Source organism: Parafrankia irregularis (genome assembly GCF_001536285.1).
Classification (GTDB): Bacteria; Actinomycetota; Actinomycetes; order Frankiales; family Frankiaceae; genus Parafrankia; species Parafrankia irregularis.
Genome location: NZ_FAOZ01000004.1, coordinates 460,882 through 518,552, shown reverse-complemented (window position 1 = coordinate 518,552; position 57,671 = coordinate 460,882). Strand labels below are relative to the sequence as shown.

General features: G+C 69.6%; 47 protein-coding genes and 1 tRNA gene (2 of these 48 only partly in view). 25 read left to right on the top strand and 23 right to left on the bottom strand.

Features of this window, described 5'->3' with window-relative positions; all coding sequences use genetic code 11:
* A protein-coding gene (locus AWX74_RS09225; RefSeq protein WP_226931122.1) for a MurR/RpiR family transcriptional regulator crosses the window boundary here: on the bottom strand, window positions 1–671 show its 5' portion. Its footprint begins 265 nt before the window's first position; the window shows 671 of its 936 coding nt (coding positions 1–671); the start codon lies at window positions 669–671; the stop codon falls past the left edge of the window.
* A gap of 221 nt (window positions 672–892) precedes the next feature.
* On the opposite strand from AWX74_RS09225, the gene AWX74_RS09220 reads away from it, so the two are divergent.
* From AWX74_RS09220 to AWX74_RS09195, 6 genes are all read left to right on the top strand, one after another.
* The gene (locus AWX74_RS09220) at window positions 893–2,131 is read left to right on the top strand and encodes an ABC transporter ATP-binding protein (protein ID WP_242666143.1); all 1,239 of its coding nucleotides are present in this window, start codon (window positions 893–895) and stop codon (window positions 2,129–2,131) included.
* Window positions 2,132–2,265: 134 nt separating this feature from the next.
* Window positions 2,266–3,645, top strand: a complete 1,380-nt coding sequence (locus AWX74_RS09215) for an ABC transporter substrate-binding protein (protein ID WP_091273667.1) — start codon at window positions 2,266–2,268, stop codon at window positions 3,643–3,645.
* A gap of 5 nt (window positions 3,646–3,650) precedes the next feature.
* Window positions 3,651–4,622 (top strand): tyrosine-protein phosphatase, encoded by a 972-nt coding sequence (locus AWX74_RS09210; protein ID WP_091273798.1) that lies wholly within the window; start codon window positions 3,651–3,653, stop codon window positions 4,620–4,622.
* 137 nt (window positions 4,623–4,759) lie between these two features.
* Window positions 4,760–5,632 (top strand): metallophosphoesterase, encoded by an 873-nt coding sequence (locus AWX74_RS09205; RefSeq protein WP_091273665.1) that lies wholly within the window; start codon window positions 4,760–4,762, stop codon window positions 5,630–5,632.
* Window positions 5,633–5,704: 72 nt separating this feature from the next.
* The gene (locus tag AWX74_RS09200; protein WP_091273663.1) at window positions 5,705–6,670 is read left to right on the top strand and encodes a carbohydrate ABC transporter permease; all 966 of its coding nucleotides are present in this window, start codon (window positions 5,705–5,707) and stop codon (window positions 6,668–6,670) included.
* 13 nt (window positions 6,671–6,683) lie between these two features.
* Entirely contained in the window at window positions 6,684–7,682 is a 999-nt protein-coding gene (locus AWX74_RS09195; RefSeq protein WP_091273661.1) for a carbohydrate ABC transporter permease, read from the top strand.
* Window positions 7,683–7,746: 64 nt separating this feature from the next.
* Here the strand turns inward: AWX74_RS09195 and AWX74_RS09190 are convergent, their stop codons facing one another.
* Entirely contained in the window at window positions 7,747–8,955 is a 1,209-nt protein-coding gene (locus AWX74_RS09190) for an ABC transporter substrate-binding protein (protein WP_091273659.1), read from the bottom strand.
* A gap of 316 nt (window positions 8,956–9,271) precedes the next feature.
* The gene (locus AWX74_RS09185; RefSeq protein ID WP_091273795.1) at window positions 9,272–10,486 is read right to left on the bottom strand and encodes a cytochrome P450; all 1,215 of its coding nucleotides are present in this window, start codon (window positions 10,484–10,486) and stop codon (window positions 9,272–9,274) included.
* Between the two features lie 523 nt (window positions 10,487–11,009).
* On the opposite strand from AWX74_RS09185, the gene AWX74_RS09180 reads away from it, so the two are divergent.
* Window positions 11,010–11,834 carry a methyltransferase domain-containing protein gene (locus AWX74_RS09180; protein ID WP_091273657.1) on the top strand — a complete coding sequence of 275 codons (825 nt, stop codon included), beginning with the start codon at window positions 11,010–11,012 and terminating at the stop codon, window positions 11,832–11,834.
* Window positions 11,835–11,844: 10 nt separating this feature from the next.
* Here the strand turns inward: AWX74_RS09180 and AWX74_RS09175 are convergent, their stop codons facing one another.
* The 14 genes from AWX74_RS09175 to AWX74_RS09110 form a co-directional block, all read right to left on the bottom strand.
* The gene (locus AWX74_RS09175) at window positions 11,845–12,495 is read right to left on the bottom strand and encodes an MOSC domain-containing protein (protein WP_091273655.1); all 651 of its coding nucleotides are present in this window, start codon (window positions 12,493–12,495) and stop codon (window positions 11,845–11,847) included.
* Between the two features lie 72 nt (window positions 12,496–12,567).
* The gene (locus tag AWX74_RS09170) at window positions 12,568–12,819 is read right to left on the bottom strand and encodes a hypothetical protein (protein WP_054569676.1); all 252 of its coding nucleotides are present in this window, start codon (window positions 12,817–12,819) and stop codon (window positions 12,568–12,570) included.
* 684 nt (window positions 12,820–13,503) lie between these two features.
* A tRNA-Lys gene (locus tag AWX74_RS09165) sits at window positions 13,504–13,576 on the bottom strand.
* 81 nt (window positions 13,577–13,657) lie between these two features.
* Window positions 13,658–15,529, bottom strand: a complete 1,872-nt coding sequence (locus tag AWX74_RS09160) for an ArnT family glycosyltransferase (RefSeq protein WP_091273652.1) — start codon at window positions 15,527–15,529, stop codon at window positions 13,658–13,660.
* Entirely contained in the window at window positions 15,526–17,253 is a 1,728-nt protein-coding gene (locus AWX74_RS09155; protein ID WP_091273650.1) for a glycosyltransferase family 2 protein, read from the bottom strand. The genes AWX74_RS09160 and AWX74_RS09155 overlap by 4 nt, the downstream gene beginning before the upstream one ends.
* Window positions 17,243–18,028: an SCO family protein gene (locus AWX74_RS09150; RefSeq protein ID WP_091273791.1), complete on the bottom strand. Its 786-nt coding sequence runs from the start codon at window positions 18,026–18,028 to the stop codon at window positions 17,243–17,245. Before AWX74_RS09150 ends, AWX74_RS09155 begins: the two co-directional genes overlap by 11 nt.
* 5 nt (window positions 18,029–18,033) lie before the next feature.
* On the bottom strand, window positions 18,034–18,561 hold the full coding sequence (locus AWX74_RS09145) for a hypothetical protein (RefSeq protein ID WP_091273648.1): 528 nt from the start codon (window positions 18,559–18,561) through the stop codon (window positions 18,034–18,036).
* Window positions 18,558–21,758 (bottom strand): PA14 domain-containing protein, encoded by a 3,201-nt coding sequence (locus AWX74_RS09140; protein ID WP_091273646.1) that lies wholly within the window; start codon window positions 21,756–21,758, stop codon window positions 18,558–18,560. Before AWX74_RS09140 ends, AWX74_RS09145 begins: the two co-directional genes overlap by 4 nt.
* Window positions 21,759–21,761: 3 nt before the next feature.
* A complete protein-coding gene (locus tag AWX74_RS09135; RefSeq protein WP_091273788.1) occupies window positions 21,762–23,189 on the bottom strand; it encodes a glycosyltransferase in 1,428 nt (475 codons plus the stop codon).
* Between the two features lie 1,005 nt (window positions 23,190–24,194).
* Window positions 24,195–25,139, bottom strand: a complete 945-nt coding sequence (locus AWX74_RS09130; protein WP_091273642.1) for an oxidoreductase — start codon at window positions 25,137–25,139, stop codon at window positions 24,195–24,197.
* An 893-nt stretch (window positions 25,140–26,032) separates the two neighbouring features.
* Window positions 26,033–26,323: a hypothetical protein gene (locus AWX74_RS09125; RefSeq protein ID WP_091273638.1), complete on the bottom strand. Its 291-nt coding sequence runs from the start codon at window positions 26,321–26,323 to the stop codon at window positions 26,033–26,035.
* Between the two features lie 258 nt (window positions 26,324–26,581).
* Window positions 26,582–27,628, bottom strand: a complete 1,047-nt coding sequence (locus tag AWX74_RS09120; RefSeq protein WP_278184623.1) for a type III polyketide synthase — start codon at window positions 27,626–27,628, stop codon at window positions 26,582–26,584.
* 398 nt (window positions 27,629–28,026) lie between these two features.
* On the bottom strand, window positions 28,027–29,076 hold the full coding sequence (locus AWX74_RS09115) for a serine hydrolase (RefSeq protein WP_091273634.1): 1,050 nt from the start codon (window positions 29,074–29,076) through the stop codon (window positions 28,027–28,029).
* Between the two features lie 569 nt (window positions 29,077–29,645).
* Complete coding sequence (locus tag AWX74_RS09110; protein WP_091273632.1) at window positions 29,646–30,641, bottom strand: SDR family NAD(P)-dependent oxidoreductase; 996 nt, start codon at window positions 30,639–30,641, stop codon at window positions 29,646–29,648.
* A 121-nt stretch (window positions 30,642–30,762) separates the two neighbouring features.
* Between AWX74_RS09110 and AWX74_RS09105 the strand changes: the two genes are divergently transcribed.
* The 13 genes from AWX74_RS09105 to AWX74_RS09045 all read left to right on the top strand — a co-directional run bounded on the left by AWX74_RS09105 (window position 30,763) and on the right by AWX74_RS09045 (window position 44,847).
* A complete protein-coding gene (locus AWX74_RS09105) occupies window positions 30,763–31,344 on the top strand; it encodes a TetR/AcrR family transcriptional regulator (RefSeq protein WP_091273630.1) in 582 nt (193 codons plus the stop codon).
* Window positions 31,345–31,754: 410 nt separating this feature from the next.
* Window positions 31,755–32,612, top strand: coding sequence for an SAM-dependent methyltransferase (locus tag AWX74_RS09100; RefSeq protein WP_091273627.1), 858 nt, complete (start codon window positions 31,755–31,757; stop codon window positions 32,610–32,612).
* Between the two features lie 242 nt (window positions 32,613–32,854).
* Complete coding sequence (locus AWX74_RS09095) at window positions 32,855–33,292, top strand: Fur family transcriptional regulator (RefSeq protein ID WP_091273624.1); 438 nt, start codon at window positions 32,855–32,857, stop codon at window positions 33,290–33,292.
* A 154-nt stretch (window positions 33,293–33,446) separates the two neighbouring features.
* Window positions 33,447–35,687: a catalase/peroxidase HPI gene (katG, locus tag AWX74_RS09090; protein ID WP_091273621.1), complete on the top strand. Its 2,241-nt coding sequence runs from the start codon at window positions 33,447–33,449 to the stop codon at window positions 35,685–35,687.
* Between the two features lie 903 nt (window positions 35,688–36,590).
* Entirely contained in the window at window positions 36,591–37,361 is a 771-nt protein-coding gene (locus tag AWX74_RS09085) for a GNAT family N-acetyltransferase (protein ID WP_091273619.1), read from the top strand.
* Window positions 37,362–37,555: 194 nt separating this feature from the next.
* Window positions 37,556–37,972 carry a hypothetical protein gene (locus tag AWX74_RS09080; RefSeq protein WP_131799434.1) on the top strand — a complete coding sequence of 139 codons (417 nt, stop codon included), beginning with the start codon at window positions 37,556–37,558 and terminating at the stop codon, window positions 37,970–37,972.
* Between the two features lie 80 nt (window positions 37,973–38,052).
* Entirely contained in the window at window positions 38,053–38,796 is a 744-nt protein-coding gene (locus tag AWX74_RS09075) for an ATP-binding cassette domain-containing protein (RefSeq protein WP_091273614.1), read from the top strand.
* Complete coding sequence (locus AWX74_RS09070) at window positions 38,796–40,127, top strand: DUF7224 domain-containing protein (protein WP_091273611.1); 1,332 nt, start codon at window positions 38,796–38,798, stop codon at window positions 40,125–40,127. The genes AWX74_RS09075 and AWX74_RS09070 overlap by 1 nt, the downstream gene beginning before the upstream one ends.
* A 93-nt stretch (window positions 40,128–40,220) precedes the next feature.
* A complete protein-coding gene (locus tag AWX74_RS09065; protein WP_091273608.1) occupies window positions 40,221–40,775 on the top strand; it encodes a hypothetical protein in 555 nt (184 codons plus the stop codon).
* 428 nt (window positions 40,776–41,203) lie between these two features.
* Window positions 41,204–42,058: an SAM-dependent methyltransferase gene (locus AWX74_RS09060; RefSeq protein WP_091273607.1), complete on the top strand. Its 855-nt coding sequence runs from the start codon at window positions 41,204–41,206 to the stop codon at window positions 42,056–42,058.
* A gap of 77 nt (window positions 42,059–42,135) precedes the next feature.
* Window positions 42,136–42,876 carry an SDR family oxidoreductase gene (locus AWX74_RS09055; protein ID WP_226931127.1) on the top strand — a complete coding sequence of 247 codons (741 nt, stop codon included), beginning with the start codon at window positions 42,136–42,138 and terminating at the stop codon, window positions 42,874–42,876.
* Between the two features lie 290 nt (window positions 42,877–43,166).
* On the top strand, window positions 43,167–44,021 hold the full coding sequence (locus tag AWX74_RS09050) for an SAM-dependent methyltransferase (RefSeq protein ID WP_091273602.1): 855 nt from the start codon (window positions 43,167–43,169) through the stop codon (window positions 44,019–44,021).
* A gap of 4 nt (window positions 44,022–44,025) precedes the next feature.
* Window positions 44,026–44,847 (top strand): NAD(P)-dependent oxidoreductase, encoded by an 822-nt coding sequence (locus AWX74_RS09045; protein WP_091273599.1) that lies wholly within the window; start codon window positions 44,026–44,028, stop codon window positions 44,845–44,847.
* A gap of 315 nt (window positions 44,848–45,162) precedes the next feature.
* Here the strand turns inward: AWX74_RS09045 and AWX74_RS09040 are convergent, their stop codons facing one another.
* The 4 genes from AWX74_RS09040 to AWX74_RS09025 form a co-directional block, all read right to left on the bottom strand.
* Complete coding sequence (locus AWX74_RS09040; RefSeq protein ID WP_091273596.1) at window positions 45,163–46,323, bottom strand: TolB family protein; 1,161 nt, start codon at window positions 46,321–46,323, stop codon at window positions 45,163–45,165.
* Complete coding sequence (locus AWX74_RS09035; protein WP_091273595.1) at window positions 46,320–47,717, bottom strand: MFS transporter; 1,398 nt, start codon at window positions 47,715–47,717, stop codon at window positions 46,320–46,322. Before AWX74_RS09035 ends, AWX74_RS09040 begins: the two co-directional genes overlap by 4 nt.
* Before the next feature lie 6 nt (window positions 47,718–47,723).
* Window positions 47,724–48,608, bottom strand: a complete 885-nt coding sequence (locus AWX74_RS09030; RefSeq protein ID WP_193209769.1) for an alkaline phosphatase family protein — start codon at window positions 48,606–48,608, stop codon at window positions 47,724–47,726.
* 817 nt (window positions 48,609–49,425) lie between these two features.
* Window positions 49,426–51,024 (bottom strand): MFS transporter, encoded by a 1,599-nt coding sequence (locus AWX74_RS09025; RefSeq protein ID WP_091273592.1) that lies wholly within the window; start codon window positions 51,022–51,024, stop codon window positions 49,426–49,428.
* A gap of 153 nt (window positions 51,025–51,177) precedes the next feature.
* Between AWX74_RS09025 and AWX74_RS09020 the strand changes: the two genes are divergently transcribed.
* Complete coding sequence (locus AWX74_RS09020) at window positions 51,178–52,170, top strand: Lrp/AsnC family transcriptional regulator (RefSeq protein WP_091273590.1); 993 nt, start codon at window positions 51,178–51,180, stop codon at window positions 52,168–52,170.
* Window positions 52,171–52,213: 43 nt separating this feature from the next.
* Here AWX74_RS09020 and AWX74_RS09015 read toward each other — a convergent pair whose 3' ends face one another.
* Window positions 52,214–53,218, bottom strand: a complete 1,005-nt coding sequence (locus tag AWX74_RS09015) for an LLM class F420-dependent oxidoreductase (RefSeq protein WP_193209770.1) — start codon at window positions 53,216–53,218, stop codon at window positions 52,214–52,216.
* Window positions 53,219–53,560: 342 nt separating this feature from the next.
* Here AWX74_RS09015 and AWX74_RS09010 point away from each other — a divergent pair, with 342 nt between their 5' ends.
* The 3 genes from AWX74_RS09010 (at window position 53,561) to AWX74_RS09000 (ending at window position 55,059) form a co-directional block, all read left to right on the top strand.
* Complete coding sequence (locus tag AWX74_RS09010) at window positions 53,561–53,770, top strand: hypothetical protein (RefSeq protein ID WP_054570937.1); 210 nt, start codon at window positions 53,561–53,563, stop codon at window positions 53,768–53,770.
* A 46-nt stretch (window positions 53,771–53,816) separates the two neighbouring features.
* Window positions 53,817–54,023, top strand: a complete 207-nt coding sequence (locus tag AWX74_RS09005) for a hypothetical protein (RefSeq protein WP_091273588.1) — start codon at window positions 53,817–53,819, stop codon at window positions 54,021–54,023.
* A gap of 235 nt (window positions 54,024–54,258) precedes the next feature.
* The gene (locus AWX74_RS09000) at window positions 54,259–55,059 is read left to right on the top strand and encodes a sterol desaturase family protein (RefSeq protein WP_165615532.1); all 801 of its coding nucleotides are present in this window, start codon (window positions 54,259–54,261) and stop codon (window positions 55,057–55,059) included.
* Window positions 55,060–55,110: 51 nt separating this feature from the next.
* Here the strand turns inward: AWX74_RS09000 and AWX74_RS08995 are convergent, their stop codons facing one another.
* Window positions 55,111–56,769, bottom strand: coding sequence for a metallophosphoesterase (locus AWX74_RS08995; RefSeq protein WP_226931129.1), 1,659 nt, complete (start codon window positions 56,767–56,769; stop codon window positions 55,111–55,113).
* A gap of 649 nt (window positions 56,770–57,418) precedes the next feature.
* Between AWX74_RS08995 and AWX74_RS08990 the strand changes: the two genes are divergently transcribed.
* Window positions 57,419–57,671: the 5' end (the start) of a TetR/AcrR family transcriptional regulator gene (locus AWX74_RS08990; RefSeq protein ID WP_397312041.1), read on the top strand. It continues 314 nt past the right edge of the window; only the first 253 of its 567 coding nucleotides appear in the window; the start codon lies at window positions 57,419–57,421; its stop codon lies off the right edge, out of view.

Here is a 57,671-nt window from a genome sequence, read left to right as displayed (position 1 = left end):
ATCACCGGCGCTCCCGCGGCACGTGCCGCCTCGGCCGCCCGCAGAGTCGGCTCGTTCGCCCCGCTGCTGGTGATCACCATGCAGACATCGGTCGGGGCCAGCAGCCGGGCCGCGAGCGCCTGCGTGATCGAGTCGGTCGGGGCCTCGGCCGGTCGGCCGATGGTGATGAAGCGCAGCGCAGCGTCCTGAGCGACCGGCGCCGAGCCGCCGTTGCCGACGAGCAGCAGCCTGTTCGCGTGCACCAGCAGGTCGACCGCTGGCGCGAGCGCGCCGCGGTCCAGCGGCCCGAGGGCGTCGGTCAGCGCCTCCGCCGCGGTCGCGAAGACTGCGTCGACGACCCGCTCGGGCGGGTCGTCGGGGAGCGGTGCCCGCGCGTCACGCAGCGAGAGAGCCCCGGCCTGGCGGGCAAGCTCCAGCCTCATGTGCTGGAAGCCGCGGAATCCGAGGTGCTGGCAGGCGCGTACGACGGTCGCCGTCGACACTCCCGCCGCCGCGGCCAGCTCGGCGACCGACCACTGAACGACATCGTCCGGTTGGGCCAGGCACACCTCCGCCACTCGCCGTTCGCTGCGGATCAGCCCCGGCAGCGCGGCCTGGACGACGGCGAACAGCCCGCCGGGCAGCGGGGCCCCTGCCGGCGCGGTGGACGTGTCGTTCCCGGGTGTCGCCATGCAGCATTTCATACACGGCTCAGGCGACCCGGCGTACTGACGATCAAGATTTCCGTGACCAGAGCCGGGTGGATGCCTCTGACCTGCATCGTCGTGCAAGTTACCGCGCACGTTCCCCCGTCCGTCCCGGTTTGTTCACCTGGCTGGCCGACCCTTCCTCATGTAACAGCAAGCCATGACAGTTTCGAATCTTGAAACTGTGGTACACGAAGGGGGCCGGGGTGGCTGGGATCAGGATCGAGGGCCTTACCAGGCAGTTCGGGTCCGTTCACGCTGTCGAGGACATCTCGATGGAGATCGCCGATGGCGACTTCCTGGTGCTGCTCGGACCGAGCGGATGCGGCAAGACGACCCTGCTCCGGATGATCGCCGGCCTGATCGAGCCGACGGCGGGGCGCGTTCTGCTGGGAGACACCGACATCACCTACGCGCCAGCGCGGGACCGTGACCTGGCCATGGTGTTCCAGAGCTACGCGCTCTACCCCCATCTCACCGTCGAACGGAACATCGGCTTCCCGCTGCGCGCGGCCCGGCTGCCGAAACGGGAGATCGCCGAGCGGGTCCGCGAGGTCGCCGGCCAGCTGGAGCTCACCGCGCTACTGGGGCGACATCCCAAAGAGCTCTCCGGTGGGCAGCGGCAGCGAGTCGCCCTCGGCCGCGCGCTGGTGCGCAAACCGCAGGCGTTCCTCATGGACGAGCCGCTGTCCAACCTCGACGCCAAACTACGCACCGCGACCCGGACCGAGCTGTCGGCGCTGCACCACCGGCTCCGGTCGACGTTCGTCTACGTCACGCACGACCAGGTCGAGGCCATGACGATGGCGACCAGGGTCGCGCTGCTCGACGGCGGACGTCTCGAGCAGATCGGCACCCCGACCGAGGTGTACGACAATCCCGCCTCGGTGTTCGTCGCGGGCTTCCTCGGCTCACCGCCGATGAACCTGCTCTCGGCCCGGATCTCCGAACGCGCCGCCCGGCTGCGCGTGGCGGCCACGGACCTGGAGATCCCACTGTGGGCCGGCTCGGACGCCGCCCGGGACGTGACAGTCGGCCTGCGCCCGGAACACCTGCGGGTCGTCCGCGACGCCGATGGCTCGGCTGCGCCCGCCGACACAGCTACGCCAGCCGGGTCGAGCGCGCCGGCCGAATCGGCCGAGCGGGCACGGCTGCGGGGGGTCGTCACCGGCGTCGAGAACCTCGGCGGTGAGGAAGTCGCGTGGTGTGAGATCGGCGGTCAGCCGGTCGCGCTGCGCGGGCCGCGCCCGGTCGGGTTGCGCCGGGGCGACGCCGTCACGCTCACCGTCGACCTCGGCCAGGTGCACCTCTTCGACCGCACCAGCGGCCGCCGCCTCGCCTGGCAGCCCACCCCGGACGACGCCAGCCCGCGGCACACGCCGAGTACACGGCACACGCCGAGTACACGGCACCTGCCGCAGCGGCCCGTCGCCGCCGCGGTCTGACGCGGGCCGCCAGGCCGCCAGGCCGCCGAGACGCCGGGCCGCGCTTCCCCGCGATCACCGTTTCCCGTTCGCCCTGTTCATCCCGTTCGTTCATCATCCTTCATTCGCCACGCCATCATGCAGAGGAGCATCACGTGGCCAGACCACGCCTGTCGCTCGCCGCGGCCGGCATCGCGCTCGTCGCGCTGACCGCCGGGGCCTGCGCGACGTCGTCCTCACCCGCCGCCTCGACGACGGACGCCGCCGGATCCACCAGCACGATTCCCGAGCTCTCCGCGGACCAGAAGGTCTCGATCGTCTTCGAGAGCTACAACCTGACGTCCACCGGCACCTGGAAGCCTGCGATCGAGGGCCTGCTCGCCGAGTTCCAGAAGGAACACCCCAACATCACGGTCAGGGCACAGCCGCCACAGGGCGCCAGCCAGACCGACATCGTCGGAAGCATCAAGAACCAGGCGCTTGCCGGCAATCCACCGGACGTCGCCCAGGTCACCTTCAACGCGCTCAGCTTCGCCGCCACCAGCCTGGGCGCCCAGCCCATCGACACGCTGGTCGGCAAGGACGCCGTCCAGGAGAACTTCGAGGGTGACCACCCCTTCGCCGAGTCCGCGCGCACGCTCGGTGACGTCAACGGGCACACCTACGCGGTTCCGTACGTCTTCTCCACCCCGGTGCTCTGGTACAACGCGAACCTGTTCCGGCAGGCCGGGCTCGACCCGGATAAGCCCCCGACGACCTGGGCCGAGGTGAAGACGGCGGCGACGGCCATCAGGGAGAAGACCGGCAAGGGCGGTGTACTGATCGACTGCCTGACGAAGTCCGCCGGTGACTGGTGCTTCCAGTCGCTGGTGCTCTCCAACGGCGGCCGGGTGCTCTCCGAGGACGGCACGAAGCTGACGTTCGCCGAGTCGGGGGCCGTCGGAGCCGTCCAGATGGCGGCCGACCTGGTCAAGGCGGGTGTGAGCCCGAACCTGTCGCAGGCGCAGGCGTTCGAGACGTTCGGTCGCGGTGACCTCGGCATGCTTCTGGAGACGAGCGCCGTCCAGGGACTGTTCATTCAGCAGGCCCAGGCCGGTGGCTGGGAGCTGCGGTCGGCGGCCGAGCCCGGCTTCGGCTCGAAGGCCGCGGTGCCGACGAACTCCGGCTCCGGCCTGACGATCCTCTCGACCGACCCGGCCAAGCAGCGGGCCGGCTGGGAGCTCATCAAGTTCCTCACCAGCGACCGTGCCTACACCGTGATCTCGTCGAAGATCGGCTACCTGCCGCTGCGGCCGAGCCTCGTCGACGACCCGGCCACGCTCAAGGACTGGGCCGACAAGAACCCCCTGATCAAGCCGAACCTCGAGCAGCTGACCCGGCTCAAGCCGTGGGTCTCCTTCCCCGGTGACGACTACCAGCAGATCGGCGACCTGATGATGACCGCGGTCGAAAGCGCGGTCTACGGCGGCAAGGACGCGAAGTCCACCCTGGCCGAGGCCCAGCGTCAGGCCGACGATCTCCTCCCAACAAAGTGAGCGAGATGACCATCGACACCGTTGGGAACACCGAGGTCGCCGAGAGCACCGAAACCGTCGAGGTCGCTGAGAGCACCGAGGTCACTGAGAGCGCCGAGAGCGCCGAGAGCGCCGAGAGCGCCCGACGCGGGCTTGAGCTGCCCGGTTCGGTCAACCTGCGTGACGTCGGCGGCTACCGCGCCGCGGACGGGCGCCGGGTGCGCTGGCGCACGCTGCTGCGCTGCGGCGCGATGCACGCCCTGACCGACACCGCCCGGGCCCGGTTCGCCCAGCTCGGCCTGCGCTCGGTCGTCGACCTGCGGGAAGCCGGCGAGCGCGCGCAGGAACCGGACGCGCTGGGGCAGCTCCCGGCCCGCTCGGTCTGGGTACCGATCTACACGGTTCCCCCGGCGGACGCCGCCCCGACGGACGCCGCCTCCGCGACGGCCCAGGCCAACACGGCACAGGCAGCCGCCGCCACCCCGGGCGCCGCGGCCGCGGCCGGCGCCAACGCGGCGATGGACGTCCTGCGCGGCGCCGGCGCCGCCGTCAGCCTGCAGGCGATCTACGACTTCGCCGTGGACAACCGCGGCGACCGGCTCACCGCCGCGGTGCTCGCCCTGGCCGAACCCGGTGCGCTGCCCGGCATCGTGCACTGCAGCGCCGGCAAGGACCGGACGGGAATGGTCGTCGCGATGGTCCTCGACCTGTGCGGGGTGCCGGACGAGACCATCGCCGCCGACTTCGCGCTGACGGCCCGCTACCTGCGGGAGGAGGCGATCGCCGCGGTGCGGCAGCTGGCCGGGGCCGGCGCCGGCGCCGGCCCCGGCGACCTCCCGACGGACGTGATGGCCTGCCCGCCCCAGCTCATCCTCGACACGCTGGCGCGCATCCGGGCCCGGCACGGCGACGTCCGCGGCTACCTGCTGGCGCACGGCGCGACCCCGCAGGCCCTCGACCGCCTGGTCGAGGCACTGCTGACCGACGACAACCGGTGACCGACAGCAGCCGATAGCCGACAACAGCCGGTGACCGACGACAACCGGTGACCGACGATGTTTCAACGGCCTGACGCCTCTCCCGCGCAGGTCTCCCCGCGCAGACCTCGACTCCGCCTCGCACGGAAGGCCGAACCATGTTCCTGATTCCCGAGCCGCAGAAGCTCACCCACACCGTGATCCAGATCAGCGACACCCACATCGTGCCCGAGGGCTCGCTGATGATGGGCAAGGTCGACACCCACGCCAACCTGGTCGCCGCGCTGGAGCAGGTGGAGAAGTCCGGCGTCCAGGTGGACGCACTGCTGCTCACCGGCGACCTCGCCGACAAGGGCGAGCTCGACGCCTACCGCCGTCTGCGGGACACCGTCGAGCCCGTCGCCGAGCGGATCGGCGCGCCGGTGCTCTACGTGATGGGCAACCACGACAGCCGCGGGCCGTTCCGCGAAGGGCTGCTCGGCGCCGAGCCGACCGCCGACACCCCGCACGACTACGTGCACTGGGCGGGTGACCTGCGCATCATCGTTCTCGACAGCACCGAGCCGGACGAGCACGCCGGCCTGCTCTCCGACGCGCAGCTGGGCTGGCTCGCCGACGAGCTCGCCACCGCCGCGCCCGCGGGCACGGTGCTCGCCCTGCACCACCCGCCGGTGCCCTCGCCCGTCGAGATGCTCAACGGGATGATCCTCAGCCAGTCGGCCGAGCTCGCCGACGTCCTGCGCGGCAGCGACGTCAAGATCGTGGTCTGCGGGCACGCGCACCACGCCTCCGCCGGGAGCATCGGCGGGGTGCCGGTGTGGGTCGCCGGCGCGACCGCCTACAGTGCGCGCACCCTTGGCCCCGCCGACCAGTTCGCCGGCCTGACCGGCGGTTTCTACACCCGGCTGGACGTCTTCCCGCTCGGTGCCGTCGCGACCTCGGTGCCGGTCGACCCGGGTGCCGCGGTCTACGAGATGAACCTGGCCGACATGGCCGAGCTTGCCGAGGAGTACGGGCTCACCTCCGCCTGATCCAGTCGTCCGGGCACCGCTGACGCGGTGGAGAAGACCGAGGAAACAAGCGGAGAGTAAGGAGCATGACCCGTGTTCGTCGAAGCCGCGCTGACCGCGGCGACGGCGGCGCCCACGAGCCCGGCCGGGTCGGGCCAGGTCTCGGCCACCCGGCCGGGCCTGGCCCACCGGCTACGCGGCGCCGCACCGCCCTATCTCTACCTGCTCCCGGCGCTGGCCTGCCTGGTGCTGTGGACCTACAAGCCGCTGGTCGAGGCGGCGCAGCTGTCCGTCTACCACTGGAACCTGCTGCCCACCTCGCCGAAGACCTACGTGGGGCTTGCGAACTTCCAGCGGGTTCTGCAGCTCCCGCAGCTTCGCGGCGCGGCGCTGAACACGCTCTGGTACGTCCTCGGTCTGCTGCCGTTCTCCATCGTGCTGCCCACGGTGATCGCGCTGGTCACCCGCCGGCTGGGAGAACGCAGCCGGACGGCCTACCGCGCGATGGTCTTCGTCCCGATGCTGGTCGCGCCGGTGGCGACCGCGGCCGTGTGGCGCTGGCTGTATGACCCGTCCGGGCTGTTGAACCGCCTGTTCGGGCTGGGCGATCACAACTGGCTGCGGGAGGAGTCGACGGCGCTGCCGGCGGTGCTCGCGATCTGCGCCTGGCAGATGCTCGGATTCGCGGTGCTCGTCGTGTCGGCGGGGCTGTCCGGAATCAGCCCCGACTACGCCGAGGCCGCCGAGATGGACGGGGCGTCCCGCTGGCAGATCCTGCGCTGGATCACGCTGCCGCTGCTGCGGCCGACCCTGCTGTTCATGCTGTTGATGACGGTGCTGTTGTCAGGCCAGTGGACCTTCCCGCTGATCGACGTGCTCACCCAGGGTGGCCCGGCGGACAGCACGACCAACGTCTACTACCTGCTGTGGGAGTTCGGCTTCCGCAGCATGGACTCCGGCCTGGCCTCCGCCGCCGGGCTCGTGTTCTTCGGCTGCTTCGGTCTGCTCGCCGCCGGACTGGTGAAGCTCGCTGACCGCTTCAGCTTCCATGACGACTGAGGAACTCCGCGAAATGAGCATCTCCGAGCCCCTCGCCGCACCCTCCGCCTCGGCTGGCACAGCCGCTCGCTCGGCAGCTGCCCCTTCTTCGGCTACCCCTTCTTCGGCTGGCGCTGCCACGGAGGGCGCAGCTGCCGCGGTCTCCTGCTCGGCGGGGGCGGGCACGGAGGAGACGGGAGGCGGCGCCGCGGCCGGGACCTCGCGGCGGCGCTGGCTGCCGGCATCCGGCCGCCATCTGCTGATGACCGTGCTGAGCGTGTTCAGCCTGTTCCCCATCTACTGGATGTTCGCCAGCTCGTTCCGGCGCCCCGGCGACGTCAACGACAACTCGCTGTTCCCGTGGCCGCTGAGCCTGGAGAACTATCGGATCGTCTTCGATTCCCTGGACGTCGGAACCCTGCTCGCGAACACCTTTGTGATCGCCGCGGTGACCGCCGTGGGCCAGCTCCTCGTCTGCCTGCTGGCCGCCTACGCGTTCGCCGCGTGGGATTTCCGCGGGAAAGGGCTGCTGTTCCTGCTCTTCGTCGCCACCTGGCTGGTGCCGTTCCAGGTGACGATGGTTTCGAACTACCTGGTGCTGTCGAACATCGGGCTGCTCAACACCCTCGCCGGCGTGATCGTGCCCAACCTGTGCTCGGCGCTGGCCGTGCTGATGCTCCGCCAGCACATGCAGGCCTTTCCCCGCGAGCTGCTCGACGCGGCCAAGATGGACGGACGCGGGTCCTGGACGACGTTGTGGACCGTGGTGATCCCGAACCTGCGCCCGGTTCTCGCCTCGCTGTCGATCCTGCTGTTCATCACGGCCTGGAACGACTATCTGTGGCCCGCGCTCGTGCTGCCCCGCGCGAACTCGGTGGTGCAGCTGGGCATCCGCAGCTTCCTGGGCGCCGAAGGCGACGCCTGGGGCGCGATCATGGCGGCGTCCGGGCTGGCCTGCCTGCCCATCTTCGCCATCTACCTGGTGATGCAGCGGCAGGTCATCGACGCGTTCGTCCGCTCCGGGCTGCGCTGACCCGCGGCCGATGCCCGGTGCGGCCGACAGCGACGTCGGCCGCACCGGGACGCGCGAGTAGCAGTTACTGGCCGGCCGTACCGTCGTGACACAGGCGCTCGTTGACGAGCTCGAACGCGGACCCCGCCGCGTTGATCTGCACGAAGGACATGCAGGGCGCCGGCTGCGTCGCGTTGGTGGCGAAGTCGACCGTCTCGATCAGGCCGCCCGCGTTGTACTGGTGCACCTGCCTGAGGCCGGTTATGAAACTCTCCCGGGTGGGGCAGTCACCCGCGACCTCCAGCCCCTTCACGAACATGTCGGCGTAGATGTAGCCCCACATGGCCCACTGCTGGTCCGACTGGGTCTCGGGCGAAAAGGTCGCCATCGCCTTCCGGTAGGTGTCAATGGCGGCGTCGGGCGACTCGAACGGGCGGAAGTGCACGTCGAACGAGACGCCGGCCAGCTTCTGGCCCAGCGACTGGAGCACCGTCTGGTCATAGCCGGTGAGCGAGATCGTCGCCTTGAGCGGCATGCCGATGTCCCGCGCCGCGCCGATCAGGTTGGCGAGGTCCGTGGGAACGGTGAAGCCGATCAGCGCGTCGACGCCGACGTCCTTCAGCCTGCCCATGATCTGGGTCGGACTGTCCACGCTCGCCACATAGGGCGTCATGTCCGTGGTGTCCAGCCCGATCGCCGCGAACGCCCGCAGGTACTTCTGCGCGGCCTGCGTCGTGGACTCGGCCGTGCCCGTCATCACGAAGCCGACCTTCGTGGCGCCGGCGTTCATGAAATACCGGCCGATGGCCGTCGGATCCGAGATGTAGCTGTAGGCGAAGAGATTGTTGTAGGACGACCACGACGGCAGCGCGAACCCCACGACGGGAACGCCGTCCTTCTGCAGCCCGTCCAGCGCGCCGGTCAGCGCCGTGGTGATGGGAAGAATACCGAAGACGGACTCCTTCTGGACGAGCTCGTTGGCGGCTCTGACGCTCTCCTCCGGCTGGCTTGCGTCGTCCCGCCAGGTGTACTCGATGTCGCGCCCGTGGACGCCGCCGTTTGCGTTGGCAAGCCTGAATCTTGCGTTCACGCCCGCACGGGCGGACGAGAAGGCATCGCTGCCGCTCCCCGAATCCGAAATGACGACGCCGGCCTCGACCTTGTCCGCGGTGACACCGGGACTGCTGCAGGACGCCTCCGGAGCACTCGTGTCGGACGACCCGCCACAGCCCGCCACCACAGCCAACAGGGCACCCACCACAACAGTTCGTAAAATCCTTGTTGCTTTGTTCATGGTCGTTTGCTCTCCGAGACGAACACCGCAATCGGCAGTGGAGCCAACCCCCCGGTCGCCGCAGAGAAGGCCCCTTCCTCGAATGCGTGGCACAGCCGCTCCGCAGCCATCAATGCCCGCCCGGCTTTTGGTGCAGCCCGCATGCTAATACGCCGCCTGCACCTCGTAGTCAGCCGCACCTGGCAGGACGGCGGTGGGCGGTGAGGCCGGCCGGCTCCCTCGTGGCTCGGCCCTGGCAAACCTCAGGCCTGGCAAACCTCAGGCCTGGCGAGGCGAGGCTCAGGCCTGGCGAGGCGAGGCTCAGGCCTGGCGAGGCTCAGGCCCGAAGGCGGACCGGGAGCGTGTCCAGGCCGTGGATGGCGACCGTGTCACGCCAGACAGGCTCGTCGGTCAGTGCCAGGCCGGGCGCACGGCGCAGGAGGGTGTCGATCGCGATCTCGGTCTCCAGCCGGCCGAGGTGCGCGCCGAGGCAGTAGTGCGGCCCACCGCTGAACGACAGGTGGCGCGGCGCCGGGGCCCGGCCGGCGAACCGGGTGATGTCCAGGCGGTCCGGGTCGATGTACACGGCCGGGTCGCGGTTCGCGGCCGCGGTCAGGATGACGATGCCGTCGCCGCGGGCGAACGTGTGCCCGGCGACCTCGCGTTCGGCCAAGGCCACCCGGTGGGTGAACTGCACCGGTGGCTCGTACCGCAGCAGCTCGTCGACGGCGGGTGCCGCCAGATCCGGGTCGGCGAGCCACCGCTGAACCTGGTCGGGGTTGCGCAGCAGGGCGACGATGCTCTTGCCGATCACATCCGAGATCGTCTCGTAGCCGCCGATCAGCAGCCCGACGGCGAGCCCGAGCGGCTCGCGACCGCCGTTCAGCTGGCCTTCGTCCTGGGCCGCACACAGCCCGGTCAGTATGTCGTCGCGCGGATCGACGCGCCGCCGGGCGAGCAGCGCGGCGAAGTAGGCCTCGAACTCCGCCATGGCCGCCGGCCTGCGAGCCAGGCTCTCGGGAGTCTGCAGGATGTCCGGGTCCGTACCGCGGACGATCTCCAACGACCACTTCTGGACCATGGTGTGGTCCTCACGCGGAATACCGAGCAGGTCTCCGATGATGGTCAGCGGCAGCGGACGCGCGAACGCCTCCATCAGGTCAACCTCACCGGCCTCGATCGCCGCGTCGAGCAGCCTGTTGACGAGGTTCTCGATCCGATCGCGGATTCCGGCCGTGGTGCGCGGCATGAAGGCGCTCTTGACCAGGCCTCTCACCCGGGTGTGGTTCGGCGGATCCATTCGCAGCATCGACCCGGGAACGTCGTCGGGATCGACGCCCGGCCGGAACGGGTTTATGCCGTCCTCGTATCCGTGCCCCCACAGCGGGTCCGCGAAGACCGCCGCGCACTCCCGGTAACGGGTCGCCATGAGGATGTCCGGCCGCAGCGGGTAGAGCGCCGTGTACTCACGGACGGCCGCGTACCGGGGGTAGGGGTTCGACCGGTGCGCCGGGTGGAAGGCGTCGAAGACAACCTGCGGAGCAGTGGACACGTCCACGTCCTCTCTCGGAGCATCCTCCGCCGACCGGTTCCGGCGGCACATTCCCGGGATCAGAGCCGTCATCCTTCCAGCGCGCCGAGCACTGGTCACACTGGTTCTCCCTACCCGACAGGGAAACCTATGAGCCAATAGGAAGCACGGATCGTCGAGGAGGGATTCGCGAGACACGAAAGAATACGCGGAGGAATCCCAGCCACCCTGGAGCCGATCACGGAATCCCGGGCTTCGGGCATCTGCCGACACCACTACCCCTGAGCAAGAAGTGAGGATTTCGGCCGCCGAAACAACCGAAATTCTCACTTCTTGCGGATCGCAAAACGACTTTATCTCCCTTTTGCCCTATTGGCGTGGATTGTTGTGGCTGTACGGTGGTGCGGGATCGCGGTGGGTCGCCGTGCGGCGGGTGGGCGCGGACCGCCAGGTCGACGTTACTGGCCCCGGATCCGCCACACTGCGGGATTTTGCTCCATGCAGGCCCTGATCAGCGAATCAACCGACCAACAGGTGCGAGTCGATGACGGAAAAGGCTCAGTCGTCCTCCTACGTTCTGGACCAGGCGCATCCGGACGAGCGATCACGCCTCGAGGCGATGGCGCACATGTGGGATCCGGGCACGATGCGGCTGGTGGCCGGCCTGGGGATCGGGCCGGGGCACCGCTGCCTCGAGGCCGGAGCAGGCACCGGCTCGGTTGCCCGAGCCCTCGCCGGGGTTGTGGGCCCGGCCGGCCAGGTTCTCGCCGTCGACCGTGACACCCGCTTCCTCGACCAGCTGCCACCGCAGGTCGAGGTCCGGCGGATGGACGTCATGGTGGACGACCTGCCCCGCCGCAGCTTCGACCTCGTCCACGCACGGCTTCTGGTCGCGCACCTCCACCCCCACCCGGTCGCGCTGCGGCGGCTCGCGGAGGCAGTCGCGCCGGGTGGCTGGCTGCTGGTCGAGGAGGTCGACTGGACCTGCGCCGACCTCCTCGTCCCAGCCGCACCGGTGCACACGGCGATGATCCGGGCCCTGCAGAAGGTCATGGGCGGTGCGGCCGGTGGCGAGGCGGCCGGCTTCGACGCGACCTACGGGCGCCGGCTGCTCGGCGATGTGCTCAGCCTGGGGCTCACCGACGAGTCGGCGCAGTACCAGGGCGTCCAGACCCGCGGCGGCACCGATTCGTGGCTCGCCTGGCGGCTGCTCGTGGAACGGTTCCAGCGGGACATCGTCGCCGCGGGTCTGCTGACCGAGGGCGAGGTCGACGCGTGGTGGGCCGTCAGCCGTGACGAAAGCCGCCTCGTCGTGAGCGTGCCGATGTTCGCGGCCTGGGCGCGCCGACCGCGGCTCGACACGCCCTGAGGCCGATCGCCTATGCGGACGTACGCCTGCGGGCCCGGTCCTTGCTCTCCTCCGGCAGCGCGTCGGCGACCAGCAGCCGCGGCAGCAGTTCCGGTTCACGTGTCATCGCACGGAAGACGAGCGCGACTGTGACGTCGTGGTCAGGCCGGTGCACGACCTCGACCGGATCACCGGCGCGGATGTCTCCGGGCTCGATCACACGAAGGTAGGCGCCGGGCAGTGTCGCCTGCGTGAACCTCCGGATCCAGCCGTCCCGCTCCAGCCAGCCCTGGAACGTCCCGCACGGGATCCGCGCGCACGACACCTCGAGGACGACGTCCGGCCCGACGCGCCAACGTTCACCGATCAGGGCGGCGTTGACGTCGAGGCCGGCTGTCGTGAGGTTCTCCCCGAAGACGCCGTTCGCGAGCGGCCGGCCCAGCTCGGCCTCCCACCCGTCGAGATCCTCACGGGCGTAGGCGTAGACGGCCTGGTCGGTGCCACCGTGATGCTTCACGTCATAGACCCGGTCGCCGACGAGCCCGACCGCTCCGGTGCCCTTGGGGCCGGGGGCGGTGACGGCGACCGGGCCGGCGACGGGCCGCTTGTCGATACCGGTCGAACCGTGGCCCTTCCAGAGGTTGGGGCGGGGCCTGCCGACGTTGACGGAGAGCACCTTCACGGAGCCAACGCTACGGCTGTCACACCCGGAGGTCGACGCGCCTTCCCTACCAGCGGCCCCTGCTACTGCCGCCTAGGCTTCCTGCGACTGGCCGCGGAGACGTCGCTGCGCATTCCAGGCATCCACCGTCGAACGGCGCCAGCGCGGGCGGCGACGGTGGACGGGCTTGTCGTCATCCGGCTCGTCCGGGGCCGGCGCGGTTCCGTCCGCGACCTCGGCACGCCACGACGACGCCGTCAGGCGCAGGTGATTGGCCACCTCGATAACGGTCATCAGCGGGTCGGCGTCCATCTGGCCATGGTGCCGGGCGAAGCCGCCCATCATGGAGCATCACCCACCCACAGGTGGTCTGGCGTCGTCACAGCCGACAGTTCCGAGTTCGGCAGAGCTACCGGCCTGAGCTACCAGAGCTGGACGGCCTGACCGCGGCGACTCGAGCTGAATGCAGTGGCGCTGATCAGGAGGTCACGCGGAGGGGTTGCGTGGGGAGAACCTGCCGCCGGACTGGCCCTGGGCTCGCGTCCGTGTCGATGCCCCACGGTTACCGGAACGCGGCGGACGGCGCTGTGTGGCGGTGAAGGTCGGTTTCGCCTGGCCCGAGGGGCGACGGTCGGCCGGCCCGGATCCAGATCCGGGCTCCGTCGCGTCCGGAGCGTCGGGATGGGTCTCGCCGAAGTCGGGCGCCTGGAAGAGGTTGTTGGTCAGCGGCGGCAGTACCTGGCGCGGCCGGGGTTGTGTCGTGTCCGGTGCGGAGAACTGAGCAGTGGGTATAGCGATGAGAATCTCACTTTCGGGATGGGGACGCCGGTCGACGGCCCGCCTGCTGATCGAAGGTGCGTTTTTGGATCAGGGATGCTCGTCACAGCCGCTATGCGGAGAAAATGGCCCGGCTACGGCAGGATCCGCGGGTGCCGCGAGATCGGATCCGCAAGTTCCCGGGGCCGGGAGAGATCGAACCACAAGACCCCAGGAAACCCTTGGCAAATGCGCGGAAACCACCTTGCGACGTGGGCCGTCAGGGACTCGAACCCTGAACTCACCGGTTAAAAGCCGGATGCTCTGCCAATTGAGCTAACGGCCCTGCTCTCCAGCCATGATACCGAACGGCGGAGCTGCGGGGATGCTGGGCGGGCCAGTGCCACCTCCCGGCGCCCGCCGGGGGTCACCCCCCGGCGGCCGGCGCGGTGCACCGGGCCCCTCGTGGTGTCCGGTCGGTGCAGGTGGGCGGGATCACCTTGCGAATCATGACCTCGCCGTCACCGAACGAGGCGACGACCTCGGAGTGCTCGATCGCTTCGGCGACCGTGGGGAGCGTCTCCAGCGTGGTCGGGGTCAGATCGCCCAGAATCACATAGTCGATGTCGGACCAGCCGTTCGGGACGGTGCGCCGGACAGCCGGGTCGAGGTCGAGCTTGTAGAACCAGACGGGCACCGGATCCATCCCGGCCACCACGAGGTCCGTCCAGATGTTGTCGTCGGTGATGACGATCTGCCCCCTCTCGTAGTGGTCGATGAACCACTGCGTCGCCTCCCGGCTGGGGGCACCGGCGTCCTCGGTGATGGCGTCGCGCAACAGCGGCGCCCACCGGGGCGGAATGGTCAGCACGCCCAGGGCCAGGACGCTGGCGACCGCGGCGGCGCGCACCCAGAACCCGACCCGCCGGCGACCGCCGACCGGCCCTCCGCCGTCGGCCGCCGTGCGCGAATCAGACCCGCTCTGGTTCGGCGCGGGCCTGCTCGGTTCGGGACGGCCGCGCTGGGCCGGGATGGCGCCGGTCAGCCAGGACGGTGCCTTCGGCACCACCCGCCGGCGTCCGGGGTTCCGGGCACCCAGCACGACCAGGGGACGAATACCGCGCGACGGCGCGACCACGTCGAGCAGGCCCGCCGCGCAGATCGCGGCGAAGGGCAGCATCGACGTCACGTACGCATAGGGCATGTAGCCGTTTCGCGCCATGAAGACGATCTGCATCAGCAGAAGGAACGCGACGGCGCGGAACCGGCGTACCGCGACCAGCAGGACGACCGCCGCGACCGCCCCGGCACCGAGCAGATAGGGATCCATTCCGAGCCAGAGATCGGCGATGCCGCGAGTGCCGCTGTCGGGATCGAGCACGCTGCCGCTGGGGGTCCGGTCGAGCAGCTGCCATTTGACCGCCCACCACAGCGATACGTGGCCTTCGCCTTCGAACAGCTCGTTCTTGGTGACGGCGTACAGGATGTAGATGCCGGCGATGCCGGAGAGGAAACCGAGGAAGTTGCGCCGCGCGAACCGCCAGTTCCGATGGTCCCGGTTCTGCCAGAGCAGCAGGTAGACCCCCGGTAGCAGGACGAGGCTGGTCTCCTTCGACCAGAACGCGAACGCCATGAAGATGCCGGCCCGGGTGGCCGCGCCGACGCTGCGGTCCGGTGAGGCCACGCAGACCAGGGCGGCAAGCACCCACAGCGTGGAGATGTTGTCCAGGAACGCCATCCGCTGGTACCAGATGGCGAGCGGGGAGACGGAGAAGAGCACGACCGCCAGTGCCGCGAAGAACCGCCGCATGCCGAGGCGCCGACTCAGCATGTACAGGAGCACGCAGCTGGCGACGTGCACCCAGAGCATGGCCTCGCGGGCCGCGGTGACGGCGGTCGCGGTCCGGTCGAAGGCCTGGGTCAGGGTGGTGTAGGAGGCGATGAACAGCCATCCGCCGAACGGGTGATCGTACCAGTAGGAGTAGTGGGAGATCTGGCCCCAGCGCTCGATCGCGAACGCCTGGGCGGCGTAGGTGCCCTCGTCCTCGTTGACGCGGCCGGGCCAGCCGTCGAAGTTGATGCCGTGCAGCAGTCCCGCGCCGACGGCGAGGGCGAGGACGAGCACGACCCCGGTCCGGTGCGCGCGGGCAGCGGTCGCGGCCCGGCGTACCAGCCGTCCCACCGCGTCCCGCACACCGGCCAGAGCGCCCTCCCGCGGCACGGGCTGCGCGGGCAGCGCAGGGCTTTCGGCCACCAGCGCGGCCGGGGCGGTGCCGTCAGGAAGGCTGGTGGTGGTCACGAGACACCTTCGAGTCCGCGGGGCGCGAGATCACGTTCGCGGGAGTTGGGATCCCGCGGGGTGGGCACGATGTGGTGCGCGCCGAGATGGGTGGTCTTCTCCCACTCGAGCTGACCGCGCAGCAGCCGGATGGTGGCTCGCAGCGCGGCGGCCGAGAGCACCAGCTGGTAGAACGGCGCGCCGATGACGAGACGCACGCTGTCCAGCCAGGTCGAGCGCAGGCGATAGGAACGGCGGAACTCCCCGAAGGCGGCCTGCTCGGCGACGACGAGCATCACCGCGATCCCGAGCGGCAGCCAGTAGAGCAGCACCAGGACGACCGGCGCGCGCAGCACGAAGATCAGGATCAGCGAGGTGGGCAGCAGCAGGCCGGCGAGGGCCTGGAAGAACGGCATGGCCAGCATCTCGATCGCGAGCAGCCGCTGCCGCAGCGTCGGCAGGTCACGCCAGTCGCCCTTCAGCAGCACCTGGATGAAGCCGAGCATCCAGCGGCTGCGCTGCACCACCAGCTTCTGCAGGCTCTCCGGTGTCTCCTCCCTGGTGGTCAGCGCCGGGTGGTAGAAGACCAGCGTCCGCACACCACGCGCCGACGAGCGGATCCCCAGGTCGCAGTCCTCGGTGAGGGCGGTGGCGTCCCAGCCTCCGAGGGCGGTGAGGACGTCGCGGCGGACGAACACCGTGTTGCCGCCGAGCGGGATGAGCCGCGCCTGTGCCTGGAAGCGAAGCCGGGACATGAACCAGACGTAGTACTCGAGGCAGTTGCGGACCCGCCACCACGAGGTCCCCTCGTTGCACCAGGTGAGGAACCGGGCGATCAGCGCCTTCGGTCCGCGCCGGCCACTCCGGCCGCGCCGCTGCGGTTCCGCGGAACCGTCACCGAGATCGCCCGCAGGCGGTTCCGCGGAACCGCCACCGGATGTGCCATCCCGCCCGCGGGCCGCCCGAATGTTCATGAGCTGAACCCCGCCCTGGATGATGCCGACGTCCGGGTGGCGCACGGCGATCGTGTTGACGTGGCCGAGCAGACCGGCGGCGATCAGCGACTCGGCGTCGACGACGCCGATGAGGTCGCCGTGGCAGTAGGGCCGGGCGTCCTCGAGCGAGATGGGCTTGCTGCGCCGGTCACCGCGCGGTGCGATCACCTCGACGCAGGGATACCGGTCCGCGTACGACTGGGCGATCTCGCGGGTCTCCCGGTCGATCTCGTCCTCGGAGACGACCACCAGGATCTGCAGCAGCTCGTGCGGGTAGTCACCGGCGAGGATCTGTTGCAGCGTCCGGCCGAGAACGGGCTCGTCCCGCGCCGGCACGATGAGGGAGATCGGTACCTGGGGTGGCTCCTGGTCGGTGAGATCGACGTGGTCCACCCGCTCCGGGCGCTGCCAGGCGAACTGGGTGCGGCTCAGGGTGAGGGCCGCCACGATAAACATGATCAGCGACACCGCCGACCAGGCCGCCACGACGAACCCGGTGGGCCCCAGCCTGATCGCCGCCCAGACGATGACCAGGCCGAGGGCGGCGAACAGCAGCCAGACCCGCGGCCGTGGCCGCAGCCGGTGCCGCGCTGGACGCGGGAGGGCGGCGCGGCGGGAGTCAGCCCGACGGGAGTCGGCACCGTGAGAGTCGGCACCGTGAGAGTCGGCACCGCCCGACGTCGCCGGCTCCGGCGGCGATGACCGCGGCTGCGGCGGCGATGAAGACGGTACCTCGTGGTCAACGTGCATCAACGAGCTCCGGGAGATCTGCGGCGTAGTCGGTGACGGTCGCGTTCGCGAAGTAGAGGACCCGCAGCCGGTCGTCGGCGCCGTAGCCGGCGACCTGGGCGGCGTGCGCGACGCTGTAGTCCGCGGTTGGCGCCGCGCTGGGCGCCAGGCTGGGACGGATCGCCAGCGGGATACCCACGGCACGCTGGGCGGCGTCGATCTCTGCGAGGTCGCCGGTCAGCCCGATGAACGTGCTGTCGAACTGGTCGAGCCAGCGCCGGAGCACGGCCGGGGTGTCGCGGGCCGGGTCGGTGGTGACGAAGACCGTCCGCACCGCGTCGGCGATCCGGGTGGGGACCAGCGTGCGGGCGGCGGCGATGTCGGCCATCGTCGTCGGGCAGACGTCCGGGCAGTTCGTGAAGCCGAAGAACAGCAGCACCGGTCGGCCCGCGGTCGCGGTGGTGAACACGAACGGCGCCCCGGACGTGTCCGTGAGGGTGAACGACGGCTTCGGGCGGGCGTTCGGCGGAACCGTCCCGTGCCATCCTGGGCCCGACGCCGGGCGGGCCGTTACCGCGGCGCCGGTGGTTTCCCCGGCATCCGCCAGCCTGGTCGAGGTGGCCCCGGTGGCCGGAGTGGCCGAGGTGGCCTTGGCCGAGGCGCTGTCGGTGCCGCAGCCGGCCGCGAGCGGGGCGAGGGCGCCGAGGAACGCCACCGCGAGCAGGTCCCGCCGCTTCGGATCACGTCTCGGATCACGTCTCGGATCACGCACCGACGCGGGCGCTGGATCACGCATCGACGTCACGCGCAGACCACATCGCCGGGGCCGGCCTGGCGTCCCGCGCCGGCCAGTTCGAGGGTGTCCGCGCCGACGATCCGCAGCGGGGCCAAGCCGACGTCCCGCAGGAAGCCACAGTCGAGCGTCCGGCCGGCCGGGGCCACCCTAGGGACACAGAAGGTGCGGGTGTCGCTGGCGTCGACGTAGTTACGGTCGCAGCCGTCGACGCCCGGAGGCACCGGCGACGGGCTGCCGTTGCCGCGCGGCAGGACCCGGCCGCTCAGCTCCGGGTTGCCCAGCGGCGTGGGCAGCCGTACCACCGGAATCCCCACAGGATCGCGGGCGGCGGTGGTCGCGGTGGCGGCGGGATCCGTCGCCGGCCTGCCGCCCGCCGCCTGGCCGGTGCCCGGCGACCCGCCGCCGGCCAGCAGCAGGCCGGCCGTGATCCCACCGGCCACCAGCACCGCCGTGCCGAGGGCCAGCAGGACGCGCGGGCTCGGGCGCGGGCCCGAGCGCAGCCGTCGGAGCCGGATCCGGTCGAGCCGGCTCATCCGACGTGCACCCATCGGGCCACCGACGGGACACCGGACGAGTCCTGGACGAACAGCATGTAGTAGCCGGGTGGCACCAGGTTGGGGTTCGTCGGCATCTCGACCGAGATCGACGTGCCCGTGCCGGTGATCGGCAGGTCGACGCTGCGCTGGTTCGGGTCGGACGAATGGGTGACCGAGGACGGACGGATCAGCGTGGCGCGGCCGATGCCACCGCTGACCGTCAGGTCGTAGTTGCCGCCGTAGTCGAACTGGGCCGGGGCGTCGGAAATGGTCGGACGTGCACGGTTCATGTACCACGGCGAGTACACGGAGATACCGAGGTCGAAAGAGCCGTCCGACGGGTTGTTACCGATTGCCGCGACCCGGCCGTCGGGCAGCAGGAAGGCCGACGAGTGGTACATCCGGTTGAGCGGGTCGGCCGGCATCGGGGTGAACGTGTTCGTCACCGGGTCGTACATGGATGCCTCGTGCACGGCGTACTCGTTGTAGTTGTGTTTCGCGCCGCCGGTCTCGAAGACCTTGCCGTCGGGCAGGATCACCGGGCTGACATACATCTTCCCGGCGGCGAGATCCGGGCCCGCCGTCCACGACGGGTCGGGGGCGCTGAGATCGATGATGTCGGTCTTCGCGGTCGGGTCCAGCGGGCTGTACGAGTTCCCGCCGCCCAGCGTCATCACCTTCTGGGCCTGCGCCGGGGGCAGCAGAACGGTGCCGCCCTGGTCACGGAAGTCGATGTCGCGCAGCCCGGCGACCTCGGTGATCGTGCCGGCGTCCAGGTCGTAGATCTCCGAGCCGGACGTCCCGGGCAGCGCGTTGCCGAACGTGTGCGTGCCGGCGTAGAACAGGCGCCCGTCCGACATCAGGATCATGTTCGGGTAGAGGCCCCAGTAGGAGTAGGTCTGCTGGACCTCGTTGAGCTGCTTCCAGCGCTGCGCGCTGTCGTCCCACATCTCGACCGAGACGTTGCCCGAACCGGTCTCGTTGAGGCCGCCGGTGGCGAAGACGTCCCCGTTGCCGAGGTTGACCAGGCTCGGGTACCAGTGCCCGCCGCCGGGCATGTCCCCGACGATCTCGTAGGTGCCGGCGATCGGGTCGAAGATGTAGGTGACGTCCAGGCCGTAGTAGTTCTCGGTCGGCGTCGGGTAGGCCCTGGTGCCGCCGGCGAGCAGGATCCGCCCGTCGGAAAGCTGGGTGTGACCGACGCAGAACAGGTCGTCCGCGGTGGGGACGTCCGCGAAGGCACCGGTGTTCGGGTTCCACACCTTGGACGTCAGGACGCCGTTCTCGAAGTTCTGCTGGTTGTTGCCGGAGCCGGCCACCAGCAGCACGTTCCCGGTGCGCAGAACAGTCGCGTGAATGGATCGGACGGGTGCCTCGTAGGGCAGCACCGTCCACGAGCCCTGGCAGTTCGAGGTGCAGCCGCCGGGCGGCGGTGCGGGCAGCGGGCCGGGTGCGCCGCCACCGGTGTAGCTGGCCCGGACGAGACCACCGCCGTCGCCCTGGTAGTACTCCACCCGCACGGTGTGCACGCCCTCGGTGACGGGGACGGTCGCGGTGAAGGTCGTCGGCCCCTGGGCCCGCCACTCGTCGATGACCTTGGTGTTGTCGAGCCACACCCGCACCCCGTCGTCGGCGGTGGCGGAGATGGTCGTCGTCCCGCCGCGGAACCGGTCGGTGCGCAGCCACCGGGCGGAGAAGTTGTAGCCGCCGAGGCCCCCCACACCCGGGCCGGTCTCACCGAAGTCGTAGCTCAGCGGAGCCTCGCACCGCTCGGCGACCGGAGCACCGGCGAGCGTTCTGTTGTTGAAGTAGGCCGCGGACCACTCGATCGACGTACACGCCGACACACCGGTCTCGACGGTCGTGGTGTAGCCGGCGCGGACCAGCGCGCCGCCGCCCTTCTCGTAGTACTCGACCTTGATGGTGTGCGTGCCGGCGGTGACGTCGACGGTCTCCGAGTAGGGCTCCGGACCCTGGTCACGCCATTCGTCGATGACCAGGGTGTTGTCGAGCCACACCCGGATCCCGTCGTCGGCGGTGGCGTTGAACGTCACCTGACCGGCCTGGAAGGTGTCGGTCCGGGTCCAGCGCGCCGAGAAGTTGTCCGCCCCGATACCGGGCAGGCCGGGCGTGCCCTCCCCCCAGTCGTGGTCGACCGCGTCCTCGCAGCGCTGCGCGACCGCGTTGCCGGCGAGCGCGGTGCCCGCGAAGTAGGACGCCGACCACTGGGTGGCCTGGCACACCGAGGCCGGCGGTGGCGCGCCCGCGTAGCTGACCCGGGCGACCGCTCCCCCGCCGGCCTCGTAGTACTCGACCTTGATCGTGTGCTCACCCGCGGTGACCGCGGGGACGGTCCCGGTGAACGTCGGCGTGCCCTGGTCGCGCCATTCGTCGATGACCAGGGTGTTGTCGAGCCACACCCGGATCCCGTCGTCGGCGGTGGCGGTGAAGGTCACCGGCCCCGCCTCGAAGGTGTCGGTCCGGATCCAGCGCACCGAGAAGTTGTCCACCCCGAGCGTGCCGACCCCTGGCGCGCCGGCGCCCCAGTCGTGGTTGACGGCCGTCTCGCACTGCAGGGTCGGGGTGCCCGACAGGGTCCGCCCGGCATAGTAGGCGGCCGACCACTGGTCAGGCTCACACGACGCCGTCGGTGGCGGGCCACCGGACCAGTCGAAGGCCACGACGGATCCGGCGCCGTGCTGGTAATACTCGACGACCACCTGGTGCTGACCGGCCGTGATGTGCGGCTCGGCTGTGTAGGCGGTCGGCCCCTGGTCCACCCAGCCGTTGATGACGGTCGTGCCGTCGAGGATCACCCGGATCCCGTCGTCGGCCACGCCGGTGAAGGTGTAGGTGCCCTCGGCGGGGAAGGTGACGGTCTGCGTCCACCGCACCGAGAAGTTCTCCGTGCCCAGGCCGCCGATGCCGGGGCCCTGGTCCGTCCAGGTGAAGTAGATCTCGCTGTCGCAGCGTGAGCCGGCAGGTGTGCCGGTCAGGCTGGTGCCCTCGTAGTAGTCCGCGGCCCACTGTCCGGCCGGGCAGGTGATCGCGTTCGCCGAGGGCGCCACCAGCAGCAGCGCACCGAGGTCGACCAGCGCGAACACCAACACGGCCACCAGGATTCGGCGACGCCGGCGAGCCGGGCCGCGACGGGCCCGGGCTCGCTTCGGTCGGCGCAGATCAGCTGCTGACACAGGTCACTCCACCCCTGGGTTCTCGATCTGCGGCCGCAGATCGACCACACCGCCGGTCGGTGCGCAGACCGGTGCCGACACCGGTGCCGACACCGACGCGGGAAGCAGCGAACTGGTCGCGGCGGTCCTGGCCATCGGCACCGACGCCTGCGCTGGCGGCGACTCTCCTCGAGGGTCGGCGTCGAACGAGCGCGGCCGGTAGATCGTCCGGTCGACCACGAAATATCTGGCAACCACGGCCACGGCGAGAGTGATCAGCATGGACAGGCCGACCCCGAGGCCCCAGCCGTCGACGAGCAGCGTCAGCAGCGGGAGCCGCAGGACCAGGTCCGCGTTGTTGATGAGGAGAAACGGCAGGAACCGACGCAGTGGAACCCGCTCAGGACCATGCCAGACCAGCAACTCGCATCCGACGAAGTTCCAGACAATCGCCACCTGGGTGCCGACCGTCGCCGCGACCAGATAGTTCAGACCGGCCGCGTGGTGGAGCAGCCAGGTTGTGGCCAGGTTCGGGAGCAGCCCGGAGATACCGATGAGCGCGAAGCGGGCCGGGCGCGGCACCCGCAGCGCGAACAGCCTGCGGAGAAAGCGCACACCCTGGGTGAGCGAGGCATTGGATGCACCGGCCTGCCGCTCGCCGAACTCGTAGGCGATTTCCCGCACCCGCAGCTTCCGGGCCGAGACCAGCAGCTCAAGGAGGATCTTGTAGCCGTCCGGGCGTAGTGCGTCGACATCGAACGCCTGCACCCGCAGCAGGAAGAATCCGCTCATGACGTCGGAAACGCCTCGCAGCCGCCGCGGAAACACCAGCCGTGAGACGCGGTTCGACCCGGAGGAGATCAGCCTGCGGCCTTTTCCGGCCAGGCCGTTCGCGCTGCCGCCGTCGACGTACCGGCTGCCGACGACGACATCCGCGCGCTGTTCCCGCGCGGTGGCCAGCAGTTCGGGAACAGTCTCCGGCGGGTGCTGGAGGTCGCCGTCCATGACCACCACGTAGGCCGCGGCGCACATCCGAATGCCCTCGCACACGGCGCCGCCGAGACCCCCGTGGCGCTCCTGTGGAGCCCGGTGCAGCACGCGCACCGGGATTCCGCAGCTGCGGCGCGCGACCTCGATGGCTGCCGGAGTCTCGTCGTCGGAATCGTCGACGAAGATGACTTCGCAGGTCAGGCCGGCGAGTGCGGCATCGAGCCGGCGCAGCAGCGGGTCGACGTTGAGGGCCTCGTTCCGGGTGGGCACGATGACCGAGACAGCCGGCGGCCCGGCTGTCGAGGGCGTCACCGCACCTCCAGCCGCGGCGGCAACGGAGATCGGGGCCGGTGACGGTGTCACCGCGGTCGGGGATTCCGGGCGGCGCGGCGGTGGCAGCAGACTCGCCACATCGACGTCGCCGACGTCGCCGCGGTCAGATGCGCCAGGTCTGCTCGTCACGGCGCTCCACGCCCCGCGCCCCCGGCCTCCGACACCGACACCCGCTCCGACACCGACACCGGCGCCGGCGCCGGCGCCGGCCAGACCTTCGCGGACACGCTGGCACGGGTTGTTCTCGGCATCGCGACAGGGCACGCCGCGCTTTCATTTCCGGAACGCCCGTATGGCTTCATGGGCAGCATGAACCGATCCCCCAGTCGGCGACATGTCAAAAAGAGCCATGAATTTGTAGACACAGCTGCCCTGAAACCCCGTTCGGACTAGGTTTCATATGAGGACATACTGCGTTTACTTGCTTCAGAAGACGGGCATACGGCATCGGGCCGGGGCGGCCTCATCAGAGGCGGGCACCACCCGGAAGCAGCACTGTTCAGAGCACGAGGCCGGCCGGCCGCGCAAATGAAATCGCGGAGCACGATGCATGACCTCATACCGCACAGACTCCGCCGCCTGTGACTTGGCTGGCGTCAAACGCAGAACCCCCCGGATCGGCAGTGGCGCCTTCTGGCCCTTGAGCCATCGCGACTGTAGCACGCCTTCCACCGAATATCCGACCGTTCCCAGCCGAGCAGTGATGTCGGCAACATCTACGCCGATCGACTGACATGGCAGTTCATTAATATTGGACTCAGGACGATGCCACTAATATCGACAATCGTCGGGCTGCAACGTCCCTTATGACCCCTATTGACACCTTCGGCGACGGCGACGTCCACCGGCCCCCCTCGAAGAAGAAGGCACACCGCCACCAAAACCAGTGATCATCTGGTCACCAACCGCGCCCACACGCGGACACACCGGGACGCCGACACGCCTGAAGGCCGGGCCGCGGATCGTTCACGCCCACGACAGCTGGCCACCGGACAACGCGCTGCATTCGGCCCCCACGGCAGGCCTGGGGGTGGCTGGCAGCCCGCACCGGCGATGGCCCACACCCGGGATCGGGCGAGGGCGCAAGCCCGGTGATCGAAAAGCCACGGGCCCACGGGGCCACCCGGCTGCCCCTCAGAGCGAGATGGCCACTTCCGTCATCCGCTCCGAGGCCTCCCACAGCCGCTTCGCGGCCTCCTCGTCGTGCGACGCCGCGTTGGACTTCACCACAACCGGGTGACCGGTCATCTTCAGCAGCCCCGACGGCCCGTAGTACTCGCCGCCCTTGGCCTCCGGATCCGACGCCGCACGCAGGATGGGGAGACTGCCCTTGACAGCCGAATGCACGATGGGGTTGGGGATGCTGTCGATGAACCGCTTGATCCGCCGCTTGATCGGCGTGTCACCCCGGCCACCGACGTCGGTGTTCGCACCGCCGGGATGCGCGGCGAGGGAGATCGTCGACGTCTTCCCCGCCGCGTCGAGCCGGCGCTGAAGCTCATAGGAGAACATCAGGTTCGCGAGCTTCGATCGGCCGTAGGCCCGCAGCGGCTTGTAGTTCCGCTTGTAGGCGAGGTCCTCGAAGTCGATCTTCCCCATCCGGTGCCCGTTGCTGCCGACCGTCACGATGCGGCCGGAGTCGGCGGCCAGCACGGCGTCCAGCAGAAGCCCGGTAAAGGCGAAGTGGCCCAGATGGTTGATGCCGAAATGCTGCTCGAAGCCGTCCTCTGTCTGACCGTGCGGCAGCAGGATCACACCGGCGTTGTTGATGAGCAGGTCGATGACCGGGTGCTCACTGACCAGCGCTTCGGCCGCCTTGCGGACGGACGTGAGCGAGTTGAGGTCCATCTGTAGCACGGAGACTTCCGCCTCGGGGGCGGCGGCCACGATCTTCTCCTTGGCGCCCAGCGCCTTGGCCTCGTTGCGGCACGCCATGACGACGGTCGCCCCGTTGACGGCGAGCAGTCTGGCGGCCTCGAAGCCGATTCCGGTGTTGGAGCCGGTGACAACGGCCGTCTTCCCGGTCAGGTCCGGCACATCGGCCACACCCCAGCGCCGCCGCTTCAGCCCACCTGCCATGACGACCTCCGCGACCGCGATCCCGCCGGAGCAGGAAGCTCCCCGACCATGTGAAGCCAGGCGGCGCAACCCCATAAGGCAGGCGTGGCGCGAAGTGCTCCGTGGCTCACCCCATCACCATAAAGCAGGACGGTGTACGCGGGCTCGCCACAGTCCTCCGCCCTCCGCACACCGCACACCGCACGACCGCCGACCGCCGACGCCCAGCGGCAGCCCGGAGCCGGAACTCGAAGACCCGAGGTGTTCGTCGCCCCGACGACCACGATCATCAGGTCTGACCCGGCGAACAGCGGCGGCCCGGAGCCACGGCTCGAAGATCTGCGGATTGTCGTCGCTCTGGAGCCTGTCACAGGTTGGCGCCGATCAAGATCGCTAGTCGGTGGGCAGGGAGGTTCGCACTCCACGAACGCAGCCGGACCGCCGAGCGCCCGGGAGCCCGGGAGCCCGGTTTGGCGAGTCGCAAGAGTGAACGATTACGGTCGTCCCGACGACCAGATTCCTTCTTTCTTGCGGGTCGCCAGGCGACCCTTCGCCCCGTTTTGCATCTTTTGGTCGAATTGCTTGGTGTCCCGCGGCGCGCTCCGGCCCGGGATGCCGCGGGAAAGCCTGACGGATCGAGCTCGGCGGTGACGCTCCTGCGGAGCACGGCGCACCCACGGGCGCCACCGCGCCGGCCACCAGTGAGAAAAGCCAGCGAGATCAGCCAGCGAGCACAGGCCCGACCGAGCCGCGGCCAGGTCGACGATCACGTCACCAGGCATGGGACCAGGCATGGGAAACGCCGCGCCGGGCGGCGACAACTGCCTGGCGCGGCGCTGTGAACGCAGGACAGGCGCGCCCGGTCGATCGTGGCCCCGTACCGCGCCTGCCCGTGCAGAAATCCCCCGCTGCTGCTAGCCGCCGAACGGCTGGCCCCGCCCCGCCGACTCGGATCCGAAACGCTCACTGGACTGGATGCCCTGGCCCGCGCCGATTCCCACCAGTTCCCGCAGGCGGTTCTCCACGTACCGCTCACTGTGGTGGGTCCTGTCCGCGATCCGGGCGACGAGATCGTTGATCCCGGTTGCGGCGTCCAGGTCCGAGGTGCTGACCTGGCCGAACTGGTCAAGCAGGCGGTAGCGCAGCTGCCGCCAGTTCCGGCGCAGCTGCTGCTCGATCTGCTGGCGCTGCTCCTGCTGATTCATTCTTGATCCCTCTCCAGATGATTTTTCGGCGCGACTACAGACGCCGGCTGCACGTTAACCCGACAGCCCGGCAGAACGCTTGAGTCTCCATTTGATTGGGCTGGAAAAGCGCCATCCGCGGCATTCATCGAACCGAACGAGGCCGGAAATCAAACGGTTTTCCCACACAGCTTCCCCGCACAGCCCGTCCGGGCAGCCCAGGAAGCCCGCCCAGGTGACCCGCTCGCGCCGTTCCCCCTCAGCGACCGCTGCCACCTCTCAGCGGTCGCTGCCGCCACCGCCACCGCGGCCACCGCGGCCACCGCGGACGGCTCGGGACCAGGTACCCACACAGGTCTCGGCCGTGATGCCGGGCCCGAATCCGGCGATCAGCCCGCGGGCGCCGTGCTCGAGCGTGTCGTCCTCGAACAGGCGGCGCAGCGAGTCGAGCACGACCGCGCTCGCGATGTTTCCGTAGTCGGTGAGGGTCGCCCGGCTGAAGCGGAAGAAGGCGGGATCGACGCCGAGAATGTCACGCAGATCATCGAGGATGCGCGGGCCGCCGGCGTGGATGATGTAGAAATCGAGGTCAGAGGCGTCCCAGCCATGACTGCTCGCCAGGGTCCGCAGCGCCGGCGCCAGCATCGGCATGGTCGCCGGAACCCTCTTGTCGAGCTGAAAATGGAATCCGGTCTCCCTGACCGCGTAGGAGATCCATTCCTCGGTGTCCGGAACCAGGAAGGATCCGTTCCGCTCCAGCTGGACGCCGTGACCGCCCTGCCCACGGACGACCGCCGCCGCGACCGCGTCACCGAACAGTCCGTTGGACAGCAGGTTTCCCACGCCGTCATCGGTCGGCTGATAGCACAGGGAACAGAACTCACAGGCGACGATGAGAACGTTCGCCGTCGGATAGGCCAGGCAGAACTCGCCGGCCCGGTTGATGGCGGCACCCCCGGCGGCGCAGCCGAGCTGGGCGATCGGAATCTGCCGGGTGTCGTTACGGAAGCCCATCCGGTTGATCATCCACGCCGTCATCGACGGCATGAGAAACCCGGTGCAGGAGACGAAGATGATCGCGTCGACGTCCGCCACGTCGAGCCCGGCACTGGCCAGCGCGACGTGCACCACCGCTGGAACCCGCTGCCGCGCCTCCTGCTCGTAAGCAGCGTTGCGGGCCTCGAAACCCGGATGCCGCAGGGTTTCCGCGATCGGACGCACCAGATGACGTTGACGCACCCCGGTGTTCTCGATGAGCCACAGCACCAGGTCAAGCCGCGGATGATCGCTGTGCAGCTGACGGGCCAGCTCCAGGGTCCGTTCCATGGAGATCACATGCTCCGGCACCATCACTGCCGGGCGACAGAGAATCGGCACAGCGCAAGCGCCTTCCTGGACGGTGGTTCGCCAGTCACGACAGCCACAACAGCGAAAACAGGTCGACCGGACTGTCAGCCTCGCCTCGTTCCAGAACCGGGCTCGTCCGGCGGACCAATCACACAAGCACCGGAGGCCGGCGCACATCACCGGCCGAACTCACGTCGCGGCGGCCTCCGTGTCCCCCGGTACAGGTACGTACCCGGAAGCCGTGACCAGCACGCTCCTCGCACCTTGTCGCAGCTTGTGCCACCCGGCTGACGCAGCAGTTCCTGGCCGTGCCGGCTGACACAGCAGTTCCTGGCCGTGTCAGCCGCGCACAGCCCGTCGGCCGTGCACCGTCCAGGTCAGCCCCGCACAGTCCCGGCGGCCCAGGCGATCCGCGAGAGGCCTTCGACGGTGGCGATACCGGTGCTCTCGCTGGCGCTGTCCCGGGTGTAGGCAGCCATCACGTAGTCGCGGCCGTTGCCGTGCACGTGGGCCAGGCTGTTGATCACCCATCCGCCGTCGTAGGGCAGCCAGCCGTTCTTGATCTCCACTGCCACCCCGGAAGGCACGCCCGCCGTCAGGCCCCACCGCTGGGATGAGATCACACCGTCAAGCAGGCTCTTCGCCGTGGCCCGGGCCGCGGTGGACAGCGTCGTGTTGGGGTAGGCAACCGCGCGCAGCACCGCGAGTTGGTCACTCGCCGTGGTCTTCGTCAGCCCCCACTTGCCGCCGGCGCCAGCGGTGGTCGCGCTCATCCCGAGCCGCTGGTAGAAGGCGTTCATGCCGGCGCTGCCACCCGCCTGGTTCCACAGCGAGGTGGCCGACGCGTTGTCACTGATCGAAATCATCTTCTTGGCCAGCGCTGTCTGGGACGAGGTCAGCTGACCGCTCTGACCGGTCTTCGACAGCAACGCGGCCAGGATGTCCAGCTTGACGGTGCTCGCCGTCTCCCACCCCGTCCGGGTCGTCGCGCTGCTGCTGACGACGGTCTCGCCGGTCGCGGCGTCGTACAGCGCGACACTGGTCGAGCCGGGACGTCCGGCCAGGTAGGCGCGGAACTGCTCCGCCAGGACGCTCGCGGTGACGCCGCCCTGCGCGGACGCACTGCTCGCCGCCAGCGGGTTGGGAGCCTCCGCGGCGCCGACGGCATTCGACCCGGCCGGGCCTGCGTCCGTGGCTGTGGCCCTTGCCGTGGGCTCGACCGTGGTTGCGGGGGTGGCCGTCGGAGCGGCGGTCGTCGCGGTGGGAGTGGACGTGGGCGCGGCCGTGGTGTCCGCCGAGGCCGCCGCGGTGGTGGGAGAAGGGTCCACGGAATGGACCAGCGCCGAGGTCGACGCGACCGCCGTCAGCCCGGCGGTGCCGGTGACCGTGGCCGCGGCGGTCGCCGCCGCGCTGGACGCCAGCAGCACAGCAGCAGCGCCCCCAACTGCAACAACGCGTTGCCGGGCACGCCGGTCGACACGGTGACTGCTGATGTTGCCGGTGGAGGTGTGCTTACGAGCCATGCCCGTTGTCTACGGACAGAAGGGCCAGCTGGATGTGTCCGGAATGTTAACCCATGTAAATTGTTGCTCACGGTAAGCATCTGTAACCATGCGTAAGGTATCTGCCCGCCCGGATTAGGCGCACATACGTCGACAAGGCCGGCAGCCAGGAAACCTACCCCGCCGCGAAACAAAACCCGCTGATCAGGAATCGACGATCGATCAAAGCCCACCTTCGGAGACGACCGGCAGCCCCGCACAGGCTCCGACCGTGTCGCGATCCCTCCAGTGAGGATCAGCGCCCCGGGGACGAACCCCAGCCTCATCCCTCACCGGGTTGGATCCTCCTGAGGATGATCAGCGGCCCCAGTGCAACGCCCAGGACCACGAACGCCCTGGCAGGAACGCCGGCGGACGGCCGATCCGCGGCATCGGCCGTCCGTCACGCCACGTGGCCGACAACCCGGAACCGAGTGGGCTGCGGCGGGGCGGGATCAGCTGGCGGCTGTCACGCCGAGGCCGAGGGTCCGCTCGGAGACGTCCCAGAGCTGGGCGGCGGCGTCCGGGTCAAGGGCGTAGGCGGCTACCCCGTTGCGGGCGCCGAGGACGCCGACCTGGGCCTCGTTGCAGTCCTCGAAGTAGCGTCCGCCGATGCCGGCGAGCAGCGGCGAGGTCGCGACCAGCACCGAGGTCGCGGCACCCTGCTCGGGGGTCTTCCATTTCAGGTCGCCGCCGCCCGCGGCGGCACGCAACCGGGCGAGATCCTCGTCGGAGACGTAGCGCTGCAGGTTGGTGCGGATGCCGCCGGGCATCAGGGCGTTCACGGTGATGCCGTCGTCGGCCCAGCGGCGGCTGGCCTCGACGGCGAACAGCACGTTGGCCGTCTTCGACTGCCCGTAGGCCCCCCACGGGTCGTAGGGGCGGCGGTCGAAGTGGATGTCGTCGAAGACTACCGGGGAGCGGTGGTGGGCACTGGAGCTCACCGAGACGACACGGGCACCACCGCCGACCGAACCGCCACCGCCCGCAGCCGCAGCCGCAGCCAGGGCGTCGTGCAGGCCGACGGTCAGCGCGAAGTGGCCGAGGTGGTTGGTGGCGAACTGCAGCTCCCAACCTTCGGGGGTGCGTGTCAGCGGCGAGGCCATGACGCCGGCGTTGTTGACGAGGATGTCCAGCGGCCCGTCCCAGCGGCGCACGAAGGCGGCCACCGAGGCCTGGTCGGCCAGGTCGAGCGCCTCGACAAGCACCCGCCCTGCAGCCGTGCCGGAGCCGGAGCCGGTGATGTCGGCGGCGGTGCGTTCGCCCGCGGCCAGGTCGCGGACGGCCAGGGTGACCTCGGCTCCGGCGGAGGCGAGTGCGCGGGCGGTCTCGATGCCGATGCCGGAGGCGCCGCCGGTCACGATGGCGCGGCGGCCGGTGAGGTCGATGCCGGCGATCACCTCGGCGGCCGTCGACTCGGCGTTGAACGGGGTAGTGATCCGATCAGTCATGATCCGGTTTCTCCTCGGTACGCTTATCCGGAGTCTCCTCCGTTCCACTCGACAGGAACCGGAGGGGGCTCCGGAAAATTTCCCGGCCGGCCAGCCCGGCCGGCCAGGAGGTCGAGAGCTGATGCCATCCACCCGCCCCCTGCGTGTGGATGCCCGGCGCAACCGGCAGCGGCTGCTCGACGCGGCCGTCCGCCTGCTGCCGCAGGAGGAGGACGGCGCCGAGGTCACGCTCGCCGCGATCGCCAAGGAGGCCGGCGTCGGCATCGGGACGCTGTACCGCCATTTCCCCACCCGGGAGGCGCTTGTCGACGCCGCCTACCGCGGTGAGCTCGACCGGCTGTGCGACTCGGTCGACGGGCTCGTCCGCGACCTGCCACCGGATCAGGCGCTGCGCGAGTGGATGGACCGGTTCGTCGACTACATGGCGACGAAGCGCGGGATGGGCGGGGCGCTTCGCGCCCTGGTCGCCGCCGGCGGTGATCCGTTCGTGAACAGCCGCCGGCGGCTGACCGACGCGGTGGCGATGCTGCTGGCCGCCGGGGTGTCGGCGGGCGTGCTGCGCGCGGACGTCACCGCTGACGATCTCCTGCTCGGCATCAGTGGCGTGACCCTGGCGACCGCGGATCGCGGCGACCGCGCCCAGGTCGGGCGCCTGCTCGACCTCCTGCTGGATGGCCTCAGAGCCGCCGGGTCAGCCAGATAGGCGGGCAAGGGCAAGCTGGTCTGGCAGGTAGTGGCCTCGGGCCGAGAACGCGGGTTCACCGCACCGGTACACGCATGCACGGTGCGAACAAGAGGGCAATGGGCCCAGTTGACTAGACATTTCGCGCAGATCGCGCCGTCGTGTGGCGGCTCCGCGGCACCGGTTTACCTCCAGAAGCAACCAGTGGCCACGTTTGCCGCGACGGCCGGCAGCCGTCCACCGGGTCCGGGTGGGCCGGAACTCCATTTGCTCCCTTCTGACAAAACAGCGCCTGCCTCATCAGCGGAACGGTAGGGTTCTACCCGCAACGTCGGCACTGTCCGCCGGCGGCGCCAGTGCCGCGTTCGGCAGATGTGACCCACCCGTACGCAGGCGCCGGAAGAATATTCGCGCCCACTACGGGGGAATTCGTGACCACTGAGGCCGAGCCCAACGACGGCGGCACTTCCGTCATCATCGCCGACGGAACGCCACTGGACGTCGACCTGAAAACCGATGTGCCGCACCCGGCCCGGGTCTACGACTACATCCTCGGCGGGACGGAGAATTTCCCGGCCGACCGCGCGGCAGCCGCAGAATTTTCCAGGCATTTGCCGAACCTGCCGACGTCCATGCGGGCGAACCGCAACTTCATGGCCCGGGTGGCACACAACCTGGCGGCGGAGCACGGCATCCGACAGTTCCTCGACATCGGCTCCGGGCTGCCGACCTCCCCGAACCTGCACGAGGTCGCCCAGCGGGTCGCGCCCGAGTCGCGGGTGGTCTACGTCGACCGCGACCCCATCGTTCTGCTGCACGCCCGGCCGCTGCTCACCAGCACTCCCGAGGGCAGCACCGCCTACCTCGACGCCGACCTGAGCCGGCCGCAGGAGATCCTGCAGTCCGCCCAGTTGCAGGAGACCCTTGACCTGAGCAAGCCGGTGGCGGTCAGCCTGTTGGCGGTCGTCCAGTTCATCCCGGATGACGCGATCGTGAAGAACGTCATCAGCGAGCTCCTGGCGCCGCTGGCCCCGGGCAGCATCCTGGCGATCTCCACCGTGACGGCGGACTTCGCCCCCGAGGAGGTGGCGGACGGCACCGCCGCCTACCGGGCCAGCGGGATCCCGATGGTTTCGCGTGACCTGACGGCCGTCGCGGCCTTCTTCGGCGGCCTGGAACTGCTCGACCCGGGCATCGTCCTCGTCCATCGCTGGCACCCCGACGCCGAGTCGGCCGCCATCGAGGACAGCCACGTCTACATGTACGGCGGCGTCGCCCGCAAGCCGTAGTCGATCAACACGCGCAAGCCGTAGTCGATCAACGCGGGCAAGCCGCAGTCGATCGCCCAGGTTCGCCGAAGCCGCGGCCGGATCCCTTCCGGCCGCGGCTTTCTCGTTCCCGGACCAGCCCCACCCGATCGCTCTCGACCCGGCCGCCCCCGCCCGGCCCGGGTGCGCCGCCGCACCCCGCCCCCAAAAAGATCTTGAACTGTTTCTTGACTCGTTCAGGAAAAGGGCGCACCGTAGTGCGCATGACGACGTCCGCGGACTTCCAGCAGATGCTGAGGGGGGCCGCCCTGCGCGTCACCCGTCCGCGGGTGGCCGTGCTCGGCGCGGTCCACGCGCATCCGCACGCCGACACCGACTCGATCATCGGGGCAGTGCGCGCGGAGCTCCCCGAGGCCTCCCACCAGGCCGTCTACGACTCGCTGCGGGTACTCACGAACGCGGGCCTGGTGCGGCGCATTCAGCCGGCCGGCTCGGTGGCCCGGTACGAGTCGCGGGTCGGAGACAACCACCACCACGTCGTCTGCAGATCCTGCGGCGCCATCTCGGATGTCGACTGCGCCGTGGGCGAGGCACCGTGCCTCACCGCCTCCGACGACAACGGGTTCTCGATCGACGAGGCCGAGGTCGTCTACTGGGGCCGCTGCCCCGCCTGTTCCGGTTCCGACGCCGGAAGTTTCTGATCCCCCACCACCGATCACCCGAGAAACCGAGCACCTGAAGACCGGTTCGCCTTGCGATCCACCGCCGCCCGTTCACCAATCAATCCAACCGTCACTCTCAGTGCACAATTCGTGACCCGATTAGCCCTGACGAGATCCCTGCCCGGAGGGTTGCATGTCCGAGAACCAGGAAAAGGAAGTCTTTCCCACCGACACGGAAAGCAACGCGGCCGGAGGCTGCCCGGTGGCGCACGGCCGCGCCCCGCACCCCACCCAGGGGGGCGGCAACCGCGGCTGGTGGCCGCAGCAGCTCAACCTGAAGATCCTCGCCAAGAATCCGGCCGTGGCGAACCCGCTCAGCTCGGATTTCGACTACGCGGCGGCCTTCAACACCCTCGACCTCGCCGCCGTGAAGCGGGACATCACCGAGGTGCTGACGACATCCCAGGAATGGTGGCCGGCGGACTTCGGGCACTACGGCCCGTTCATGGTCCGGATGGCCTGGCACAGCGCCGGTACCTACCGCATCAGTGACGGCCGTGGCGGTGCCGGGGCCGGCCAGCAGCGTTTCGCGCCGCTCAACAGCTGGCCGGACAACGGGAACCTGGACAAGGCCCGCCGCCTGCTCTGGCCGGTCAAGAAGAAGTACGGCCAGGCACTGTCCTGGGCCGACCTGATGATTCTCACCGGTAATGTCGCGTTGGAATCGATGGGACTGCCCACCTTCGGTTTCGCCGGTGGCCGTCCCGACGTCTGGGAACCCGACGAGGACGTCTACTGGGGCCCGGAGCAGACCTGGCTCGGCGACGAGCGCTACACCGGTGACCGGGAGCTCGAGGAGCCGCTCGGCGCGGTGCAGATGGGCCTGATCTACGTCAACCCGGAAGGCCCGAACGGCAACCCGGACCCGCTCGCCGCGGCCCGCGACATCCGCGAGACGTTCCGCCGGATGGCGATGAACGATGTCGAGACGGTCGCGCTGATCGCCGGCGGGCACGCCTTCGGCAAGACGCACGGCGCGGCGAACCCGGACGATTACGTCGGTCCGGAGCCCGAAGGCGCCCCGCTGGAGGAGCAGGGCCTCGGCTGGAAGAACAGCTTCGGCACCGGCAAGGGTGGTGACACGATCACCAGTGGTCTTGAGGGTATCTTCACCGACACCCCGACCACCTGGGACAACAGGTTCTTCGAGATCCTCTTCGGCTACGAGTGGGAGCTGACGAAGAGCCCGGCCGGGGCGAACCAGTGGAAGCCGAAGGACGGTGCCGGCGCCGGTACGGTCGCCGACGCGCACGATCCGTCCCGCCGGCACGCTCCGACGCTGCTGACGACGGACCTGGCGCTGCGTTTCGACCCGATCTACGAGCCGATCTCGCGGCGCTTCCTGGAGCACCCGGAGGAGCTCACCGACGCCTTCGCCCGAGCCTGGTTCAAGCTGACCCACCGTGACATGGGCCCGATCCAGCGCTACCTCGGCCCGGAGGTCCCGGCCGAGCGGCTGATCTGGCAGGACCCGGTGCCCGCGGTGGATCACGAGCTGGTCGACGCGGCGGACGTCGCCAGCCTCAAGGCGCAGGTCCTCGCCTCGGGGCTGCCGGTGTCGCGGCTGGTCGCGGTGGCGTGGGCGTCCGCGTCGACGTTCCGCGGCGGGGACAAGCGCGGCGGCGCGAACGGCGCCCGCATCCGGCTGGAGCCGCAGCGCGGCTGGGAGGTGAACGAGCCCGACGAGCTGGCCACGGCGCTGCGGACGCTGACGGAGATCCAGGAGGGCTTCAACGCCGCCCAGACCGGCGGGAAGGAAGTCTCGCTGGCCGACCTGATCGTGCTGGCCGGCGCCGCCGCGGTCGAGGCCGCCGCCCGCGCCGCCGATGTCGAGGTGGAGGTGCCGTTCACCCCGGGACGCACCGACGCGACCGAGGAGCAGACCGACGTCGAGTCGTTCGTCCCGCTCGAGCCGAAGGCGGACGGGTTCCGCAACTACCTGGGCAAGGCCAGCCGCCTGCCGGCGGAGTTCCTGCTGGTCGACCGGGCGAACCTGCTGACCCTGAGCGCGCCCGAGCTGACGGTGCTGGTCGGAGGCCTGCGGGTGCTCGGGGCGAACTATGGGCAGTCGCAGCTCGGCGTCCTCACCACCGCCCCCGGGTCGCTGACGAACGACTTCTTCGTCAACCTCCTCGATCTGGGGACGACCTGGGCGCCGAAGGCGGACGAGGCCGGCCTGTACGAGGGCCGCGACGACGCCACCGGTGCGGTCCGCTGGACGGCCAGCCGGGTCGACCTGGTCTTCGGGTCGAACTCCGAGCTGCGGGCACTCGCGGAGGTCTACGCGAGTGACGACGCGAAGGAGAAGTTCGTGCACGACTTCGTCGCCGCCTGGGTCAAGGTGTCGAACCTCGACCGCTACGACCTGGTCTGATTCCACCGAGCCGGACTGGTTCCACAGAGCCGGACTGGTTCCACGAAGCGACGGCGGGGCGCCACCCGGGCAGGTGACGGGCGGCGCCCCCCTCAGCCGCCTGAGCGCCGGCCACGCATCCACGTTGCCGGCGTTCCGCGTCTGGCGCTCGGTCCGGATTCCGGCGTCCTGAGCCCGGATTTCGCCTGGGCCCGCGCACGTTCGGCGGAGCCGCCCCGGCCCGCGACGGACGGCCGGCGGGCGGGCAGCTCGGATCATCGAGTGATATGCCTCACATGATGTGCGGGCACCCCGGCCGCCCACTCACGCCTTTCAACACGCTCTGTGTACGGAGCTCACGGCATCGCGATTCATGCCCCGACAGCAGGTCGACCCCTCAACGTGCATCGCTCCCGTCGGTGCGAGGCCAGAGACGCTCGGTACACAGAATCCACGCCGTTACTCTTGGTAAGGAAATCGCTTCAACCGCTCCGGCTCCCGCCTGACGTTCGGCGATGCCGCCCGCGACTAAGCCTTGCTCGCCATAAATAGCCCGACTAGCATGCCGAAAGTCGGAGAATACAGATTTCACCGAAATCTATCGAGGCTGCTGGTGTCGCGCCGCGGGGCGATGCAAAAAGAGGGACGCGGCTCGGCGGGCGTTTGTGGTGCGCAGACAACCGGTGCTGCCGTGGTCCGGCCGCTCCCTCACTTCGCCCTGGCTCGAGACATACCAAGGACAGGGCTGGAGTCCGGACATTTGACGAACGAAACCATATCGGCCCGCGGTGGCCCGGGAGCTCCCTCCCGGGAGGTGGTGGAGGCGGGCCTGGCCGATTTCCTGGCAGACCTCACCGGATTTTCGCGGGAGCTCTTCTCCTTTGGCGCAAAATTTCACGAGGACCTGGCGGTTGATTCTCTGCAGTGCTGGAGCTGGTGCACTGGCTGACCACAGCCGGTGTCCCTCGGGAGGCACTCGACCAGAACCATCCGCAAACTTTCGGCGATCTCGTCGAGCTGCTCGGGAGCATTCCGGAAGAATCGCCGCAGACAAAGAACGAAGGCGACGCCGACGCCGACGTGCCCGGGGTGTCACATCCGCGCCCCATCCGACTCAGGACGCACAATATTGCCCTGGGCCCGGTGAATCCAGATTCGCATCACTTTCTCTACCAGCTGGCCATCAGCGAGGAGCTGGGTCACCGCTGGCGGTTCCGTGGCGCGGTCCCGACTTTCGAGGCGTTCCAGCACGGAATCCAGCAGGGCGTTCTCACGCAGTTCGTCGCATATCTGTGGCCGACACTCGAACCTATCGGCCATGTTGTCTGCTACAACCATGATCAGCGGCGCAGGAGTGCATACATTGCGGCTGTCTTCACGCCGGAAGCCATAGCACGGGGGCTTCCGATGGAGGCGGTCAGCCTGTTCATCGACCACGTCTTCCAGGTTTACGGCCCGAGAAAGCTCTACGCAGAGCTTCCCGAATACAACTTCACCCAGATCGCCAGCGGCCGGGGCAGGTGGTACGACGTCGAGGGCTGCCTCCGGGAGGCGATCTACTACGACGGGCGCTACTGGGACGAGTACATAATCGCGGTCTGGCCGAGCCGGCGACGAGCGGCGTCGGGACTGCTGACCTTCGGGCCGCGAATCTCGGGACAGGTCGACGCCGAGCGCCGCGCGGATCGCCTCTGAAACCCGCCCTGCCCGGGTGGCCGTCAGCCCCGCCGAGAAGACCACCTCCCCGATGACCACCATGCTTTTCGAGGCCAACGGATTCACGGATCTTCCTGGAGCCCCAACAGACGTCTACCCATTCGAACCAGAACGGCGACGCCGGGCCCGGGAACCAGAAAAACCGAAACAACGACGAAAGAGAGCTGGTCGAAATGAGAAGGTCCGCGGCCGTGGCCGCCGGTGTTCCCGTCGCCATCATGGGGATGGGACTACCGGCATATGCGTACGAGGGCACCTTCAGCTCGTACATCGATGACGCCGTGACCGGCTTCGAGTCACGCTGGTGGCAGGACAACAACTCGACGAACGACGACACGATCGTGACGTTCAAGGGCTGCCGGGTCAACAACAACAGCACCGGAGGCGCGGACGCCGGAATCGCGCTCCGCTGGTCGCGCCCCTATCTGCCGGACGGCGAGGGCAGCACCGTCGTGCTGAACTGCTACGACAGCGACAACTATCACTGGGCCGACCCCGCCGCCACAAACTACCGATTCAGGCTGAAGACCATCAACGGCTCGGATTCGGGTAGAATCCTCGACGTCGAGACTGTCGGCGTGAGCTGGTAGAAATCGGAGCTGCTGGGTGCCGTGCGCCGCGGGGCACGGCACCCGTCCGCCCGCCCGCTCCGAAAAAATGGATGACGTTTGTGCTTCTCGTGTTTGACGAAATTTCCTACTCCTATCGTGCTGGGCGGGATGTCTTCCGGAACCTGACCTGCGCCTTCCAGCCCGGGCGCACGGTACTACTGGGCCCGAACGGCGCGGGAAAATCCACCCTGCTCGCCGTCGGCGCGACGGTGCTGGCGCCACGCACCGGCCGTGTCACCTTCGACGGGCGTCCGATCCAACAAGGGTCCGGGCGCCGGCAGTACCGACGCGAGATGGCCTGGATGCCGCAGCACGTCAGGCCCATGGCCGGTCTGACGATTCGTGAGCAGGTCGCCTACGTCGGCTGGCTCAAGGGAATGTCGAAGGCGGAGTCCTGGAGAGAGGCGAAGAACGCGCTCTCCCAGGTCGGCCTCGACCACCGGGAGAACGAACTGGCCAGGGCTCTGTCCGGCGGGCAGCTCAGACGGGTGGGTATCGCCCAGGCAGTGGTCCACCGAGCGAGGATCGTGCTCATGGACGAGCCGACGGCGGGTCTGGACCCCGCTCAGCGGCAGGTCTTCACTCAGCTCGTGTCGGATCTGGCCGAATCGGCCACGGTCGTGGTGTCGACCCATCAGACCGAGGATCTCCTCGAGAGTTTCGACAACGTCGTCGTCCTGGACCGTGGTGAGGTGCGGTTCTCCGGCTCCGTGGCCGACTACCTCGCTCTGGCCGACAGCCCGGATGCCCCGGTAGGACGCCAGGCCGCGCTCGCGTACACCCATCTGGTCTCGGAAAGCTGATGGCCCGTCGACTTCGGCTCGGCTATGCGGTGCGTTCGCGCCTGAGCTCGCGATGGACCTGGTACCTGAGATCCCATGCGGCGCTGAAAGCCCCCTTCTTCATCGTTCCGATGGTTCTCCTCTACGAGACCTCCGCCTTCGTGACGATGCAGCTCGGAGACGGGTACTGGGTAACCGGCTCCGCCAAGGCGTCCTATGCGCTTCCGTTCGTGGCGCCCGTGTGCGCGGCAGCCGCGGCATGGGAGGCCGGTCGTCTCGGGAGGTCTGGCGCGCTTCGGCTGGCTCCCGCACGCAGTGTCTTCCATGTTCTGCTTCGGTTGGTCAGCCCCATCGCCGCGGCGGGGCTTCTCGGTCTGCTGCTTTCCTACGTCGCGGTCGGCTTCGAGCTCGACGCGGTGACCGGTCACCCCAGTCCTGTCATCGCCGCCGCCGCGGTCGCCGTGGTGACGGGGATGACCGCGGCCGGGCTGATCTTCGGGTGGTTCCTTCCAGGGGTCATCGCCGCGCCGGCGGTCGCGGTGCTCGGCTGGATCCTGATCACATATCCCGTGACGGTCAGTCCACCCTGGTTGCGCCACCTCAACGGGATGCCGGAGGACTGCTGCATGCTGGCCGCGCAGCCGTCGGCCGGCGTCTTCTTCGCCCCGGCCGCACTCGCGGCGGGGGCTGTCCTGGTCCTGATCCTGCTGGTGCGGGAGACCAGGCATCCGCGCTGGATGCTGCTTCCCGGCCTGGCCGTGTCCGCGGTCGCGGTCACGGCCGCCTGCCTCACCGCCAGATCCATGGGGGATTCGCCCCAGAGCGAACGCGATCCCGGTGACCTGCGATGTGCCGGTTCCAGTCCGCTGGTGTGCGTCTGGCCGGAGCACGCGAACCTGCTCTCGGAGGCCGCCACGCAGGCTCAGGTTGTCCGCTCCCGCCTGCAGGCGATCGGCCTGGACGTCCCGGGGACCGCCTCCGAGGCATCCACCGCGGACTGGTTCTTCTACCTGCCCGGCGACGCGGACGCCGCCGAGGTCCGACTGGCGCTCGCTCGCGCGGTGGTTCCGCGTCCGCCGGAATGCGAGCCGGGTCGCCCACCCCGTCAGCTGCCGCCCTGGGAAAGCATGCGGACGGCATCGTCGTCGCTCGCGGTGCCCTACCTGCAGGCCTGGCTGGCGCTCCAGGTGGGCGTTCCGGAGCAGTATGTCGCCGATGCCTACCCGGTGGACGTTCTGACATATCTCCACGAACGGGCGGGAAGCCCTGTCTCCCACCAACGGGAAGAATACGAGCGGACACTTGCGCTGGTACGGGACTGCCGACCGCTCGGGGGCACCGATGGCACCTGACCCCACGAGGCGCGGACGCTCTGATCTCGGGGCCCGTCCAGTCACCACCGGCGGGTACGCGTGATCTGGTGGTGGCGCAACCGTGGTTACACGATGCACTTCTCCGTCGTGGTGGGCTCGCTCGTCGCCGTGCTCCTGGTGGGTGACGCGGCCTTTCCGGTCCCGAGCCTCCTTGGCGGTTCCAGCCTGCGGCTCCCCGTCATGCTCCTGCTCCCGCTGGCCCCGTCGAGCGTGGTCTCCTACTGCCTGTCCAGACGCGACGGCCTCGAGCTGACCGGTACACGGCCCACGCGGTGGCTCGACTGCGCGGTGATGGTGATGACCGCGGCGATCGGGATGCTGGCGGGAACCCTGCTCCAGGTGACGGGGCTCAATGACCAGGGGTTCGCCGCGGGCCGCAACATGGCCGGGTACATAGGTCTTTCACTGGTCGGTGTGGCGATCGTCGGCGCCCAGGCCTCGTCCCTGTTCCCGGTTACCGTGGCGGTCGTCACCAGTTCGCTGGGCGCACAGGTCAACGGGCAGGCCAGGAGCTGGGCGTGGCCGGCGGCCGGCGCGGAGTCGCTGCTGGCGTTGGTGGTGGCCCTGGCGACTCTTGTCCTGGGCCTTCTCTGCGGCCTTGTCTGGGGCGGCAGGGCCGGTAGGTAAAAGCCGGTAGGCAGGGCCGACGGATACCGCGGGCCGGGGCCGCCTGATGCCGGCCGCACCACGCTGGGCCTGTTGGTCGCCCTGCTGGTCGCCGGTAAGGCCGGCTCTGCCGGGCTGCGCACTGCAGTGAACTTCCCGACGCCGCCTACAGGACCAAAGACCCTGTCGCTCCTCGTCGAAATACCCCGGAGAACCGGCGCCGAGCGGCCATGCCGCGTCCCACCCACCCTCCGAACGCCGCTACCTGGGCAAAGACCACGGCGCGCGGGCGGATCGGGGCCTGCGCCGGCCTCTTCACAGGTATGTTCGCGTCAGCCAAAGTGGTCCGAATGTCCTACCCTGTCCGATTGCCGCGATGGGGTGGTGGGAAAGTGCTAGCAAGCAAACGCCACCGTCGAGGGCGGCTGATATCAGAGGTGGGGGTAGTCGTGACTGACCGCGACGATGCCGACTGGGGTAGTACCTCGCTGGCACCGGGGTGGACTCCGCCGAACGTCAACCTGAAGACCGACGTCCCCCACTCGGCGCGGGTCTACGACTACATCCTCGGCGGTAAGGACAACTTCCCGGCAGATCGGGCCGCGGCCGGAGATTTCACCCGGAGCATGCCTAACCTGCCGACATCCATGCGGGCGAACCGGAACTTCATGGCCCGGATGGCCCATGTCGTGGCCGCCGAGCACGGCATTCGGCAGTTCCTCGACATCGGCACCGGGCTGCCGACCGAGCCGAACCTGCACGAGGTCGTCCAGAAGGTCGCCCCCGACGCACGGATCGTCTACGTCGACAACGACCCCATCGTCCTCGTGCACGCCCGGGCCCTGCTCACCAGCACCCCCGAAGGCCGCACCGCCTACCTCGACGCCGACTTCACCGATCCCCGGAGCATCCTGAAGTCGGAGCAGCTCGCTTCGACCTTCGACCTCGACCAGCCCGTCGCGGTCAGCCTGATCGCGATCCTGCAGTTCGTCCCCGACGACGCGATCGTGCAGGACGTCCTCGACCAGCTGATGGCTCCTCTTCCGGCGGGGAGCCTCCTGGCGCTGTCCACCGTCACGGCCGACTCCGCCCCCGAGGAGATAGCCGCCGGCGTCGCCGCATACGGCGCCAGCGGTATTCCGATGGTCGCGCGGGACAGGAGCACCGTCGAAGGCTTCTTCCGCGGGCTGGAAATCCTCGACCCGGGTGTCGTGCTCGTCCACCGCTGGCACCCCGACGCCGAGGCGGCCGCCCTCGCCGACAGCCAGGTCTACATGTACGGCGCGATCGCCCGCAAGCCGTAGCCAAACCGCTCGACCGCCTAGCCGACCGGTTGAGCCGCCGACTCCAGTGCAGGTAAACAGTTGACTGGATCAGGGGCATGGCCGGACCGGACGGAGTGGGGCGCATGGGCGAGGTCGCGATCATCACGGGTGCCGCGGGCGGCATCGGAGAGGCCACCGCCCGCCTGCTGGCCGCCTCGGGCGTGCACTGTGTGCTTGTCGACCGCAACCAGGCCGTTTCCGACGTCGCCGCGTCCATAGGCGGTGAGGCGGTGGTGGGAGACCTGACCGACCCCGACCTGTCGCTGCGGATGGTCGCCGCGGCCGGTGACCGGCTGGACCTGCTGGTGCTCAACGCCGGGCACAACTGTGCCGACAAGGACCCGGCCACCCTCGACCTGGACCGTTACCAGGCCGTGGTCGGCGTCAACCAGCATTCGGTGGTCTACGGGCTTCGCGGCGCGCTACCGGCGATGCGCGCCCGCGGCGGCGGTTCGATCGTCGTGACCGCCTCCCACGCGGCGCTGCGGGGCGTCGAGCAGGACCCCATCTACACGATGACCAAGCACGCGGTGATCGGCCTGGTCCGGGCGCTGTCCGGACCGCTGTCCCGGGAGAACATCCGGCTCGGCGCCGTCTGCCCCGGTCTTGTCGACACTCCGCTGACGGCCCCCGCGCGCGATCAGTTCCGCGCCGCGGGCGTCCCCATGCTCACCGCCGACGACGTGGCCGCCGCCGTCGTCGAGCTGCTGCGGACCGGTGAGCCGGGAACCGAGCTCGTCCTCACTCCCGGACGCCCGACGACCAGGTATGTGCCCACGCCTCTGGACCTGGGCTGATCCGTTACCGGCCGCTGATCCGTTACCGGCTGTCGAGTCCTGACGGGGCGTTGAGCCGTTACGGGCTGTTGAGCCGTTACGGGCTGTTGACCGGTGTGCGCGCCGAAAAGCGAAGACGCCTGGTCAGCGGCCATTTCACGACTAACCGACCGGGCGACTTTCGCGTGGTCACCGACCTGCGCTTCCCGCCGTGGCACCCCCATGTGACACCCCCCGGACAGGGGGTGCGAGAGTCTGCTGAAGAAGCTGTCACAAGTAGCAAGTGGGCAATATCGGAGATAGGGGTAGTCGTGACTGACCGCGACGACGCCAAGTGGGGCGCCAGCCGGGGAGCACCGAACTGGGCGCCGGCCAACGTCGATCTGAAGACCGACGTACCGCACTCGGCGCGGGTCTACGACTACATCCTCGGCGGTAAGGACAACTTCCCGGCCGACCGCGCGGCGGGCGACCAGACCGAGAAAATGATGCCGGGCCTGTCGCGATCCATGCGGGCGAACCGGAACTTCATGGCCCGGATGGCCCATGTCGTGGCCACCGAGCACGGCATCCGGCAGTTCCTCGACATCGGCACCGGGCTCCCGACGACGCCGAACCTGCACGAGGTCGTCCAGAAGGCCGCCCCCGAGTCACGGATCGTCTACGTCGACAACGACCCCATCGTCCTGGTGCACGCCCGGGCCCTGCTTACCAGCACCCCCGAAGGCCGCACCGCCTACCTCGACGCCGACTTCACGGACCCGGAAAGCATCCTGAAGTCCGAGCAGCTCGCCTCCACCCTCGATCTCAGCCAGCCCGTCGCGCTCAGCCTGATCGCGCTCGTGCAGTTCATCCCGGACGAGGCGCTCATCCAGCACGTCATCGACACGCTCGTGGCATCGCTGGCCCCCGGCAGCATCCTCGCGCTCTCCACGGCCACCGGCGACTACGCGCCCGAAGCGGTGGAGCGTGGGGTCGCCGCGTACCGCGGCAACGGCATCCCGATGACCGCGCGGGACAAGGCCACGGTCGAAGGCTTCTTCCGCGGGCTGGAGATCCTCGACCCGGGCGTCGTCCTCGTCCACCGCTGGCACCCCGACGCCGACGCCGCCGGGTACAGCGACAACGAGGTGTTCATGTACGGCGCGATCGCCCGTAAGCTCTAGCGGCGTGAAGGTCGGTTTCATCGGCCTCGGCAGCATGGGGCTGCCGATGGCACAGCGGCTCCGGTCCGCCGGGCACGAGCTCACCCTCTACGCCCGCCGGCCGGCGTCGCTCGAACCGTTCACCGGGCTGGACGTCACCGTCGCCGCGACGCCGGCACTGCTGGGCGCGCGGGTCGAGGCGGTCGGGATCTGCGTGTTCGACGCGGCGGGCGTCGAGGAGGTCCTGTTCGGCCCGGAAGGGCTCGCCGCGAACGCGGCGCCGGGAACCGTCGTGCTCGTGCACAGCACCGTGTCACCGGCGCAGATCCGGGCCATCGCCGAACGGGCCGCGGGGCACGGCCTGCGCGTCCTGGACGCCCCGGTCAGTGGTGGCGCGCCACGCGCCCTCACCGGGGAGCTCACCGTCATGATCGGCGGTGACGCCGCGGCGCTCGCCGACGTCACCGGACTGCTGGCGGCGTTCTCGAACCAGGTCGTGCACCTGGGTGACGTCGGCGCGGCCTCACAGGCGAAGCTCATCAACAACACCCTGCTCGCCGCGCAGATCGTGCTCGCCGACGAGGCGATGACGGCCGGGCGGTCACTCGGCCTGGACCTCGAGGGCCTCGCGTCGGTCCTGCTGACGAGCAGCTCGTCCGGTGTGGGCTCCGGGGTACGCCTGCGCGCCGGCTCGCTGGCCGCCGTCGCCGACTCCCCCGCCGGCCCGACCCTCGCCAAGGACGTCACCCTGATGGCCGAGGTGCTCGCGTCCGCCCCAGGCCGCGACCTCGTCGAGGTGGCGAAGCGTCTCGTCACCGCGATCCGCGGTAAGCGCGATCCGCAGTAGCCGCGATCCGCAGTAGCCGCGACGGCGACGGCGAACCGGCCTCCTGGCTGACCGCCGCCTACAACCCAGGGCGTCGAGCCGCGCACACCGCGGATCCTGTACCGCCATCACCATCGCCATTAATTCATGACAAATAAGATTAAAGGGGTGTAGGGCCGCTTAACGATCCGCAAGAAATGAGGATTTCGGTGGCTCCAACAGCCGAAATCCTCATTTTTTGCTTGACGACAATTACACAGCGGCGGCCCGGGGCTCGGGATTCCGCGACGCAGTGGCAGTGGCAGTGGCAGTGGCAGTGGCAGTGGCAGGATTTGATCAGCCGATCACCGCTGGGGCGAGCGCGGCGGTGGCCAGCCGGGTGGAGCTGCCGGTGCCGTCAGCGGGGACGGTCCACAGGTCGGAGCCGTAGTCCCCGGCGAGGGCGTAGGCGACGGTGTGGTCGTCGAGCCATACAGCCTGGTCGTCGACGCTGCGCTGCTCGGCGAGCGGCGTCTCGCGCATGGTCCGCAGGTCGAGGACGTACTCGTGCCACGGTGCGTCGGCGGGTGCGTCCGGTATGCGCTTCTTGAAGGCGAGCCGGGTGCCGTCCGGGGAGAGGGACGGGCATTCGACGTTCTCCCGCAGCGTCGTCACCGTCTTCGCCTGGACGTCCCCCCGAACCAGGTAGGTCTTTCCACCGGTGCCGAGAGTGGCGTAGAAATGGCCGTCGTCGGCGAACGTGACACCCCAGAAGTTGATGTCGACATTGCGGTACGGAGCGCCATCCTTGATCACCTGGTATTCCTCCAGGGACTGGACCAGCGTCCAGGTGCGGGTGTCGACGATCGAGGTGCGGGTGGAGAAGGTTCCGCCGGCGTACGAGTCACCGCTGACGAAGACCGTCCAGGCCATCATGCGGCCGCTGGCCGAGACCCGGGCTCGGGTCGGGATGCCGGTGAGCGCGAAGTGGCGCCGTTCGTGCAGGTTCGCGTCGAGGACCACGGCGCGGTAGGTGTCCTGCAGCACACCCGACACCTGCTGCAGGCAGATGCCGCCGCCGCCGGCGGCGTAGAACCGCAGGCAGTGCACTCCGGACGCGGTCCGCGCGCCGGCGGGCCGCGCGGCCGGCACGGATACCAGCTCGTCGCGGTGCGGCCCCCACAGCATGTTCCGGAACACCAGGCGCTGTTGCTGGCCCTGCTGCCGGTCTTGGCCCTGCTGCCGGTCTTGGCCCTGCTGGCCCTGCTGCCGGTGCTCGTCCTGCTGCCGGTGCTCGTCCTGCTGGCCCTGCCGTTGCCGGTCCTGTTGCTGTTGCTGTTGCGGCGCGTCGTCCGCCACGCTCAGTGTGACCCGCCCTGCGGTCACCGGCGGACCGCCGTCCTGCTGGTGGTCCCGCTGGTCCGCTCGGGCGGATGCACGTACCACCGAGCCCACGGCGACCCCGCCGAGCGCGAGGATCGCGACGAACAGCAGCGCCAGCCGGCCACGTGTGCTCATCTTGCCGGTAGTCCCTTCGTTGTCGCTTCGGGGCTCGTTCTCGCTTCGGGGCTCGTTGTCGCTTCGGGGCGCAGGAAGGCGCTCAGTGCGACGCAGCCCGTGAGGGCGATCGCGGCGGCGGCGAGCGCGGTTCGGTCGCCCCAGGCCGTCCAGGCGGCGCCGAACAGCAGGGAGCAGGCGAAACGGGTCACGGCCTGCCCGGTCTGGACCAGCGCCAGGCCGCTGGAGCGCAGCGGTGCCGGAACCGAGACCGCCGCGGCGGCCATGAGCACCCCGTCGGTGGCCGCGTAGAAGGAACCGTGCAGCAGGAGCACCACGATCGGCAGCCAGTCGCCGTGCACCGGGGACAGCAGCAGCCCGTAGGCCACCAGAAGGCCACCGTGGCCGGCGAGGAAGACCCGCCAGCTGCCGAAGCGGTCGGCTGCCTGCCCGATCGGAACCGCAAGCAGCAGGAATGCCGTCGCCGTCCCGATCGGCAACAGGGGGAACCACTCGTCGGGGACGCCGAGGGCGTGCTGCAGCAGCAGATACAGAAACGAATCGCTGACCGTCGCCAGGCCGAGCAGCGCGGCGCAGCTCGTCAGCCGGCGCAGCTCACGGACGCGCAGCAGCCCGAGCGCGGCGCGGGTGGAGACGTTGTCGGCTTCGGCGGCTTCGGCGGCGTCGGGAACCTGCTCTGCGAGGGCCGGGCTGCGGTCACGGCCCGGCGCGAAAAGCAGCAGGATCACGACGCCGGTCGTGGCGACGCAGAAACTCACCGTGAACACCGCGTCGAATCCGTCGACGGTCGTGCGCATGATGAAGAACGCGATGATCGGGCCGATCAGTGCGCCGGCCGTGTCCATCGCGCGGTGCACGCCGAACGAACGGCCCTGGGTACCGGCCGGCGAGGCAAGGGAGATCATCGCGTCGCGAGGCGCTGTCCGCAGCCCCTTGCCGGTCCGGTCCACCGCGAGCACCAGGCCGATGGACGTCATGCCGTGCACCGCGAGCAGTGCCGGCTTGCACAGCGCGGAAAGGCCGTAGCCGACCGCCGCGGTCGCCTTGTACCGCCGGCCGCGGTCGGCGAGGTGGCCGCCGACCAGCCGGACCACGGCGCTGACCCCGTTGTGGAGGCCGTCGAGCAGGCCGAACCCGAGCGGCGAGAGGCCGAGCTCCGTCACCAGGTACAGCGGCAGGACGGCAGTGACCATCTCCGCCGAGATGTCGGTGACCAGGCTGACGGTTCCCAGGATGAGGACCGTGCCCGGCACCACCCGCGCGAGCGAGACGCTGGCCGGGCGACGTCCACGGCGATGTTCGCGGCCATGCTCATGGCTGGTGGAGGCCTGCCGGCCCGGGTCGGAACCCGGGCCGGCAGGTTTCGTGACGCTGCGCGCGTCCGCGAGATACACGGTCGCCTAGCTCCAGATGCCGGTGATGTCCGAGGCGCTCGCGGCACTGCCCGCGTGCGTCGTCAGACCGGCCAGGTCCTCCAGGGTGCGCAGCATGTTGTAGTGGTTGTAGGTGGTGGACGAGGAGCTGCCCGCGGTGACGTGCTGGCCGTAGATCACGGTCGGGATGCGGTTGCCGCTGAGCAGGTTGTCCTCGTCGAAGGTGACGATGAGCAGGCTGTTGTTGGTGCTGGCCCAGGTGGCGTAGGCGCCGAGGTTGTTCTGCACCCAGGTGTCACCGGTGGAAACCGAGCAGTCGTGCATGTCGTTGCAGAGGTTCGGCACGACGAACGAGACCTTCGGCAGGTTCGCGTAGTTCGTCGGGAACGAGGTGAAGGGGTAGGCGGTGCTGGTCGGGACGTTGCTGAACCCGAACCACGGGTTGTGCTTGCGGGCGTACTTCGTCGAGCTGTTCGTGCAGACCGTCGAACCGGTTGACGGCAGGCCCTCGTTGTAGCTGGCCCAGGTCTTGCCGGCGGCGATCAGCTCGGAGCCGAGGTTCGCCGCGCTGCTGAACCCGACAGTGTAGCAGCTGTCACCGGTGATGCCCTGCGTGCCACCGGAGAACAGGGCCATGTAGTTGGGCTGGCTGGGGTGGGTGATTCCGTAGGACGCGGTCAGGTTCGCGCCGCCGGTCTTCAGCGAGTTGATGTACGGGGCGCTGGAGCTGCCGATGACCTGGGAGTAGGCGTGGTTCTCCAGCACCACGACAACCACGTGATCGGGCGCGGGCAGCGACGCCGCGCGGGCGGGCGCGGCACGCCACACGCCGAACGACGCGGCCAGGGCCACGACGACGGCGAGCACAGCCCACACCAGGCGCGGGTGCCTGATTCCAGCAGGTACGGACACTGGCGGACCTCCGGGAGCAATCCGGGAGGAAGCAGCGATCTGCTTCCAAGGAGAGCCAGGTTAGGGAGATCGTCCGGTGCGGTCAGTAGGCAATCGGCGACGTGCCGGCAAATACATTCCGTCGATTTCACCCGCGGCCGGGGCAAGGTGACGCGCGGGCGAATATTCGACGCCACTTCTGCCATCTGCCGGCGCAGACCAGAGGTCACTCTGTACTGTCGCGGGAATTCAGGAACTTCTACACCCGTGTGGAAGGAATTCTAGCACATGCTTCCGGCCGGGACCTCCGCCTCAAGCCCGCACCCGGGCGGACTTTCGATGATCACCGGATGTTCGGACTGAGGTCGGCCCGAACAGTTGAGGTTTTTGGTCGCCCTCGGTCTGCAGCAGAATCACGTTTCCCCTCGCACGAAAGCAGCGGCAGCGAAGAATGCAGAATTCTGTGGTTCTGGAGCCCGTAGCAGAATCCTGAGACGCGGCGGATCCGGGCCACCGGCATGCGCTTCCAGTAATTCACCTCAAGAGCGGCAAAAGGGGCAGAGGGTTGCCTGGCGCCCCGCAAGAAAGAAGGATTTTGGTCGTCGGGGCGACCAAAATCGTTCACTCTTGCGACTCACCAAACCGGGGTACCGGCCTACCGGGTACCGGAGTACCGGGCGCTCGGAGGTCTGGCCGCGTTCGTGGAATGCGAACCTCCCCGGCGACCGACTGGAGATCCTGATCGGCGCCAATCCGCGACAGCGAGACGGGCCGCTTCGGCCACGCCCGGCGGATGGAGAAACTGCGGTCGGCCGGTCGGCCGGTCGGCGGATCCGAGTCATATGTCGGCGTGGGTGACCGGCCGGTCGGTGTCCCGCGGTGCGCCATCCGACTGCCCGTCGGCAGACTGCCCGTCATCGGGACGACCGGCAGCGGAACGACCATCAGCGGGATGACCGTCAGCGGGCTGGGCGTTCTCGGCCAGGTGGGCGACGGCCCGCGGCATGAGTATGAACACGGCGATACCGGCGGTGAAGGCCACGATCGCCGCGATCAGGTAGACATCGCCGAGCGAGGTCGGCACGGCGGCCCGGATGGCGCTCAGCGCGGCCGGGGGGACGTCCCGGGCGGCCTGCCCCTGGCCGATCGCGGCGGCCACCGTGTCCGGATTGGCGACGTGCCCGCTCAGCTGGTCGCGGATGCCGTTGTGGAACAGCAGCCCGAACACGGCGATACCGAGTGCGAATCCCAGCTGGCGGAAGGTGTTCAGCGCGCCCGCGGCCATCCCGCCGCGCTGCGGGGGCACCGCCGACATCGCCGCCGCGCTGAGCGCCGGAATGGCCAGGCCCACGCCGATACCGGTGACGAGCAGGCCGAGCTGGAGGCTGCCACTGTCGGAACCGGCGTCCAGGCGGCTCAGCGCCACCGAACCGGCGCCGACCAGCAGCATGCCGACGCCGATGGTCAGGCGGGGCGACGCCGCGTGCAGGAAGCGACCGCCGAGTCCGGCGACGACGAACGCGGCCAGCGCCATCGGCAGCATCGCGAGGCCGGCCCGGACCGGCCCGTGGCCGAGCACCGCCTGCAGCCAGACGGAGGTGAAGGTCAGCACGGAGAACGCGGCGGCGGACAGGGTGAGGCCGGCGATGAGCGCGGCGACGAAGCCGCCGCGGCGGAACAGCCCAAGCTCCAGCAGCGGGTGGGGGATGCGGGACTCGACCACGAGGAAGAGCACGAGCGCGACGGCGCTCAGCGCGAACAGTCCCAGCGTGCCGGCGGAGCCCCAGCCGTGCTCACCGGCGCGGATCAGGCCGTAGACGAGGGCCGCGGCGCTGACCGTGAACGTAACGGTTCCGGCCAGGTCGACCCGCGGGCCGTCCGGCCGGCGGAACTCGCCGACGACGGCCAGCGTGAGGGCCGCGGCGGCGACGCTCACCGGCAGGTTGACCAGGAAGATCGCCCGCCAGCTCACGTGCTCGGTCAGCAGGCCGCCGAGCACCGGCCCGATGGCCGCGGCCGCCCCGTTCACCGCGCCCCAGATCCCGAACGCCACACCGAGGTCACGGCCGCGGTAGGTGCTGGCGATCAGCGCCATGGTCGTGGCGAACATCGCGGCGCCGCCGATGCCCTGCACGCCGCGGGCGACGACGAGCGTCCCCGCTCCCGGTGCGAGCCCGCAGGCGAGCGACGCGACCGCGAACAGGATCAGGCCACCGAGATAGACCCTGCGCTGGCCGCGCAGGTCGGCGATCGCGCCGGCGCCGAGGAGCAGCGCGGCCAGGGCGAGGGCGTAGACGTCCATCACCCACTGCAGGTCGGAGAACGAGGCGTCGAGGCTGGTGGCGATGTCGGGCAGCGCCACCGTGACGATCGTGATGTCGACGAGCAGCATGAACGTGCCGAGGCAGATCGCCACCAGCGGCAGCCATTTACGCATGGCTCTCCTGTCCTGGTCGCGACTCGTCGTCGCGACTCGTCGTCGCGGCACCGGGGATGACCGGCGGTCGGTCCACGATCCGGCAGGGAGCACACCACCCGACCTGACGACCTCTGGATTCGCTGGATCTCGACATCGCAGTAGCCTTCAGCGGTGGCATCCGCAATCTTTGACGAGCTCGATCGCCAGATCGTGCAGGCACTGCAGATCGACGGGCGGGCCCCCTTCAGCCGGGTGGGCGCGGCGCTGGGCGTCGCCGACCAGACCGTCGCCCGGCGCTACCGGCGGATGGTCGCCGCGGGCGCGCTGCGGGTCTTCGGCGTCCCCAACACCCACCAGTTCGGGCACGGCCACTGGATGATCCGACTACGCTGCGTCCCGGACGCGGTCCGGGCGGTCGCGGACGCGCTTGCCCGCAGATCCGACACGTCCTGGGTGCACCTGCTCTCCGCCGGCACCGAGATCTCCTGCAACATCCGGTCCTGGACGGCCGAGGAGCACAACGCGCTGCTGTTGCACAAGCTGCCGCGCACCGCGCAGGTCCAGTCGATCACCGCCCAGCAGGTGATCCACTACTTCGCGGGCGCGATGGCCGGCTATGCCGGCGGCCGCGAGTGGGTGCGCCTGGGGGTCCTGAGCGACGAGCAGGTCGCGCTGCTCGCCGCCGCGACGAGCGAGCCCGCCGAAACCGCCGGCTCCGCGCTCGAACCGGAGGACCGTGAGCTCATCACGGCCCTCGCCCTCGACGGCCGTCGTTCCCACGCGGAGCTCGCGACCACGCTTCGCCGCTCGGAGTCGTCGGTTCGGCGCCGGCTGGAGGCGCTGCGCGCGCTCGGCGCCCTGTACTTCGACGTGGACGTCTCCTTCGACATCATCGGGCCACACGTGGCGGCCCGGATGTGGCTGTCCGTCGCACCCGCGGACCTGATCGCCGTCGGGACCGCGATGGCCAGCCATCCGGAGATCGTCTTCGCCGCCGCGACGACCGGGCCCACCAACCTCGTGGCGGTGGCCGTATGCGAGGACGGCGCCGGCCTGTTCCGCTACCTCACCCAGCGCATCGGCGCGCTGCCCACCGTTCGTGACGTGGAGACCGCTCCGGTCGTCCGCACCGTCAAACGCGAGGTGATGCTCGTCCCCGAGTAGAACGGCGGGTGGATGCAGGCGGGCGGGTGTCAGCGGGCGGGTGTCAGCGGGCGGCGAGGGCGGACATGACGTCCGGAAGGTTCGGGCCGGTGTTCGTCAGCGCGAGGACGGGGGTGGTCACACCGTGCTCGACGTAGCGCCGCAGGCGGGCCCGGCACTGCTCGACCGTCCCGTGCACGATCAGGTCGTCCACCACCTCGTCCGGGATCGCGGTCAGCGCGGCGCGGCGGTCACCGGCCTCCCACGCCTGCCACATGCCGGCGAGCGCCTGCTCGCGGCCCAGCCAGACGTGAAACTGCCGGTACACCGGCACCGTGAGATACGCGGCGATCAACGGCCGCAGCCGGGCCCTGGCCTGCGCCGGGTCACCGTCGTGCACGTGGACGAAGATCCGGGCGACCACCTCGGCGTCCGGGCGATGCTTGTGCACGTGTGGCAGGACGGTGTCGCAGTCCTGCGGCGAGAGCCAGTTGAGGATGACCCCGTCCGCCTCGCGGCCGGCGAGCTCCAGCATCCGCGGGCGCAGCGCCGCCACCATGATCTTCGGCGGTGCCGGCGGAGTGATCCCGAGCCGGAACCCGCGGATCGTGAACGACGGGAACTCCTCGTCGACCTTCTCGCCGGCGAAGGCGGCGCGCAGGAACCGAACGGTGTCCAGAACCCGCTGGTACGGCTTCGTGAAAGGGATGGAGTTCCAGTTCGACACGATCACGTTGGAGGAGGTGCCGAGGCCCAGCACGAACCGGCCGGGTGCGGCCGCGGCGAGCGTCGCGGCGGTCTGGGCCAGCAGCGCCGGGCCGCGGGTGTACACCGGCAGGATCGCGCTGCCCAGGCGTAGGCGCGGTTCGGCGGCGGCCAGCGCCAGCGGGATGACGCCGTCCCCCGCCGTGGCCTCCGACGACCAGACATCGGTGTAGCCGGCGTCGGCGAGCCGGGTGCACAGCGCCGGCAGGTCCGGCAGCGGGCTGTCCGGCAGCGGGATCGTCATCCCCCATCGCTCGGTCACGACCGGAGCCGCTCCGCCGTCGGGAAGGTCACCTGCCTGCATGCTCCGCTCCTAGCCACGCCTCGCGCCCAGGGCCGGGCCCCTGGTGCCCCTGTGCCACCGGTGCCACCGGTGCCACCGCCGCGTCGGGACATACTCGCATCGCGCGGGCCCCCCGTCACGTGACCGGCCTACCCGCATCCTGATTTCCGGGTAACCGGCAACCGCACTTCCGCCTGTACGCGGAAAGCATCGCGGCCTAGCCTTCATCCGAGCCGGAACGGATTACCGTGCTGACCGGCCGCAAAGTCCCCATGGCCGCCCGGCCACGGGATGTTCTCAGTCGGCGCGGGCGCCCGCGAAATTACTCCCGGCGTCTCGCTCCGCAGGCGAAAGGGGATTCACATGACGGCGGTCCACACATTCCTGCAGCGCTCCACGGGCCGCGCTGTCCTCATTGCCGCCCTCGCGGCCGGCATTGCCGGCGGCGCGCTGTCCGCATCGCACCCGGGCTGGTTCGACGGCGCGACCTCCGACGCCGGACTCGTGCGGATCGGGATTGGCAACGGCGGCACGCTCAAGACCGGCCCGATCATCATCCGGCCCGCCGACTGACCCGTGCACCCGAGGACAGCACACGCTCTTCGAGAGAGGAATTGAAATGGCCACTGCCCACACGTTCCTGCAGCGTTCCGCCGGCCGCGCGATCCTGGTCGCGGCCCTGGCCGCCGGTCTGGCCGGTGGTGCGCTCTCCGCCTCCCACACCAGCTGGTTCAGCGGCGCGACCTCCGACGCCGGTGTGATTCCGATCGGCGGCGGCGTCGGTGGCCCGATCAAGGGCGGCCCGATCGTGATCGTCCTCAAGTAGGCACACCGCATCCCGCGGTGACGGGCGGGCATGCCGAAGAACTGAGCCTTTTCCACCGTCGGCTCCGGCCTGCGCTTTACGGCACTCGACAGACATGAGACGGAAAAGGCTCGCTGAAAGGACGACGATGTCGACCGCATCATCCGTTCCGGCATTCCCCGGCCCAGGCCCGTCCGTCTCGTCTCCCGGGCCGGTCACACCGGCCCGGGAGCCCCGTGCCGGGCGGCTGACACAGGTGGCAGCGGTAGGAGCCACCGCCGTCGCGGTCCTCGCCGGGGTGCTGGAACGACCCCAGCTGCTGGTCGGCTTCGTGATCTGCGCACTGCTCTTCATCCCGCTCGAACAGTTCGTCCCGCTGGTACGCCGGCCACCACGCGGGGACTGGCTCGTCGACGTGGTGCACAGCTTCGCCAACCGCCTGCCGATAACGATCGTCGCGGTGCTGACGCTCAACCTGATCGCGCCGGCGCTGCACGCGGCCGTCCCGCCGGCCCTGCGCGACTATGTGCTCAGCCGGCCGGGCTGGGTCCAGTTCGTCGTCCTGGTCCTTCTCGCCGACCTGGCGAACTACGCGGGCCACCGTGCACTCCACGAGATCCCGCTGTTGTGGCGGCTGCACTCGGTGCACCACTCAAGCACCAGTCTGGACTGGCTCTCCACCAGCCGGGGCCACCCACTCGACCAGATCATCAATCTGGTCGTGACGGTCGTTCCCGTGTATGCGATCGGCTTCGACCTGAAGTTCTCGGCGGCATTCCTGGTATTCCAGTTCTACTTTCCGTTCCTTGCGCACGCGAACACCCGGATCACGCTTCGGCCGCTCAGCGCCGTGTTCGTGACCCCCGCCTTCCACCACTGGCATCATGCCGACGAGCCCGCGGCCGTGAACCGCAACTACGGCGCGGTGCTGTCCATCTGGGACTGGCTGTTCCGCACCGCGTATCTCCCGCGCTCGATGCCCGCCAAATACGGAATCGGCCGGGCGCTTCCCGCGGACTGGATCGGCCAGCTCGCCGCCCCGTTCCGCAGGGCTTGACGCCGCACCGGCACGAGGGCGGGAGACACGACGGCTCAGCGGCTCAGCAGCTCAGCGGTGGCCGTAGTGCCCGGCACGCGGGACCGAGCGGCGCAGGACGACCCGGTCGAACTCCTTGCTGTACTCGTCGATGCCGCGCACGGTCAGCGTCGAGGTGCCGCCCGGCCGGCCCGGGTCCGACTCGATGGCCACGAAGGCGTAGTTGTCGAACCTGGTCCGCGACCAGCTGATGGACTCGGTCAGCTTCGTGCCGTCGGACTGCCAGGCGTAGCTGTTCGGGACGACGTTCGAGCCCGCGACGATGTGCCCGCGGTAGGACTCGGGCTCACCGGCCTGGAACGCGTAGCGGGGGCGCCCGGCGCTGCCGGCGGTGATGTAGGTGGTGCCGTCCCTGGCCGGCTCGATCGTGGAGCCGTCGGGGGCCTCCCGGGTCGGGGCGGCGGCGCGGATCGGGTCGGTGCGCTCGTACAGGTGGTTGTGCCCCTGCATCACGAGGTCGACGGAGTACTTGTCGAACAGCGGGGACCACGCCGCGCGGACGCCGCCGTCGCTGGCGTGCTGAAGCGTCGTCGAGTAGGCGCAGTGGTGGAAGAAGCAGACGATGAAGTCGATGTCCGGGTCGTTGCGGTAGGCCTTCAGCGTCCGCTCCACCCAGGACGTCTGCGCGCCGCCCGAGTAGCCGGTGTTCGTCCTGATCTCATAGCTGACGTCGTTCGCGTCGAGGGAGAGCACCGCGACGTTGCCGTAGACGAACGAGTACACGCTCGGGCAGCCCCTGGGGCCGCTGTTCGGCAGGTCGAGCCGGGCGAGGTGGCCGCCGTAGCCGTGCGACGAGTAGAGCGCCTCCATGTCGTGGTTGCCGGTGGCGAACATCCACGGGGTACGGGCGCTGCTCACCTCGATGCCGGCCAGGTAGACGTCCCAGACGGTCGGGTCGAAGTTGTCGTAGCCGGACGGTACGGTGCCCGCCACGGTGGTGTGCACCGGCGGCCGGCCCGCGCCGGACGGGTCGGCGTAGCAGATGTCGCCGGCGAGCAGGTGGAACACCGGGTCCTGGCGCGCGATGGCGGTGGTGATGTTCGTGGCGTGCGGGGTGGTCGGGTCGTTGGCGGCCGCGTAGTAGTTGTCGTCGAACATGCCGGCCGGGTCGCCGGCGGGCGTGGTGTTCGAGCCGTGGTCACCCATCATCGTGAAGCGGAACGAGCCGCCGCCCCGGCCCTTGCGGTGGCCGGTGCGGACGGACTGCACGGCCGTCGCCGCCCCGCCCGGAACCCGGAAGCGGTAGTAGTACTCGCGGCCCGGGCTCAGCCGGTCGAACGCGGCGTGGACGTAGTACTGCTCGACCGAGAAGATCGAGCCGTCCAGCTGCGGTACCTGGGAGAGCAGCGGGCGGATCTCGGCCTCGGTGGTGTGCCCGAGGCGGCGGTCGGTGCCGAAGTCGACGAGGATCCGGCCGCGGCCCGGGTTGCGGGAGAGCTGCGCCGCGAGGCGTAGCTGCGCGGACGGGTCCGCCCCGAAGGCGGTGTGCCGGCCACCGATGACCAGGGGGCTGTCGGTGTTCGTCGCCGCGTAGGCGGCCCGTCCGAACGGGGTACCGAGCAGGCTGGCCGCCCCGGCGCCCGCCAGGCCGTTGAGCAGCAGGCCGCGGCGGCTGACCGGGCGGCGGCGGAGGTAGGTCTGCAGCCACTCATGCTGCTCGGCAATGGTCATATCCTCGGCGAGATTCGCCGGGACACCCGATGCAACCACTTCACCAGAAGGACTCACAGGCATGACCTGGAAGGTAGGACGCCATTCCCGCGAAAAATCGGACGACGGGATTACCGAAAGCCAAAAATCCGGTAAACAGCAACAGTCAAAACTGTGAGACTCCCGCTTGGGGTTCACTCCGCCGATAAATCTACAACCGTGTGGGAGTACAGCCACCCACAGGCCAGCCAGCCGTCAGATCTTCAAGCCGTGAACACGGACCTCCGCTCGATTTCCGATCTCGGTCGGCATCATTCTGCGAAAGTCTTCGACTTCTCAGGTCCGACGGCGGGGGCGGCGGGCGCGCGACATCGATCCTCTTTTATCGCCGACCCGGGCCTACGGCACTCTCGTTCATTCGCAGCGCGGGGAACAGGGTTCACCTCTGCGCACCTCGGTGAGGCCCAACCGGAGGACACCGAGTGGCCGTGGGACCGCAACCTCGTCGACGTGACGATCGAGGGAGCCGGGCGGATTTCCGAGCCGGAATCCTGACTCGGGACAGCGCTGCGCATCACAACCACGCCGGAGCGAGCCCGGGGCGGGTGGGAACCGCTACCGTACGAGTCGGGTGACTGCCTCGGGAAGCCGGGCCGGCCGAGGGAGGTGCGTGGGTTTGGTCGCGCAGGAGCGCGTCGATGCCGCGCGGAACCGCGCCGCGATCCTGGCCGCGGCGGCGGACCTGTTCGACCGCGAGGGCACCGAGACAGTGTCCATGAGCGACATCGCCGAGGCGGCTGGTGTCGGCAAGGGCACCGTGTTCCGGCGCTTCGGCGACCGTACGGCGTTGATCGAAGCAGTTCTGCAGCCGCGCGTCAACGCCCTGAGCCAATGTGTCGAGCACGGCCCGCCCCCACTCGGGC

Coding starts and splice junctions, on each gene's coding strand:
- AWX74_RS09210 (WP_091273798.1), top strand. CDS start 3,651: ATGACCATCGACACCGTTGGGAACACCGAGGTCGCCGAGAGCACCGAA.
- AWX74_RS09205 (WP_091273665.1), top strand. CDS start 4,760: ATGTTCCTGATTCCCGAGCCGCAGAAGCTCACCCACACCGTGATCCAG.
- AWX74_RS09195 (WP_091273661.1), top strand. CDS start 6,684: ATGAGCATCTCCGAGCCCCTCGCCGCACCCTCCGCCTCGGCTGGCACA.
- AWX74_RS09190 (WP_091273659.1), bottom strand. CDS start 8,955: ATGAACAAAGCAACAAGGATTTTACGAACTGTTGTGGTGGGTGCCCTG.
- AWX74_RS09180 (WP_091273657.1), top strand. CDS start 11,010: ATGACGGAAAAGGCTCAGTCGTCCTCCTACGTTCTGGACCAGGCGCAT.
- AWX74_RS09170 (WP_054569676.1), bottom strand. CDS start 12,819: ATGATGGGCGGCTTCGCCCGGCACCATGGCCAGATGGACGCCGACCCG.
- AWX74_RS09155 (WP_091273650.1), bottom strand. CDS start 17,253: ATGCACGTTGACCACGAGGTACCGTCTTCATCGCCGCCGCAGCCGCGG.
- AWX74_RS09150 (WP_091273791.1), bottom strand. CDS start 18,028: ATGCGTGATCCAGCGCCCGCGTCGGTGCGTGATCCGAGACGTGATCCG.
- AWX74_RS09145 (WP_091273648.1), bottom strand. CDS start 18,561: ATGAGCCGGCTCGACCGGATCCGGCTCCGACGGCTGCGCTCGGGCCCG.
- AWX74_RS09130 (WP_091273642.1), bottom strand. CDS start 25,139: ATGGCAGGTGGGCTGAAGCGGCGGCGCTGGGGTGTGGCCGATGTGCCG.
- AWX74_RS09125 (WP_091273638.1), bottom strand. CDS start 26,323: ATGAATCAGCAGGAGCAGCGCCAGCAGATCGAGCAGCAGCTGCGCCGG.
- AWX74_RS09120 (WP_278184623.1), bottom strand. CDS start 27,628: ATGGAACGGACCCTGGAGCTGGCCCGTCAGCTGCACAGCGATCATCCG.
- AWX74_RS09110 (WP_091273632.1), bottom strand. CDS start 30,641: ATGACTGATCGGATCACTACCCCGTTCAACGCCGAGTCGACGGCCGCC.
- AWX74_RS09105 (WP_091273630.1), top strand. CDS start 30,763: ATGCCATCCACCCGCCCCCTGCGTGTGGATGCCCGGCGCAACCGGCAG.
- AWX74_RS09095 (WP_091273624.1), top strand. CDS start 32,855: ATGACGACGTCCGCGGACTTCCAGCAGATGCTGAGGGGGGCCGCCCTG.
- katG (WP_091273621.1), top strand. CDS start 33,447: ATGTCCGAGAACCAGGAAAAGGAAGTCTTTCCCACCGACACGGAAAGC.
- AWX74_RS09080 (WP_131799434.1), top strand. CDS start 37,556: ATGAGAAGGTCCGCGGCCGTGGCCGCCGGTGTTCCCGTCGCCATCATG.
- AWX74_RS09070 (WP_091273611.1), top strand. CDS start 38,796: ATGGCCCGTCGACTTCGGCTCGGCTATGCGGTGCGTTCGCGCCTGAGC.
- AWX74_RS09065 (WP_091273608.1), top strand. CDS start 40,221: ATGCACTTCTCCGTCGTGGTGGGCTCGCTCGTCGCCGTGCTCCTGGTG.
- AWX74_RS09055 (WP_226931127.1), top strand. CDS start 42,136: ATGGCCGGACCGGACGGAGTGGGGCGCATGGGCGAGGTCGCGATCATC.
- AWX74_RS09040 (WP_091273596.1), bottom strand. CDS start 46,323: ATGAGCACACGTGGCCGGCTGGCGCTGCTGTTCGTCGCGATCCTCGCG.
- AWX74_RS09025 (WP_091273592.1), bottom strand. CDS start 51,024: ATGCGTAAATGGCTGCCGCTGGTGGCGATCTGCCTCGGCACGTTCATG.
- AWX74_RS09015 (WP_193209770.1), bottom strand. CDS start 53,218: ATGCAGGCAGGTGACCTTCCCGACGGCGGAGCGGCTCCGGTCGTGACC.
- AWX74_RS09010 (WP_054570937.1), top strand. CDS start 53,561: ATGACGGCGGTCCACACATTCCTGCAGCGCTCCACGGGCCGCGCTGTC.
- AWX74_RS09005 (WP_091273588.1), top strand. CDS start 53,817: ATGGCCACTGCCCACACGTTCCTGCAGCGTTCCGCCGGCCGCGCGATC.
- AWX74_RS08995 (WP_226931129.1), bottom strand. CDS start 56,769: ATGACCATTGCCGAGCAGCATGAGTGGCTGCAGACCTACCTCCGCCGC.